General features: G+C 42.1%; 40 protein-coding genes and 1 tRNA gene (1 of these 41 only partly in view). 21 read left to right on the top strand and 20 right to left on the bottom strand.

Annotated elements, in window-relative coordinates; translation table 11 throughout:
* Positions 1–75: 75 nt before the first annotated feature.
* The 4 genes from MJ761_RS07760 to panC form a co-directional block, all read right to left on the bottom strand.
* A complete protein-coding gene (locus MJ761_RS07760) occupies positions 76–387 on the bottom strand; it encodes a hypothetical protein (protein WP_093091715.1) in 312 nt (103 codons plus the stop codon).
* Positions 388–1,757: 1,370 nt separating this feature from the next.
* Entirely contained in the window at positions 1,758–2,135 is a 378-nt protein-coding gene (locus MJ761_RS07755; protein ID WP_093091713.1) for a DUF805 domain-containing protein, read from the bottom strand.
* A gap of 619 nt (positions 2,136–2,754) precedes the next feature.
* Positions 2,755–6,438, bottom strand: coding sequence for a DNA translocase FtsK (locus tag MJ761_RS07750; protein ID WP_239392892.1), 3,684 nt, complete (start codon positions 6,436–6,438; stop codon positions 2,755–2,757).
* Between the two features lie 53 nt (positions 6,439–6,491).
* Positions 6,492–7,331 (bottom strand): pantoate--beta-alanine ligase, encoded by an 840-nt coding sequence (gene panC, locus MJ761_RS07745; protein ID WP_093091711.1) that lies wholly within the window; start codon positions 7,329–7,331, stop codon positions 6,492–6,494.
* Positions 7,332–7,566: 235 nt separating this feature from the next.
* Here panC and MJ761_RS07740 point away from each other — a divergent pair, with 235 nt between their 5' ends.
* The 3 genes from MJ761_RS07740 (at position 7,567) to MJ761_RS07730 (ending at position 11,141) form a co-directional block, all read left to right on the top strand.
* Entirely contained in the window at positions 7,567–8,358 is a 792-nt protein-coding gene (locus tag MJ761_RS07740) for a basic amino acid ABC transporter substrate-binding protein (protein ID WP_093091709.1), read from the top strand.
* Between the two features lie 190 nt (positions 8,359–8,548).
* Positions 8,549–9,550: an FAD-binding oxidoreductase gene (locus MJ761_RS07735; protein WP_176715059.1), complete on the top strand. Its 1,002-nt coding sequence runs from the start codon at positions 8,549–8,551 to the stop codon at positions 9,548–9,550.
* Positions 9,551–9,557: 7 nt separating this feature from the next.
* Entirely contained in the window at positions 9,558–11,141 is a 1,584-nt protein-coding gene (locus MJ761_RS07730; RefSeq protein WP_176715058.1) for a phosphoethanolamine transferase, read from the top strand.
* A 246-nt stretch (positions 11,142–11,387) separates the two neighbouring features.
* Here MJ761_RS07730 and clpA read toward each other — a convergent pair whose 3' ends face one another.
* Positions 11,388–13,682, bottom strand: a complete 2,295-nt coding sequence (gene clpA, locus MJ761_RS07725; protein WP_093091703.1) for an ATP-dependent Clp protease ATP-binding subunit ClpA — start codon at positions 13,680–13,682, stop codon at positions 11,388–11,390.
* Positions 13,683–13,832: 150 nt separating this feature from the next.
* On the bottom strand, positions 13,833–14,138 hold the full coding sequence (gene clpS / locus MJ761_RS07720; RefSeq protein WP_093091701.1) for an ATP-dependent Clp protease adapter ClpS: 306 nt from the start codon (positions 14,136–14,138) through the stop codon (positions 13,833–13,835).
* 226 nt (positions 14,139–14,364) lie between these two features.
* Between clpS and MJ761_RS07715 the strand changes: the two genes are divergently transcribed.
* Positions 14,365–14,568 carry a cold-shock protein gene (locus MJ761_RS07715; RefSeq protein WP_025330479.1) on the top strand — a complete coding sequence of 68 codons (204 nt, stop codon included), beginning with the start codon at positions 14,365–14,367 and terminating at the stop codon, positions 14,566–14,568.
* A 1,311-nt stretch (positions 14,569–15,879) separates the two neighbouring features.
* Here MJ761_RS07715 and MJ761_RS07710 read toward each other — a convergent pair.
* Positions 15,880–15,955 (bottom strand) — tRNA-Thr (locus MJ761_RS07710).
* Positions 15,956–16,156: 201 nt separating this feature from the next.
* On the opposite strand from MJ761_RS07710, the gene MJ761_RS07705 reads away from it, so the two are divergent.
* The 6 genes from MJ761_RS07705 (at position 16,157) to MJ761_RS07680 (ending at position 23,619) form a co-directional block, all read left to right on the top strand.
* Positions 16,157–17,377 carry a uracil-xanthine permease family protein gene (locus tag MJ761_RS07705; protein WP_369796838.1) on the top strand — a complete coding sequence of 407 codons (1,221 nt, stop codon included), beginning with the start codon at positions 16,157–16,159 and terminating at the stop codon, positions 17,375–17,377.
* Between the two features lie 392 nt (positions 17,378–17,769).
* On the top strand, positions 17,770–19,449 hold the full coding sequence (locus MJ761_RS07700; RefSeq protein ID WP_093091697.1) for an MFS transporter: 1,680 nt from the start codon (positions 17,770–17,772) through the stop codon (positions 19,447–19,449).
* A 14-nt stretch (positions 19,450–19,463) separates the two neighbouring features.
* Positions 19,464–20,699 (top strand): HlyD family secretion protein, encoded by a 1,236-nt coding sequence (locus MJ761_RS07695; protein ID WP_093091695.1) that lies wholly within the window; start codon positions 19,464–19,466, stop codon positions 20,697–20,699.
* On the top strand, positions 20,696–22,105 hold the full coding sequence (locus MJ761_RS07690; RefSeq protein WP_093091693.1) for an efflux transporter outer membrane subunit: 1,410 nt from the start codon (positions 20,696–20,698) through the stop codon (positions 22,103–22,105). The genes MJ761_RS07695 and MJ761_RS07690 overlap by 4 nt, the downstream gene beginning before the upstream one ends.
* A 138-nt stretch (positions 22,106–22,243) precedes the next feature.
* Entirely contained in the window at positions 22,244–23,086 is an 843-nt protein-coding gene (locus MJ761_RS07685; protein ID WP_093091691.1) for an RnfABCDGE type electron transport complex subunit B, read from the top strand.
* Between the two features lie 89 nt (positions 23,087–23,175).
* Positions 23,176–23,619 (top strand): META domain-containing protein, encoded by a 444-nt coding sequence (locus MJ761_RS07680; protein ID WP_093091689.1) that lies wholly within the window; start codon positions 23,176–23,178, stop codon positions 23,617–23,619.
* 122 nt (positions 23,620–23,741) lie between these two features.
* On the opposite strand, the gene fumC is transcribed toward MJ761_RS07680, so the two are convergent.
* Positions 23,742–25,130: a class II fumarate hydratase gene (fumC, locus tag MJ761_RS07675; protein WP_093091687.1), complete on the bottom strand. Its 1,389-nt coding sequence runs from the start codon at positions 25,128–25,130 to the stop codon at positions 23,742–23,744.
* A gap of 385 nt (positions 25,131–25,515) precedes the next feature.
* Here fumC and MJ761_RS07670 point away from each other — a divergent pair, with 385 nt between their 5' ends.
* On the top strand, positions 25,516–27,282 hold the full coding sequence (locus MJ761_RS07670; RefSeq protein WP_093091685.1) for a cation:proton antiporter: 1,767 nt from the start codon (positions 25,516–25,518) through the stop codon (positions 27,280–27,282).
* Positions 27,283–27,448: 166 nt separating this feature from the next.
* On the opposite strand, the gene sbmA is transcribed toward MJ761_RS07670, so the two are convergent.
* The 6 genes from sbmA to MJ761_RS07640 form a co-directional block, all read right to left on the bottom strand.
* A complete protein-coding gene (sbmA, locus tag MJ761_RS07665) occupies positions 27,449–28,651 on the bottom strand; it encodes a peptide antibiotic transporter SbmA (protein WP_093091683.1) in 1,203 nt (400 codons plus the stop codon).
* Between the two features lie 160 nt (positions 28,652–28,811).
* Positions 28,812–29,045 (bottom strand): hypothetical protein, encoded by a 234-nt coding sequence (locus MJ761_RS07660; protein WP_141683409.1) that lies wholly within the window; start codon positions 29,043–29,045, stop codon positions 28,812–28,814.
* A gap of 51 nt (positions 29,046–29,096) precedes the next feature.
* The gene (locus MJ761_RS07655) at positions 29,097–29,804 is read right to left on the bottom strand and encodes a 5'-methylthioadenosine/adenosylhomocysteine nucleosidase (RefSeq protein ID WP_093091681.1); all 708 of its coding nucleotides are present in this window, start codon (positions 29,802–29,804) and stop codon (positions 29,097–29,099) included.
* Positions 29,805–29,946: 142 nt separating this feature from the next.
* Complete coding sequence (recD, locus tag MJ761_RS07650; RefSeq protein WP_093091679.1) at positions 29,947–31,731, bottom strand: exodeoxyribonuclease V subunit alpha; 1,785 nt, start codon at positions 31,729–31,731, stop codon at positions 29,947–29,949.
* A gap of 24 nt (positions 31,732–31,755) precedes the next feature.
* Positions 31,756–32,451, bottom strand: coding sequence for a lipoprotein-releasing ABC transporter ATP-binding protein LolD (lolD, locus tag MJ761_RS07645; protein ID WP_093091677.1), 696 nt, complete (start codon positions 32,449–32,451; stop codon positions 31,756–31,758).
* A complete protein-coding gene (locus tag MJ761_RS07640; protein WP_093091675.1) occupies positions 32,444–33,694 on the bottom strand; it encodes a lipoprotein-releasing ABC transporter permease subunit in 1,251 nt (416 codons plus the stop codon). The genes lolD and MJ761_RS07640 overlap by 8 nt, the downstream gene beginning before the upstream one ends.
* Positions 33,695–34,300: 606 nt before the next feature.
* Between MJ761_RS07640 and MJ761_RS07635 the strand changes: the two genes are divergently transcribed.
* Positions 34,301–37,078: a flavocytochrome c gene (locus MJ761_RS07635; protein WP_093091673.1), complete on the top strand. Its 2,778-nt coding sequence runs from the start codon at positions 34,301–34,303 to the stop codon at positions 37,076–37,078.
* A gap of 23 nt (positions 37,079–37,101) precedes the next feature.
* On the top strand, positions 37,102–38,079 hold the full coding sequence (locus MJ761_RS07630) for an FAD:protein FMN transferase (RefSeq protein ID WP_093091671.1): 978 nt from the start codon (positions 37,102–37,104) through the stop codon (positions 38,077–38,079).
* A 75-nt stretch (positions 38,080–38,154) separates the two neighbouring features.
* On the opposite strand, the gene hisC is transcribed toward MJ761_RS07630, so the two are convergent.
* The 5 genes from hisC to MJ761_RS07605 all read right to left on the bottom strand — a co-directional run bounded on the left by hisC (position 38,155) and on the right by MJ761_RS07605 (position 44,128).
* Positions 38,155–39,213 (bottom strand): histidinol-phosphate transaminase, encoded by a 1,059-nt coding sequence (gene hisC, locus MJ761_RS07625; protein ID WP_093091669.1) that lies wholly within the window; start codon positions 39,211–39,213, stop codon positions 38,155–38,157.
* Positions 39,214–39,299: 86 nt separating this feature from the next.
* Positions 39,300–40,766: a SulP family inorganic anion transporter gene (locus tag MJ761_RS07620; protein WP_176715056.1), complete on the bottom strand. Its 1,467-nt coding sequence runs from the start codon at positions 40,764–40,766 to the stop codon at positions 39,300–39,302.
* 99 nt (positions 40,767–40,865) lie between these two features.
* Positions 40,866–42,053: a 5-(carboxyamino)imidazole ribonucleotide synthase gene (locus tag MJ761_RS07615; RefSeq protein WP_093091665.1), complete on the bottom strand. Its 1,188-nt coding sequence runs from the start codon at positions 42,051–42,053 to the stop codon at positions 40,866–40,868.
* 479 nt (positions 42,054–42,532) lie between these two features.
* Positions 42,533–43,150, bottom strand: coding sequence for a ricin-type beta-trefoil lectin domain protein (locus MJ761_RS07610; protein ID WP_093091663.1), 618 nt, complete (start codon positions 43,148–43,150; stop codon positions 42,533–42,535).
* A 30-nt stretch (positions 43,151–43,180) separates the two neighbouring features.
* Complete coding sequence (locus MJ761_RS07605) at positions 43,181–44,128, bottom strand: class I SAM-dependent methyltransferase (protein WP_093091661.1); 948 nt, start codon at positions 44,126–44,128, stop codon at positions 43,181–43,183.
* Between the two features lie 424 nt (positions 44,129–44,552).
* Between MJ761_RS07605 and MJ761_RS07600 the strand changes: the two genes are divergently transcribed.
* The 8 genes from MJ761_RS07600 (at position 44,553) to MJ761_RS07565 (ending at position 53,907) form a co-directional block, all read left to right on the top strand.
* Positions 44,553–45,866 carry a DEAD/DEAH box helicase gene (locus tag MJ761_RS07600; RefSeq protein WP_093091659.1) on the top strand — a complete coding sequence of 438 codons (1,314 nt, stop codon included), beginning with the start codon at positions 44,553–44,555 and terminating at the stop codon, positions 45,864–45,866.
* Positions 45,867–46,159: 293 nt separating this feature from the next.
* Positions 46,160–46,300 carry a hypothetical protein gene (locus MJ761_RS07595; protein WP_176715055.1) on the top strand — a complete coding sequence of 47 codons (141 nt, stop codon included), beginning with the start codon at positions 46,160–46,162 and terminating at the stop codon, positions 46,298–46,300.
* Between the two features lie 309 nt (positions 46,301–46,609).
* Positions 46,610–47,149 carry an RNA pyrophosphohydrolase gene (locus MJ761_RS07590; RefSeq protein WP_037407743.1) on the top strand — a complete coding sequence of 180 codons (540 nt, stop codon included), beginning with the start codon at positions 46,610–46,612 and terminating at the stop codon, positions 47,147–47,149.
* A gap of 128 nt (positions 47,150–47,277) precedes the next feature.
* A complete protein-coding gene (locus MJ761_RS07585; RefSeq protein WP_093091747.1) occupies positions 47,278–49,263 on the top strand; it encodes a DNA topoisomerase IV subunit B in 1,986 nt (661 codons plus the stop codon).
* A gap of 681 nt (positions 49,264–49,944) precedes the next feature.
* Positions 49,945–50,307, top strand: a complete 363-nt coding sequence (locus MJ761_RS07580; protein ID WP_093091657.1) for a roadblock/LC7 domain-containing protein — start codon at positions 49,945–49,947, stop codon at positions 50,305–50,307.
* Between the two features lie 455 nt (positions 50,308–50,762).
* The gene (locus tag MJ761_RS07575; RefSeq protein WP_239365172.1) at positions 50,763–51,266 is read left to right on the top strand and encodes a PAS domain-containing protein; all 504 of its coding nucleotides are present in this window, start codon (positions 50,763–50,765) and stop codon (positions 51,264–51,266) included.
* 1 nt (position 51,267) lies between these two features.
* Positions 51,268–52,014: a PhnD/SsuA/transferrin family substrate-binding protein gene (locus MJ761_RS07570; protein WP_037407753.1), complete on the top strand. Its 747-nt coding sequence runs from the start codon at positions 51,268–51,270 to the stop codon at positions 52,012–52,014.
* Positions 52,015–52,506: 492 nt separating this feature from the next.
* A complete protein-coding gene (locus MJ761_RS07565; RefSeq protein WP_093091655.1) occupies positions 52,507–53,907 on the top strand; it encodes a DHA2 family efflux MFS transporter permease subunit in 1,401 nt (466 codons plus the stop codon).
* Positions 53,908–54,163: 256 nt separating this feature from the next.
* Here the strand turns inward: MJ761_RS07565 and MJ761_RS07560 are convergent, their stop codons facing one another.
* A protein-coding gene (locus MJ761_RS07560; RefSeq protein WP_093091653.1) for a nucleobase:cation symporter-2 family protein crosses the window boundary here: on the bottom strand, positions 54,164–55,133 show its 3' portion. The gene runs 425 nt beyond the window's last position; 970 of the gene's 1,395 nt are visible here — the last part of the coding sequence; its start codon lies beyond the right edge, outside the window; its stop codon occupies positions 54,164–54,166.

Here is a 55,133-nt window from a genome sequence, read left to right as displayed (position 1 = left end):
ATTGGTACAATCATAAACGGTTACATTCGTCGTTGGGCTATTTGCCTCCGGTAGAATTTAACAAACGGCTACCCCTTAATTTTGTTGTTTGAATAGGTGTTGCCATTCCACATCTTCAAGATAACTTTTATAAGAACGCTTCAGATAATCGTGTACAACCTGCACAGCTTCTTCATAGGCTTCAGCGGGATAGCGACCACGTTCAACATAAGCTCCTACAGCAGCTTTAGCTTCCCGCTGTAGAATTTCACCAAAATCATTTTGTGCCAGACAATAACTAAGAGTGAAATTTTCAAGATTATTTTTCAGCAGCGGACGATCCTGAGCAGATGCCACAGAAATACTGAACATCAGTAAGCTATTTAATGCTATTAGCTTAAAATCCAAAATTAAACCTCCTTTGCTACTTCAGCATAACATTTATCGAAATAACCCGAATCATCCCATAATGTGTCGTGACTTATCGCACCGTCCCAAGAAATACTGAAAATAAACAATCCATTTTCTCTTTATAACACACTCATATCAGCTTTTGATTTGTTGTGATTTTTAGGTGTTTACATCAAAAAATTCGACTCAACCTACAATAAACTCTGTCATAAAAATTTTGCTAAATCCCCTCCAATAATATAACATAAATTAGCCATTAAAAGCAAAATGACTGGTTTGATTGGCAATTAATAGTTAATAAATTGAATAAGCTTTATAGAATGTAGTGATAAAAAAATATATGGATATTTAATCTCATCCCATATTTTTTGTATTTGCTCGTTAAAAGTGACTGTTAATTCTATCACCCACTTCTATAATCCACTCATTGCACTCTTCCCATCCTGAATGGGCACCGTCCATTTTTTAGCAGCTTGCTCTATCTCAATTTTTAATTGAACCACCAATTGGTAATACCTTACGTTTCTTAAGTGTATAGCGTATCACACTTTTTAATAACTCTACTGCATTGGTTGTATAAATAGCTTTGCAAATATCCTATGGATAAAAAAACAATATGCTCAGATTGTCCCAATTGATGCGCCAGAATTGGCTAATATGACGTACTTTCAATCCAGACACGGTTCAAAGTGAGTTAAGGCCAATAAGGCTTTTCCTTATAACGCTGCTAGATTAATTGCCTGCAAATCAAAGTTTTGCTTTGTAATTTTTCCAACTAATATATATATATATATCTTAAATTGTTGCATACTATATGGATTATACAAAGTTGAATTTTGGTTTCTGGATAAACGGCAGTATTTTGGTATAACCCTACCCACAATTATTCTGTAATAGAAAATTCCGATCGTAAGTCTATCTATCAGCAATGATTAGCGAATAAATATATCTCAAATAGAAACACCATAATCAAGAATAATTTATTTTAAATTTGGCATGATTTTATGGCAATTCTTACCCCCTCTCCTTACACATTTAACCCGTTAGCGTGAATACTTTAATATATTTAAACCTTTATATTCACACAACGTAATTCGTAGATAAAATAAATATCATTAAGAAAAGATACATAAGCGAATCTCATCCATTCATGGCAAGCTATTTTACCAGTCAATTATTTGAGCTAGCTCGATATTGCAATTATGGTAATGTACCAATGTCGAGGCTATAAACAACGTTTTTACACTTTTCTGCTCATCAGTACGTTTCCACTAAGCAAAATATGGCCGCAGAAGCAGACTGGTTATAAACAGAAAATACAACACAGCAATTAGAAGTTTAACTACTCATTGCCGTGTGCAAACCAGTTAAAAAAATCCCTGATGAAAACGATTCGGTTTACTCGGTAGTAGCGTCAGGATAACAAGCCATATTTGTCCGATTAATGGTATTAAAGAAATCAGAATCCACCATGCCGAGCGATTCGTATCATGCAGGCGTCTGAACAGTAATGACAAGCTAGCAATCCAAACCACAAAACCAATTGCCAGTACAGCAAAATTAACTGTCCCGTCACCCCATGTATAGATCTCATTAATCGGATGTCCCAGCATTTTTTGAACGGCATATGTCAGAACAATACCAAGAACATAATTTATTATCATAGGCCACCAGTAATCAGCTCGATTTGACGTGCCAGAAAAATTTAGAATGTTATGCCAGAATCGTCTGTAAGATTCAATCATAAACTCATCTCCTGATAATTAACATATTTATATTTACAGATTGAAAGATTCAAATTTATATTTCAGATATAGCCAATCAATCTTAAAGCCTCTTATGATCAGACACAAACGATTTAATTTTTAAAACAATTGCTTACAAATTTTATTTTTCTTATAAAACCTAAGAATAAATTTTGATTTTTTTATCCTTAATTTTAAAACAAACACATGTATTAATAGATTATCCGCAATACTTTGCATATATTATTTTGTATATTTTAAAAGAGTAATAAAAAAAATGATATATACAAATAAACGGCAATTATTTATCTAAGACAATCTGTCTGAATGTAGCTAATTTTCAAAAAAACCGATTATTAAAACAACACAATCACGACAAATTTATTTTATTCATACAAATAAAAACAATTTGCTAACCATAACCATCACATTAATATCAATAGAGACTATATATTGTTATTAGTGATAATTACGATAATAACTATCCTTTAAAGTCATTACTTCACAACAAAGCATTGTAATAAAAATAAAAACGCATACAGAAGAGTATGCGTTGTGTAAAGTGCGAATTTATATCCTATTCAAATATATGGATACTGATTGCGTCGGGTAGGTACAGCTAATCATCCAAATGGTTAGTCTTGGGTGCGAGCACAGTGCGATTACCATTACCCTCAGCAGCAGAAACAATGCCTTCCACTTCCATCTGTTCAACCAATCTTGCAGCCCGGTTATAACCAATGCGTAACTGACGCTGTACTGAAGAAATACTTGCTTTACGGGTCTTTACCACCAGTGCCACCGCCTCATCGTATAAAGGATCCACTTCATCTTCAGTGCTGCGTGTAGAAGCATTACCTGCCAAATCATCGTCACTGACACCAGCTGTTAAAATATCATCTATGTACTTTGGTTCACCAAACTGTTTCAGATAATGCACCACACGATGCACCTCTTCATCGGCCACAAATGCACCATGTACACGCTCAGGATAGGCGGTACCTGGCGGTAAAAACAGCATATCGCCTTGCCCAAGCAGATTTTCTGCACCCATCTGGTCAAGAATAGTACGGCTGTCAATTTTGCTGGATACCTGAAAAGCAATGCGTGTCGGAATATTAGCTTTAATCAAACCCGTTATAACATCTACACTGGGTCGCTGAGTCGCAAGTATCAGATGAATACCGGCAGCGCGAGCTTTCTGTGCCAACCGTGCAATTAACTCTTCAATCTTTTTTCCGGCCGTCATCATCAGATCAGCAAACTCATCCACCACCACTACGATATAGGGCAATTTTTCCAAAGGCTCCGGATCACTTGGATTTAGTGAGAACGGATTAAACAGCTTTTTATTTTGTACAGCTAATTCTTCAATCTTCTGATTGAAACCAGCCAGATTACGCACACCAGCATGGCTCATCAATCTATAGCGTTTCTCCATTTCATTTACACACCAAGTTAGCGCATTGGCAGCCAGCTTCATATCAGTGACCACTGGAGCAAGTAAATGTGGGATGCCCTCATAAATGCTTAGCTCAAGCATTTTCGGGTCAATCATAATCAGACGTACCTCATCAGGCCTTGCTTTAAACAGCATCGACAGTATCATGGCATTGACGCCTACTGATTTACCTGAACCAGTTGTACCTGCAACCAGTAAATGCGGGGCTTTGGCCAGATCTGTTACAACTGGCTGTCCAGTAATTCCCTGTCCCAGTGCCAATGTTAATTTGGAGCGAGACTGCTGAAATACCGGTGCTGAGAAAATTTCACTCAAACGGATAATCTGCCGTTTGGGGTTAGGCAGTTCCAATCCCATACAGGTTTTGCCCGGAATGGTTTCTACAACCCGAATAGATGCAAAGCCCAGACTGCGCGCCAGATCCTTTTCGAGATTAACAACCTGATTACCACGCACCCCTTGTGCCGGTTCAATTTCATAACGGGTGATTACTGGCCCGGCAAAGGCATCGATTACACGTACTTTAACCTTAAATTCTGCCAGTTTTTCTTCAATAGTGATGCCATTTTCGAGTAAGGCTTCTTCACTTTGTTGTGCCGCGGGGTCGTAATGAGGCGGCAATAATAAGTCCATGCTGGGTAACTGGGGTTTTATCTGCGGTCTGGGCACAGATTTCGCTCCCTCAGTCTTATGCAGTGCTTTTTGTAATGCCATACCTATTGCTGTTTGCTGTACCTGTACACTGGAATTTTTTTTCTGCTCAGCAGGTGGCTGTGGTGGGTTTAAATGAATAACTTCACTCACGCTTTTAACCGACGGTACAGATTCAGTTTGGGTAGCGGAAAATTCTTTAGTCACCAATTCATCAGCTTCAGGTAACGTATCAGAATGGTTAGCTGATTGTATTTCTCCTTGTGGCCAATATTTGGATACGTCAATATCTGTTTCTTTTTCCTCAGACTTGTCCGTTTCTGGAAAATAAGCGGATAAGTTTGCCTCTTCATCAGTATCTGCAAAATAAGGATCTTCAGTAGCCAATACTGGCGCTGTCGCTATAGCAACATCGCCAGCGTTTCCGTCCTGTATAGTTGAAACTGCTCCACCATTACCAAGCATGGAATGAGCTGTATCATCATAATATGAATTTGTTGTACTAGAATTTACTGATACCGTCTGCGCCACTGGCTGTATCTCTGGCGTGTAAGGAATCTGGCTTCTCTCAGAACGCATAGTTTCAGTAATGGAACCATCCATTGGTACTGCATCGAACCCGATAGGATCATCATAAGCCGCATCTGCATTGCTAAAATCATCTGCTGGCGGGACAGTCACAAATGGGGTGGCCGTAATCGCTGCCGGCATCGGCTGAAATGGCGTAAAACGCGTTGACAGTGGTGCGCGTTCTCTACCAGCAACACCTGCGTAACCTGTCTCAACTGACATATCTGCCACTGGTGCCATCATTTTGACAGCATGACGTTTACTGATGCGCGCTGCCGCCGGAATAACACTTTCACGCACTACTGGGCGCTGGAATCTCTGTTTATTAACAGGAGAATCGGTTTTAGCCAGATTGGCATAGATTTCATCCTCTGCTATTACCGGTACACTGTAGCCTGAATTAATGTGAGCTGGAGCGTCCTGATGACGTTGGCGAGCCAGTCGTTGGCGCAGCAGATTTAAACGGATATCTTCTTCGTCAATAATTTGCACACTATCATGTTGATGTCTGTGGCTATGCTGCTCATGGTAATCACTATTTGATAAGGGAGAAGCCGGATAAGCCAGATGCGACGGAGCGCCTACCGAATTACCTAGCTTACGTTGCGTAGCCTGCTGCAAATCATTCAGATCAAAGTTTTTCAATGCCCGAGCTCTGAGTAAAGCAGCCTGTTCGGCTTTAGTGCGTGAACGAACCTTATTTATTATCGGGTCATCAGCTGTTATCTCTTTTGCGTAACGATGGCTTTGCTGATTCTGACGACTCACTGGTTTGTGCTGCCAGTTAACTTGTATTACCTCAAGTACAGGAGCAGATTCAGCTACTGCATCAGCCAGAGGGTGTGTGGCCACTTTGCGGGTAGCTTCGGCCAGCGTAATGACTTCCAGATCCTTATTCGGAGTAAGCGCTACTTCCTGATTAACCGTTTCTTCACTGGTAATCAGTATGTTTTCCTCTGGTAAAGCTTCGTCGTCAGCATCAACTGAGCCATCTAGACTTGAATAGTGTTCTGTTTTTTGCTCAGTCTCCAGCTGAGTATCATTACTGTCTACAGCCTGTATTGGCATCACTGTTAATGAATTTTCCGCAAGCCGCTGTCTGCTTTCCAATACCTGCAATTGATAACTGGTGCTTGCGTTGTTTGCAAAAGCTTCGGTTAGTTCACTTGCTGCTTTATTTTTGGCTGGTTTAGGACTGGCTTCGGTTACAGTAATCTGCTTCGGAACTGGCTGTTGTGGTGGTGACTGTGGCTGGTTGATTTCTGCTGGCTGCGATTTGTGCTGTGGCTGCTCATTAGCATACGTGAATACAGGTACAGGAGGAGGTTCTGATATAGGCTCAGTCTGTACTGGTTCTGTAGCTGGTGATTGCTGTTTCTGTAGTGATGCTGGTGCTGACTGATGATACAACTGCCCACGCCGTGACATCAGATTGGACACAATGCGCTTTACCAGTGATACTTTCTTCGCCTGCGGTGCAGTGATCTGACCAGGCTGAAGCCGATTTTCATATCGGGACAGATAAGTTATTTCCAGCTGCCACTTACGTTCCTGAATGTTACGCCACCAAAATAATGCGCCTATAGCAATAATTAACAGTATTAGTACAATCCACCACATACGTATTCAATCTCCCTTTTGGTAAATATCTGATTAACAGACAATTTTTATTATCAATGGGACAAACACACTTCAATATTATCAATTAAACGAGTGCTACCCAGTACAGCGGCTGCAACAATCACCAGATGATTATCAGAAATCTGTGCTTTTGTCAGCGTCTGTGCTTGCCGGGCTTCAATATAATCTACTTGCCAGCCATGCTGCTGCAAATACGTAACTGCATCGTTTTCCAGAGCGGCAAAATCTCTATTTCCTTCTTCAATTGCTTTTGCCATATTTCGCAAACAGGCAGATAACTGTGCCGCCTGTGCGCGCTCATCTTCTGTAAGATAACTATTACGGCTAGACAATGCCAAGCCGGTTTCAGCTCGCTCAATTTCTACCGGAATAATTTCTATATTCATGTTCAAATCCTGTACCATGCCTTTGATTACGGCAAGCTGCTGGTAGTCTTTTTTACCGAAGCAAGCCACATCAGGCTGAACAATATTGAACAATTTGGTTACCACTGTAGCCACACCACGAAAATGGCCGGGACGACTGCGACCACACAATTCATTCTGGATTGCTGGTGGTTCTACAAAATAACACTGCATTCCATTTGGATATAATTCACTCTCAGCTGGCGCAAATACCACATCGACACCCTCGGCTGTCAGCTTTTTCACATCCTGCTCCAGTGTACGTGGGTACTGGTCAAAATCTTCACCAGCACCAAATTGTATCCGATTTACAAATATACTTACCACTACTGCATCGGCATGAGCTTTGGCCGTACGCACCAGTGATAAATGGCCTTCATGCAAGTTACCCATTGTAGGCACTAAAGCCACACGTTTAACTTGCTGTCGCCACGAACGTAGTTCTGTAATGGTATGTATTAAATGCATTATCTATCCTGTAAGACTGGCTGATACATGACTTGCTTACTGTCCATGTATTCGCAAAAGCAGGATTATAGCACTGCAAACCAGCCTTACAGTGCAATGTATAAAGCTTGTTTCATCAGCTAAATATGTTACTATCAAATCGAACATGGCAGTAAAAATGCATATTGTACGGTACAAACTGTTGTATGGTTAGTAACTTTCAGCTTATAAATCAAGTGGAATTTAAGGACTCATCATGAAAATCAAACACTGGCTGGCCGCTGCGGCTATTGGTTCGACGTTGTTTTTAACCGCCTGTGGTGGCAATGATAACAATTCAACTTCAACACCAGCACAATCCGGTGCCGACAAAATTTATATTGTCGGCACAAATGCCGAATTTGCACCTTTTGAATCACGTACGGCGAATGGTGCATTAACAGGTTTTGATGTTGACCTGATAAATGCAATGGCTAAAGCCGGAAATTTTAAGGTACAGTTTAAAGACCAACCCTGGGATGGCCTGTTCGCCAGTCTGAATAATGGCGATTTGGATATTGTGGCCTCCGGTGTGACCATTACTGATGAACGCAAACAAAGTATGACTTTCAGCGATCCATATTTTGATATTTCTATGATGGTACTGACACCGAAAGCCAAAACATTCCATTCGCTGACTGAATTAAACAGTATGCATCGTGTGGCAGTGGCAACAGGCCAGACTGGTGATCTGGCAGTTCAGAAAGTACTCGGTGCCCAAAGTACCAAAATTGCCCGTTTTGACAGCGTACCTTTAGCCATTAAAGAACTGGAAAATGGTGGAGTTGAAGCAATGGTATCTGATGGCGCGGTAATCAGTAATTATGTTAAAGCAAATGGTGCGGATAAATTTACCATCAATAAAGTGCCTGAATTTGGGATAGACCATTATGGCTTTGTTGTACGCAAAGGTGATACAGCCACGGTGGAAAAACTGAATGAAGCCCTTAAACAAATTCGCGCCAGTGGCGAATACGATAAAATCTACGCCAAATATTTCTCGAATTAAAACTTATCTGTATATTTAGCTAGCATCAATTTAAGCCCGTTATCGAATGTAACGGGCTTTTATGCTGCCCTACCTAGTGAATATCGTTTTTCAATTCGCACGCAGACCTGTAGGGCGGTTGGCATTTGATTTGGCTTTTATATTACTGCACTCTAAAATAGCGACTTTGTTAAAATACTCTAAAAAGATTATGAGTTATCAGATCACTGTTTTACCAGCTGGTGAAACCTATTGTGCAGAAAAGGGGCAGTCGCTGCTTAATGCAGCGATTGATCACGGCATGATGCTTCCACATGCCTGTAAAAGCGGCTGCTGCGGAGCCTGCAAGGCTCGGCTAATCAATGGCCTGACCAGCGAGATTAATAATCAGGCAGCTTTAAATAGTAAATACAACCATCAGCAAGATATTTTACTCTGCTGCCAGAGTGCAGAAAGTGACATCACCCTTTATCTGTCCGATTATCATGGTAGTAATAACCTGCCGGCGCAAACGCTGACTGTACGGATAGATGATATTCGTTATTGCGCCAATGTTGCTATTGTCACCCTGAAACTGCCACCAAATAAGCATTTCAATTTTACTGCCGGACAATATATTGATATTGTTCTGCCTGATAATCTTCGCCGCAGCTATTCCATTGCCCGTTTTAACGATGATACTCGGCAATTGATTATTCATGTCCGCCGTCGTGCTGCTGGTGTCTTTTCTGAACAGTTGTTTGACGGCCGGCTTAAGCCCAAAGACATCATCCGTATCCATGGTCCATTAGGCTGCTTCCACTTACAAGAACAGCATAAACCGCTGATTATGCTCGCCTCTGGTACCGGCATAGCGCCAATTGAAGCAATGCTAGTCGCACTGGCGCAACAACAATATCAGCAACCGGTGTTTGTTTACTGGGGTGTGGCTGCTGAAGAAAATTTATATGATAGCGCTTTACTAAACGAACTCTGTGCCGGCTTGGCACAGGCACAATGGACAGCGGTATTATCGCGAGCATCTGATACATGGCAGGGTGCTCAGGGATATGTACAGGATATCGCATTAGTCAGGCATCCTGACATGAGCCACTATACAGTCTATGCATGCGGGCATCCGCAAATGATTGTTCAGTCCAAAAATTTATTTACCAGCCATGCCTGTCTGGCAGAAGAAGCTTTTTTTGCCGATAAATTCACTCCCGCACCCTGAGTCATCTATGAAAATGACATTACGGAAACATTATCTGCTGCTTGTAGTGCTCTTGCTCATTTACAGCATCGTATTGATTTATGCACTGGCCTATCCGCCCAATCCAAACCGGATTATTGAAACCTGGCTGCTTACTCTGCTGTTACAGCGTTTCTACCCACGCCTGTGGCGTGGCCTGATGTGGTTCAGTGCCATCACTATTTTGCTGTATCATCCCACTGCTGCCCTGTATGGACGGCCAAGTTTTGGTATTGTTGCCTCACTATTAAGTACTACCGCCAGTGAAGCCAGTGAATATATCGGTGCTATTTCATGGCGTACCTATATCGCTACCTTGGTACTGGCATCCGTACCGCTGCTTATTGTACGCTTAAGCCGTAATATAGCTGCACCATGCTGGGGTAGATACTGGGGTCTTTTAATAGTTCTTATTCTTGTGGTCATGACAGCACAGACTGCACGCAAGGGCTATACTACCGGCGGTTTTCCCTTGCGCGTACAGCCAATAGAATTTCTGGCCGATGCTTATCTGCAACCACAAGCTTACTTCGCCGAACTAGCCAAAATAAAAGCAGATCTGGCTAAACCGGATAACTGGCATATCAGCAGTAGCCATCAGAATTACCGTAACTATGTATTGATTATTGGCGAAAGTGTACGCGCAGACTACATGCACTTGTACGGATTTAAATATGCAAATACACCATTTCTGGACAAACATGCCAATATTATTATGGACAAAATGTTGTCTGCGGGTCCGAATACCCCTATTTCGCTATTACATGGTCTGACATTAAGCCACGGCAAACCATTCAGTATTCAAAACAATGTCATTACGCTGGCCAAAAAAGCCGGCATGGATACCGCATGGCTGTCAAATCAGGGGGCACTGGGGCAATACGATACCTCAATTTCCACCATAGCATATCAAGCAAATCATGTTACTTTTCTAAAAACAACTGGTTACGATTTTGGCGAGCGCAGCTTCGATTATCAGCTTATAGCGCCCTTACAAAAAGTCCTTGCTCAGCCGCTGGACAGCTCAAAATCGCGTCTTATTGTGCTGCATATTATGGGTTCACATCCCAATCCTTGTGACCGCCTGCCACAACCACCACATCCTTACGTGGAAAATAATAATAGTAACTGTTATATCGATAGTATCCGACAGACAGATAGCTTGTTACACCAGATATACACAGCATTAAAATCCAGCGACCAGTCGTTTAGCATGATGTATTTTAGCGACCATGGCTTGAGCCATGATAAAAACAGTTATGAAAAAAACAGTATTGTGCGTTCTACCAGCATTTTGCGTCACAATGACCATTATTATCAAAACTATCATGTGCCTTTAGTGGTTATAAACAGCGACCAGACTGGACAATCACGCAATACAGCACAACGCAGTGGACTGGAACTTTTGGATGGAATAGCAAAATGGTTGGGTATCCAGACACCTCAACTACCTTACGGAGAACAGTTTTTCAGCCCTACTCCCAGCCAAGATGCTCAAATTCTGGATTTCAATCAACATCTACAACCAGCAAACCAGCTCCAGAGCGATCCTTTACCTGCTAACTTACGTTAAATTAATTTATTATCCAGCCTGATTTCATTAATAAAGTACATGTTTCTGACTTATAAATAAAACAGAAATATGTACTTTATACTGGATTTTATCTGCTTAAACCTTTTCATTTGACTTGCATCAAAACACTTAAAAGCAAAGAGATTATAATGAATTCACTTTGATTGGTTTCCTCTTGATGTGTGTGTTTAAGTGTGGTGTTCAGCCACACTTTTTTTTATTTTTAATTTGTATTTTTTAACATAATTATTCAATAGCTAATGATTCAAGATTTTTGCAGTCGGACAATTGTGAAGCTGAAAAATTCAATACCACTTTGTCTGATTGTGGCTGATAATCAATAACCACACTACCGCCTTCGCTTAAACGCCCGAACAGTAGCTCATCTGCCAGTAACTTACGAATCCGCTCCTGAATCAAACGATGCATCGGTCGAGCACCCAATGCTACATCGAAACCATGTTTGGCCAGATAAATACGTAAGGCCGGCGTAAACTCGGCCACAACCTGTTTAGCCAGTAGCTGATGCTCCAGCGCCAGCAAAAATTTATCCACCACTTTAGCAATTATTTCTTCATTTAGTGCTTTAAACGGCACAATGGCATCAAGGCGATTACGAAATTCGGGAGTAAAGGTTTTTTCAATCATAGCCAAACTATCTGATTGCTCACGCACGCCGGTAAAACCCAGATTGTGTTTAGCCAGTTCAGCAGCTCCTGCATTGGTAGTCATGATCACAATTACATTGCGAAAATCTGCACTCCGACCATTATTATCAGTAAGTCTGGCATAATCCATCACCTGCAATAGCACATTGAACACATCTGGGTGTGCTTTTTCAATTTCATCCAGCAGCAACACACAATATGGCTGTTTATTGACCGCGTCTGTCAAAAGACCGCCCTGTTCATAACCAACATAGCCCGGTGGCGAACCAATCAGGCGTGAAACGGCATGTCGCTCCATATATTCCGACATATCAAAACGCAGTAGTGGCAAATCCAGCAACTGTGCCAACTGCCTAGCCACTTCAGTTTTACCGACACCCGTAGGGCCTGCAAACAAAAAACTGCCAATTGGTTTATCTGCCTGTTTCAGGCCGGAACGCGCCATTTTTATCGAAGCAGCCAACACCTCAATAGCCTGATCTTGTCCGAACACTTTGGCTTTCAGATTATCTGCCAGAAAACGCAGCACTTGCTTATCGTCATGCGACACCGTTTTTTCCGGTATACGTGCCACTTTAGCAATTATCGCCTCAATTTCTGCCCGTCCGATAACTTTACGCTGTTTGGATTTAGGCTGTATTTTCTGTGCCGCAGCAGCTTCATCGATAATATCAATAGCCTTGTCAGGTAAGAATCGCTCATTGATATAACGTGCAGACAATTCAGCAGCAGCCTGCAATGCCGCACGGGTATATCGCACCTGATGGAATTGCTCAAATGCCGGACGTAATCCCTGCAATATTTGTACAGTTTCCGGCACAGATGGCTCTACCACATCTATCTTCTGAAAGCGCCGGCTCAAGGCATGGTCTTTATCAAAAATAGTACGATACTCGTGATAGGTCGTTGCACCTATGCAGCGCATGCTACCCTTAGCCAGAGCGGGTTTAAGCAGATTTGAGGCATCCATCGTACCGCCAGACACACTGCCAGCGCCAATAATGGTATGAATTTCATCAACAAACAATACAGCTTTGTCCAGTTCACTTAATTCCTTGATAACGGCTTTCAGCCGTGCCTCAAAATCTCCCCGATATTTGGTACCGGCCAGCAAAGCGCCCATATCCAGCGAAAAAACCACGGAACCTTTAATCGATTCAGGCACTTTATCATGTACCAGCAAATATGCCAGCCCTTCTGCCAGAGCGGTTTTACCAACCCCTGCCTCACCAACAAGCAAAGGATTATTCTTGCGTCGCCGGCACAAAGTTTGAATCAGGCGTTGCATTTCCTCACTTCGGCCAATCAATGGATCAATCCGACCAGCCAGTGCTTCCAGATTCAGATTTACCGTATAGAGATCTAAAGCTTTTACTTCTGGCTTGGTTGCATCATTATCATTACTCGGTTCAGTATCTTTATCATGAGTAAGATTAGGATTGCCCAGAGTTAGGTAGCGCAATATATCCAAACGATTTACCGACTGTGATTCCAGAAAATACACCGCAAAACTATCTTTTTCCGACATAATAGCCACAAGTACATCTACTGGCGTTACCTCACCTTTTGCCTGTGCTGCCCGTACATGTACAATAGCTTGTTGCAAAACGCGCTGAAAACCAAGTGTTGGCTGCAATTCTGATTTTTCCCGCTCACTTTCCGACAACACTGGAGTATTTTCGCGAATATTTTGCTGTAATTGTTTGATCAATAAGCTATTATCTACACCTACAGCCTGCAACACTTCACTTACATCGTTACTTTGCTGCAACAGGCCGAGCAGTAAATGTTCGATACCAATAAATTCAAAAGCCTGACTACGCGCCTCGGCATAAACATACTGCAAAATTTTTTCAAGCTGTGCCGAAATCATATTCGACCTCCTAGCAAAGTATCGTCATCAATTATGACTATAACAAAATTCAGTCATTTGCATAAACATGAAGCATAGATGATAAAGTTCAAGTTGCATCTGACCCATATGGCATTTCAATTTCAGAACACTGTACTTAAATCAGCAATTTCAGGCCTCTTCAACTAGGCATTGCAGTGGAAAGCCGGCCGCCTCTGCTCGCAACATTACCTGATTGCATTTGGTCTCGGCGATATCCTTCTGAAACACACCGCACACCCCGCGGCCAGACTCATGCACCATCAGCATAATGGCAATGGCTTGCGTGTGTGGTAAATGGAATACATCTGTCAACACCTCCACCACAAATTCCATTGGCGTATAATCATCATTTAACAATACCACTTTATAGCGTTTTGGCGGCTTTAACATGGTTTTCTGGTTCTGGCTAACAGTTTGTGTATTCGTATTTGACATTGTGCACAAATCTACATTTATCTGTGGGTTTTTAGTAACGGTTGTAATAATTTTATCATTTTTCAGTAAGCTTGCTTGACGTTAGTTCTTAACCTATGTAAAAAGACTACTTAACAAGTCAGACACAGGCTGCCAGACAAACTGTCGTACAGTCGTTCACTATTTTTTTGGTCCTGCTGTGTCGCAAACTTGTTCTTTATTTTGTTTTTTATGTATAGGAAGTTTCATGGCAACTGGTATTGTTAAATGGTTTAACGACGCTAAAGGTTTTGGTTTTATCACTCCAGATGAAGGTGGCGAAGATTTGTTTGCTCACTTCTCTGCAATTAACATGAATGGTTTCAAAACCTTGAAAGAAGGTCAACGTGTATCTTTTGACGTGACCACAGGTCCAAAAGGTAAACAAGCGGCTAACATTCAGGCAGCTTAATCTTAGCCGGTTGTCCGGTTAGTATCAGAATAGCGGCAGATGCCGCTATTTTCTGTTTGGTACAGGAAATACATTCACACCATTACCTGCAACTTGCTACTCAGCCAAACCATATGCATCAAATAGAAATATTTAGCCAGTCGTATGAATTTTCGGGTAGTGCAGTTCAATCATGCTTAAAAAGACTATCTGATTGCATCAGATGCATTTAGCTGGCTTTTGCCAACATTCTTTGTTTACACAGTTCGAATTTATAGCTTTTTTTGTTTTAGCCATCAGATAAGTGCCGGCCTGTTTTTCAGGTTATCAATAATTGAGTTAAAAAGATTTGGATAACCTGATATAGATTACTATAAGTTAGCTGATTTATTCACGTGCAACCAAGAGCATATGTTAATCCGCTTACTTATACCAAAGGAATCAATAATTTACTATATCTGTGCAGTATAGAAAATTGGACAAAGAGTATAGCTCCGAGAAGAGTTTTTAAAAACTTAATTTTTTTCTTCATCTCTGGCTATGGATGCGTCAAATTCTTTTTTTCCTTTTTGATTCTCTCAACAATGGCATTGTAATCAGTCCCTTCCAAATATGTCGGTGCCAGCTGAGGATTCATTGAGTAAATTAACATAGGAATGTCTGATATATATCCTAATGCGCAAGCACATGCATATACAGTTAGATCTGGATAAAAGTTGTATTTTCGCTAAAGATCTTGAGCGAATTGATCAATATTAGCAAATAGTTGATTTGCTCGCATACTGATTTCAGTTAACTATTCCAGCTGAATTTCTGTTTTATCCGTGTTGTTTACCAATGATGATTAATTACACCGCCAAGTAAGTCAACAATACTTTATCCTCGGCAATGATTATATGTAGCCCAATATTGATGATATGTTATATCAGGCATTATACCTGTGATATACAATACATATTAAGATATACATCGTCAAAGTAGGAGCCTGATATTAAGGGTATTCAGCATTGAAAAACCTTAAATAATTAGCGCAATTAAGCTTTTAACATGATAATTTATAAAATAATAATATTTTCTAATACAAATTGTGTGTGGTAATAAAGTAAGCTAAGTTCCAAGGTTTTTGCCCGTTTTTTATTTATTATTAATAAGGTAAAACAGTTTGGGTATTTTTAAGATAAGTTGTGAATTAAATTTTTGTACTTATCTAGTTCAGCCAGCAAACGAAACAACTAAATCTACTACACCATAGTAAAAAAGATATATTTTAATTGAGCACAGCTCATTAGCCAAAAAATATAGCGCAACCACTGGTTACGCTATATTTAGAATTGGTGCCGGCACCAAGAGTCGAACTCGGGACCTTCTGATTACAAGTCAGCTGCTCTACCAACTGAGCTATGCCGGCTAAGGAGATGCGCATTATGCGCAATTAAATTCGATTGCGCAAGCTTTTTTTTTATTTTTTTTTGGATTGAGCAATAACCTGCTGTTTCATTGGTTAATTAAATTATTCAAGCTTTGGCTTACGAGTGACAAACTATAACTATTTTTTATACCGCCATATACTATAATGCAGAGTTTTGTTTATTTAATGGGGAGTATCGGATTGGGACACCAATTTAAACTTGCGCTTGCTGGCGCACAAATCCTGTTTGTTGCATTTGGTGCCATGGTTCTGGTACCGCTGCTAACGGGGCTGAATCCTGCACTGGCATTGATGGGTGCTGGTATTGGTACTTTATTATTTCAAATCTGTACTAAACGCAAGGTACCGATTTATCTGGGTTCTTCGTTTGCATTTATTGCCCCGATTATTTATGCCATGCAGGAATGGGGACTGGCTTCTACCATGTTTGGTCTGTTTGCTGCCGGCTTTATGTATTTTGTGTTTGCTGCATTGATTAAATGGCGCGGGCTGGCTTCGGTACACCGTTTGCTGCCACCAGTGGTTATTGGGCCGGTAATTATGGTGATTGGACTATCAGTAGCAGTGGTGGCCAGTAATATGGCCATGGGCAGATCAGGTGATATACAGGTGGTGGATTACACTCATTCGCTGTTTTTGTCCGGTTTTACATTTGCTGTAACAGTGATTGTAACGGTATTTGGCAGCAAAATGATGCGTTTGATTCCCATTCTGATTGGTGTGGCCGCAGGTTATATCATGGCTTTGTTAACTGGAATGGTGGATACCAGTGCGATGGCGGCAGCGCCATGGTTTGCCCTACCTCATTTTGCGACACCACAAGTTAACTGGCAGGCTGCGCTATTTATGCTGCCGGTAGCCATTGCTCCGACTATTGAGCATATCGGCGGGATTATGGCCATTGGCAAGGTAACTGGGCATGATTATGTAAAAGATCCCGGTTTGCATCGCACCTTGGCCGGTGATGGTTTGGGCGTGTGTATTGCCGGTTTGATTGGTGGCCCTCCAGTGACAACCTATGGCGAAGTAACTGGTGCTGTAATGATTACTAAAAACAGTAATCCAGTAATCATGACATGGGCAGCTGTATTTGCGATTTTTATGGCTTTCTTTGGTAAGTTTAATGCATTTCTTAGTTCCATCCCGCTGCCAGTGATGGGTGGCATTATGTTGCTTCTGTTTGGTACGATTGCTTCGTTAGGTTTGAAAACACTGATTGATGCCAGAGTGGACTTGATGGAACCGCGTAATCTGGTTATTGTAAGTTCCGTATTGGTTGTGGGTGTTGGCGGCATGGTAGTCAAAATTGGTACTATGGCTTTTGCTGGTGTGGGCTTATGTGCCTTACTGGCGATAGTACTGAATTTATTGTTGCCATCCAAATCGTCTTCTCAGACTTGAATAGTCTCCTTTTAGAATTTATTACAAAATCGCAGTTGCTTAGGCACTGCGATTTTTTTCGGTATACTGTGATTAAAGAATATATTATGATTTTTTGAATGAGTAAATAATTGGCTTATTCTGATATTTCAAAGTACCAATATGAGTAAGTTTATTGCCCTCAATGGGTTGAGACCAATTATTCAATTATAAAACAATAATCTAATCCAAACATTGCTACTATCAGATTAATATTACATTGATTAAATCATTATTCGCAGAAACCAACAATTTGTTTTAAAATAGCTTCATGCTGAGCTTTTGTTACCCATCCACCTGAATTACTCAGGAATATTGGATGGCATTTTTAATTATAGCTGCTTGAGCAAATTATATATGGCAGCAAGAATTCCATGTCACATACCACCTATCAGTTAAAACCGCATGAACGCCCCATGATGGCAGGTTCGCCCTCGTTCCCAGACCATCCGTGGCAACGGCGTGTCTGCTATGGCATCATCGGTGTACTTGTGGGTTTAACTGCCGGATTTACCAATGGCATGATGCTGGCCAATATTCCGCAGATGCAAGGTTATCTGGGGCTAACACCCGAACAGGGTGGCTGGATACAAGTATCCTATTACATGTTCAGTGCCATCATCAGCGTATTATTATTCAAAATCCGCCAGAATTTCGGCCTACCGCGGTATGTCAGTTACATTATTCTGGGGCTGATACTGACCAATAGCCTACAGTTTTTTTTCCATAGCTACCATATGGAATTAATCGCCCGGGGCATGAGCGGACTGGTAGGTGGCAGCTTAAACAGCATGGCCATGTATTACATGATGCAGGCCATGCCAACCATTCATCGCGGTAAAGGCATGATACTCGGACTGGGGCTAACTCAGCTTAGTCAGCCGCTAGCAAGATTCATCTCTCCCCTATTGTTACAATACGAACAATTTCAGCTTATATTCAGTTTTCAGTTAGGAATGGCTCTTCTGGTATGCGCAGCAGTATGGCTATTACCTATTCCTTCCGGCTATCTAGAAAAATCATTTGAAAAAATTGACCTCATCAGCTTTCCCTTATTGGCTGCCGGCATTGCATTTATTTCTGCCGGTGCGGTACAGGGAAGAATTGTCTGGTGGGACAAAGACTGGATTGGCTGGCTTTTTGTAGCTGGCGTTGTGTGCTGTATGCTCGCTGTTATCATCGAATACAATCGCAAACGGCCAATGCTTGATATCAAATGGATGATGCACACCAACGGAATGCTTCAAATCCTGATTTTCGGTTCCCTGATTCGAGTAGCCCTATCCGAGCAAAATATGGGTGCAGCCGGTTTAATGACTGTATTAGGTCTGAGTAACGACCAAATGATGCATTTTTATGCAGTCACTTCCTGTGGTGCAGCGCTAGGTCTGATTACCAGCGTACTCACATTCAAACCTACCGATATTAAATTACCTCTGGTCATTTCGTTTGCCATCATTGCCGTGGCCAGTTTTATGGAAGTAGGACAAAACCAGTGGTCAAGGCCGATTAATTTCTACATTCCAGAATTTATGATTGCTTTCGCCTCTTTGTTTTTCTTCGGGCCTGTAATGATGGAGGGACTGATTAGAGCTATCTCAAAAGACTCAGTATACATCATGAGTTTTTCCGCAGTATTCGGTTTTTCTCAGACTGTTGGCGGACTGATTGGTTCAGCCCTGCTTAATGCATTTATCACTATTCGGACACGCGTACATTTAATCAATAGTGCCGATGGCTCCTATCTTACAGACCCGCAGATTAACCATTTAATTCAGCAAAATGCGCTAGCTAGCGAGCGTTTCAGCTTCGACAGCACATGGAATCACGCCTATGGTGTCAGCAAACTGATTCAGCAGGATACCATGCTGGCACAAATAGCTGCCTACAATGACTTATTTGTCGCAGTTGGTATGGGTTCATTAATCTGTTTTCTCGTTGTCGGCGCACATCGCTGGTGGCATCAGATACATGGCACCAACCCCATCGGGCACGAACTGAGAAACTATGCAGCAGCCCGCCAACGTGCGATGCAGCAAGAACCAAAACAATAACATAGAGGATAATAATGACTAACATAGAGCAAAAAAGCGTTGAACAACCTTCAGAAACAGACCAGAAGCAGACTGAAAAACCACAATCATCAGCATCCATACAGCCAGTCGATAATCAGGCTGATTCAAATCAGCCCGCAGATAATGCTGCACCGGCAGAAAAAGAAAATCCATCGCCAGCCCAGACAGTAGCCAGCCAATGGCAACCTCCGAAACGCAAATGGTTTGTTACTGCCATACTGGTACTGATATTAATGCTCGGTATTCTGATGATTTTACGCGCCTGGAAATTACCACCATTTCGCAGTGCTATAGTCTCTACCGATAATGCCTACATACGCGGTCAAACCACAATCATCAGCCCGCAGGTCACTGGATACGTGACTAAAGTATATGTGCAGGATTTTGACGACGTTAAAGCCGGCCAGCCATTAATTCAGATTGATGACCGCATCTATAAACAAAAAGTTGCTGCGGCTGAAGCCGGAATTGGCCTGCAAGACAGCAGTCTGGCCAATTATGAGCAAAACCGCCGCAGTAAAGAAGCTACACTAGCAGCACGGGCAGCGGATATTGCCAACGCCCAAGCTCAACTGGAAAAAGCACAGGCAGACATGGCGCGTGTCAACATACTGGTAGCCGATGGCTCGTTGTCTTTACGTGAGCGTGACCAGACTCGTGCTGCATTGAAACAGGCTCAGACCGGCGTAACACAGGCCAAAGCACAATATCGGATTGCTCAGGAAGAACTGAAAAGTACTCAAGTCAACAAAAGCGGTCTGAAAGCGAACGTGGATAATGCACATGCGCAACTGGAGCTGGCGCAGATTGATCTATCCAATACAGTTGTGCGAGCACCAGAGAATGGCCGCTTAAGTGAAATCACGGTTAAAAACGGCCAGCTTGTTAACGCGGGCACACAATTAATGTTTCTGGTACCGCCACGCAAATGGGTTGTAGCCAATTTCAAGGAAGCACAAACAGCCAATATTCGCGTTGGCCAGCCAGCTTGGTTTACTGTAGATGCACTTAATGGCGCTAAAATCAGCGGTACAGTGGAAAAAATCTCTCCAGCAGCCGGTAGTGAATTTTCTGCTATCAAGCCGGATACCACCACAGGTAACTTCGTTAAAGTACCACAGCGTATTGCCGTACGTATCCGCATTGATAACCATAATGAACTTTTTGAGCGTTTGCGCCCGGGCATGTCTGTGGTAGTGAATATTGACACCACCAGAGTAAGAACATGAAAACACCCTTAGTCAAACTATTGGCACTGACAGCACTATCCATCAGCGTAAATGGCTGTATTCCACGCATTCCCGCTATCCCGGCAACAGCACGAGTAGAGACACCTGCACAATGGCACGAACACTATCCTCAAACAATACAAAATATAGATGCACAATGGTGGACACAGCTGAATGATCCGGTTTTAAATCAGCTTATCAACGAAGCCCTTATCAATAACGTCGATATTGCTCTGGCACAAGCGCGGATCCAAGAGGCTCTGGCTCTGGAACATGCCTCGCGTGCCTCATTGTTACCCAGTATCAATGCCAGTGGTGGTACCACCCGGCAAAAAAGCCTGAATGCTTTTGGCGTAGCGAACATTACCAGAGTTGAACAGCCTACTTTTCAGGCTGCCTATGAACTGGATATATTTGGTAAAAATCGTAATACATTTCAAGCCAGCCGCCTGAGCCGGCAGGCAACCGAAATGGCAGCAGCAGCTACCCGCATCAGCGTCATTACCACCACAGTCAAATCTTATATTACCCTGCGTGCACTGGATGAAAAACTGAATCTGCTGCAAAAAACACTGAATGCACGGCAGCGTGAACTCAGAATTGCCGAGTCTAAGGCCAACGTCGGTTATACCTCACAACTTGAACTTAATCAGGCACAGGCTGAATATGCGGCTACGCTGCAACAGATTCCAGTGATTCAATCCAGTATCAGTCAGCAGGAACACGCACTCAGTATGTTGATAGGCAGTAATAGCCGTATTATCGAACGAGGCTTATCTTTGTCGCAACTGCATGCACCGGCCACTCCCGCCATGCTGCCCTCCGATCTGATGAAAAACCGCCCCGATATCGTGCAGTCATCATTGTTACTGGCCGCCAGTGACGCCAATCTGGCCTCAGCACAGGCAGAGTTTTTTCCATCAGTCAAAATCAGTGCCACATTTGGCCGCGTGTTTTCTACAGCTCCCATTAAAGAACCAGTTAATATATGGAGTATAGGCGGCAGTATACTGGCACCTATCTTCGAAGGCGGAAAAATACACGCCAATTTTGACCTGAATGTCGCTAAACGGAACGAAGCAGCTTGGAATTATCGTAAAACCGTGTTGACTGCGTTGAAAGAAGTCGAAGACCAACTTTCCAGCAGCTACCACTTGCAGCAACAGGAACAGGCTCTGGAAATGGAACGTGCAGCGCTAGCCAATGCCCTGCACCACGCAACCAATCGCTACCGTAGCGGCTATTCTCCCTATCTGGATGTTTTAGACAGCCAGCGTAATCTGCTTAGTGTAGAAAGCCAGCTTATTCAAAGCAAAGCCGATTATCTAAACTCACAAGTTTCCCTCTATCAGGCTCTAGGTGGCGGCTGGACAATAGTAAAAAATCTCAATATCAATAAGCCCTGATTAATATATCAATACAGACTTAACAGGAGGCTGCACACCAACATCTTCAAAAAATAGCTTGGCAGTACCTGCTGATTCGTTACCTGATCAGTATGTTAAAATAGCTTTGTTTCCCGTATCCAGTTTTGCAGTTTTATTATGTCTATTGATTCAGAACACATTGACCGGCTCTTACCTCAGACACAGTGCAGGCAATGTGGTTATCAGGGATGTTTGCCGTATGCACAGGCGTTAAGCCGAGGGGAAGCTGCGATTAATCTGTGCACCCCGGGTGGCACCACCGTCATCATGGATCTGGCAAAATTACTGAACAAGTCTGTTCTGCCTCCTGCTGATCCGTTCAAAGCGCAGCAACCCAAAGCAATAGCATTGATTGATGAAGCAGAATGTATCGGCTGCACTGCCTGCATCAAAGCCTGTCCGGTTGATGCTATTCTGGGCGCGACTAAGCAAATGCACACCGTAATCAGCAATGAATGCAGCGGATGTGAATTATGCATTGAGCCCTGTCCGGTAGACTGTATCACTATGCAGCCGGTACAAGAACACTGGCTGCCACGTGCCCGGCAATTGGCCAACAAACAGCAGGACGAACGTTTTGCCGCTGCCACACAGGCTAAGGTACGTTTTCAACATCGCACAGCCCGTCTGCAACGCCTACAGCACCAGAAAGAACAGCAATTGCATACACACCGCCTGCAAAAAACAGCAATAACAGCTACATCTTCAACCAAGTCAGCCAGTAGCATCAATTCGGCTGCACTGATTGCCAAAGCTATGGCCAAAGCTCAAACCCAGCAGTTACAACGACGTGTTCCTGACAATCAAGAATCATTCCAGCAACAACAAATTGCCAAAGCTCAGGAACAGGCCGGCTATCGCCGTGCCATGCGTGATTTACAATATGGTAATGAGCAACAGAAAGCCGATGCACTCACTTGGTTACGTTTATATAAACAACAGCATGAACCCCAGCAATAATATGTTTAGCCTGATAAAATTAAAAAAATAATAAACTTACAAGTTATAATCAAAATTAATTAACAACCCAAACTAATGAAATTCAAAAAATGAAAAAGCTAAAATTGATTCTGACTTGCGTAACCACCCTGCTGGTGCTTAATGCCTGTACTTTTGCACACAAGCCCAATACCAGATATTTATCCGGCAACTGGCAAATTCGTACCCTGAACGGCGAACCCACGCCTGATGCGTCTGCGCGCATTCGTTTTGATCCTAAAACCCACCAATACTTTGCTTACTTTGGCTGCAACCAAATAAGTGGTACTTATCACGATTCTAATCATACTTTGCGCTTAAGCCGGCCTGCTGGTATCAACAAATTGTGTGCCAATATCGAAGATGAACGTACCGGTACTGGCACACTTGGTTTTGTTGACTCATGGCGCATAGTTAATGACAATATTGGTATGCGTCTGCAATTACTGGATAAAAATAATTATGTTCGAGTTGAAGCACGTTTAGTACAAGAAACTGAAAACAAAAATAAATAAATCTCTTCAACACCAGTAACCCATTACAGACAGTCAAAGCCGCTGATTTCATCGTATTGAAAAGGTTATCCCAACAAAAAAGCCACATTATTACCATGTGGCTTTTTCTCTAGCTTATAACATTAATGCGGAGCAATCATATCTTCTGGAATGACCCATTTATCAAATTCTTCTGCCGTCAGAAATCCAAGCTCAATTGCTGCCTGTTTCAGACTGGTGTTTTGTGCATATGCGGTTTTAGCAATCTTAGCTGCTTTTTCATAGCCAATATGACGATTAAGTGCAGTAACCAGCATCAGAGAATGATGCAAATTGGCATCAATTTTTTCCCGTACTGGCTCAATGCCTACTGCACAGCGCAAATTAAAACTGTTGCATGCATCTGCCAGCAAACGCACTGATTGCAGAACATTAAACACCAGCACCGGCATAAACACATTCAGTTCAAAATTACCAGAAGCACCTGCGACAGTAATCGTTGTATCATTACCCATTACTTGAGCAGCTACCATCGTCATCGCCTCACACTGGGTTGGATTTACTTTACCCGGCATAATACTTGAACCGGGTTCATTGGCCGGAATAGTAATTTCACCTATACCGCAGCGTGGACCACTGGCCAGCCAACGAATGTCATTCGCAATCTTGTTCAGACTTACGGCCAGCGTTTTCAGGCTGCCTGAAGCAAATACCACCGCATCACGCCCGCCGAGGGCTTCAAATTTGTTAGGTGCAGTAACAAACGGCAAACCAGTCAGTTCTGCCAGTTTTGCCGCAGCTTTTTCTGCATATAGAGGATGACTGTTCAGCCCCGTACCCACGGCAGTGCCACCTAGTGGCAACTCATACAGCCAGTGCAATGCCTGCTGCAAGCGTGCCAGCCCATGATCTAGCTGGCTAACATAACCGCTAAATTCCTGTCCCAGTGTTAATGGTGTTGCATCCTGTAAATGAGTGCGACCAATCTTAACAATATCTTTAAAAGCCTCAGCTTTTGCAGCCAGCGTATCCCGTAAAGCCTGCACAGTAGGAATCAGATGCTGGTTAATCTGAATGGCCGTAGCCACATGAATGGCTGCCGGAAATGAATCATTGGTAGACTGTGCATGATTAACATGATCATTCGGATGCACCGGCTGATAACTGCCACGTGGCTGGCCAGCGATTTCATTAGCGACATTGGCCAGAACTTCATTCATATTCATATTGCTCTGAGTGCCAGAACCAGTTTGCCATACTACTAATGGAAACTGATCAGCAAGCTCGCCAGCCAGAACACGTTCAGCTGCCTGCACAATCAGACTGGCACATTCATCACTGATGCGTCCAAGCTGCTGATTGGTTAATGCTGCTGCTTTTTTAACCAAAGCCATTGCCTGAATCATGGCAGGAGGCAAAGTTTCCCCACCAATGTCAAAATTTTGCAGGCTACGCTGAGTTTGCGCACCCCAATAAACATTTTCAGATACAGCGATTTCACCCATGCTGTCATGTTCAATACGTGTATTCATACCGTCTCCATAATAGCGCGCACATTAATATTCAAATTCAAAACAATAATGTACACACCAGTCAGACATTAATTACATTCCCAAAATCTCTGGAAAATACTTCATCCACATTACCATTAAAAACAGACTGAATTGTGCAGTGACTCAATCAACCTCACCGCCAATTTATTGCATTTATAAACATATATTAAAATAAGAACAATATTTTGCCATCAAATTTATTATAATTTACCGACATATACCAATACAGATATATATTGTACAACCTAAACACACAATCAGCATCCAGATATCCCGCTCTCTCATATAGATCTGAACGAAAATAACAATATTCAAACCAGTTTGTGGCAAAATATAAAACTGGTAAACAACACAAGCATAAACAATGGATATAGCCTTTCAGTTTTCAGCATTACTGGCATTAGGCATGGGTGCACAATGGCTGGCTTGGTATCTGAAACAACCGTCCGTACTGTTTTTGCTGTTTACCGGCATCATAATTGGTCCTGTACTGGGCTGGTTTCAACCGGATGCAGTAATGGGAAACATGCTTTTTCCCTGCATCTCACTGGGTGTAGCAATTATTCTGTTTGAAGGTGCCCTTACCCTGCAATTTCATGAAATCAACCAGCATGGCCGTGTCGTGCAAAATCTGGTCACATTAGGCGCACTAATAACCATCATCGTATTATCACTGGCTGCATACTGGCTGTTTAAACTGGATTTACGCGTGGCTTTACTGTTTGGTGCTCTTGTTTGCGTTACCGGCCCGACAGTGATTGCACCGATGCTGCGCAGCGTGCGTCCGCGCACTCAAATTGCCAACATCTTACGCTGGGAAGGGATTATTATCGATCCGATTGGCGCCATAGCTGTAGTGCTGGTATACGAATATATCGTTTCCAATGGCCACGAAAACTCACTGCTCCTTTTCAGTAAAATTGTACTTGTGGCCATTATCTGTGGGGGGGTGGGCGCAGTATTTCTGGCCAATGCCATCAAGCGCTACTGGTTGCCTGAATACATGCGTAATGTAGTAACCTTTGCATTTGTCCTTACTTTGTTTTCCCTATCCAATTATCTGGAAAGTCAGTCAGGTTTATTAACCGTGACAATTCTGGGGCTGGCTCTTGCTAACTGGCCACAATTTCCCCGACAAAGCATTCTGGCTTTTAATGAATCTCTCACCCTGTTATTTATTCCCACCCTGTTTATTATTCTGGCTGCGCGCATGGATGTGGCTGCTTTACTGGGTCTGGGTTGGCGTGGATTGGCCTTATTATGCATCGCCATGTTTGTTGCCCGCCCTCTGGCCGTATGGTTTTCATCCATTAATTCCGGTTTAAACGTACAGGAAAAGTTGATGATAAGCTGGATTGGACCACGTGGTATTGTTGCCGCATCCATTGCCTCATTGTTTGCACTGCGCCTGCAAAACCAGCATTTAGCCGGCACTGAGCTATTAGCACCCATGGTTTTTCTGATTATTATTGGTACAGTGCTGATTCAAGGCTTGGGTGCAAAAACCGTAGCCAGCTTACTCAAAGTGCGTGAACCAGGCAATAATGGCGTACTAATAGTAGGCAGCAATGAAGTTGCCCTTATGCTGGCCAATACCCTCAAACAACTGAATATTGATGTGCTAGTAGCCGATTATCACTATGTCCAGATTGCTCGCGCACGCATGCAAGGGCTACGAACCTATTTTGGCAATCCCGTTTCAGAAAACGCGCAAACTCAGCTAGACCTGATGGGCATTGGCCATCTGTTTGCCGTGAGCCGTGATAAAGAACTGAATACCTTATGTGAGCTACAGTTTCGGCATGAATTTGGTGAACAGAATATTTACCGCATCCGTTTTGCCGAAGAGCAGGATTTAACTTCCCGCGCACAAAAACAGCATCAGTACGTATTCCGCCAACTGTTTGAAAAGGATGTTACTTTCAGCAGACTGGAAAACATGCTCAACAAACAGGCAAGGATTAAAATTACCAATATTACTGCTGCCTATGATTATCAACAGTACTGCCACGATCATCCGCAGGCAATACCCCTGTTTCTTCAGGATAAAAACAATACTCTATCTATCATCAGTACTGAATTTCAGCCTGCTATGGCGATTGGCAAAAGACTGATTGCGCTGGATTATTAGCAGAGAACAACAGCAGCCTATGTTTTGAAAATACAGCTGTAACTCACAATCAGCAAATACAAATTCAGAAAATAATAGTAAGTATACAAATATTTAAATTAAATTTAATAACCATATTTACACGAAAATCATTTTCACCATACCAATATGAGCATGATAGATACTATTAATTCTGCTCATGCAATATCGATTCAAAAGCTTTCAGACGTTTATGAATGGATAAAAGCTCAATAATGGTTTTCCAAGAATTAATCAGATACTGAAAAGATTCACGCACATTATTAAACACATTAATAATCTGATTAATCAACCCCAGAGTCATCGTGCCAGCTGCAATAGAAGGTGTTAATACAAACAGCCCAAACAGCCCGTCTAATTGTAGATACCAAGTACTCACCATATTGAAATAGGCATAGTGGAAATACAAGCGATAATAATTCACCCGCACCCGCTCAAAAAGCTGTTGCAAGGTAGCAGGCTGGGCGCGCTCACCATAATCTTCCCCATAGACCAGTTCCTTACGGTAGGCGGCTTCCACTTTCTGATTATTGTATTGAAGACCAGGCAGCTTAATACCCACAGCCATCAGCAATACCGTACCAAACAATGACCAACCCAATGCCGCCCATACCAGCGAATATTTAACTTCACCAATCAGTGGTAATACTGGTACATGGCTGGATAGCTGAAACAGAATCGGTAAGAACGCAATCAACACCATAACGGCTCGTACCAAACTCACACTCAACTCTTCCACAATCGTGGCAAAGCGCATGGTATCTTCCTGAACACGCTGGGAAGCACCCTCAACCGTACGTAATTTTGGCCAGTGGTCGATATAATACTGATTCATGGCTGTACGCCAGCGAAATACATAATGGCTGACAAAAAAAGCATTCAGCATAATCACAGTCACCGCCACCATCGCAATCAATAAAAATGTGAGCATATTCTGATAAATATGATTGATTGACCCGCCACCACTACCGAGCATCTTCTGAATCATATCCCAGAACGGACCATACCAAGCATTGATGGTTACATTTACCTGCACATTAAACCAGATATTGAACAAAATTAAGGCCGAACCCCATATCGACCACCGTTGCCACGGATGCCGTGCTATTACTGACCAAAAAACCGCAAAAATGGTTGTCGCCAGTACAAACCAGATATAAAACCATAAAAATGCAGGTGACCAGAAACGTGACAGACCAACAGCCAAAGGCTTGTCTGCATAGCCAGGTGACCAGCCAAACCATTCACCTGCTGCTTTACCGCCCGCATACCAGAGAAAAATATTCAGACCAATCCACAATATGGCGGACAGGAAAAACCAACGTGGCTTTGGGAAAAATGACTGAAACACAATACCATCCTGATAAAATGACTGCCGGTTGAAAGACAAAATATTTATGGTTTCAAACTATGTCAGCTATTGTTGTCTTCTGTCACAATGCTTACACAACCAGACTAATTGTAAAGCAGCTATTAAATAGTTACTTTTATACAAAGTCAATTAATATAATCTAATTCTGGTAAGGTCTGATTTCGTCAAGCGGCAAATCCTGATAATCAAAAATATTCAAATCTGTATCAATCACCTGAATTTTTTTACGCGGGATAAAATCTGTTGATAAAACAGAATGTGTATTTAACTCATTGACTTTCTCAATACCCATCCAATCGTGAATTAAATAATAATTATCCTCAGTAGGATAGACTTCCTTGTATTCACCTGTCTTTTTACTGTTGTCGGGCACTACATTTCATAAACCGAATAGTAGTTACATTTGATAAGTAAGCGAAAACTTCTATGATTTATATACAGATATCAGATTAATTACCATCTTTGCTGAGTGAATAGCAGCCTGTTGCAAAAACTGATCAAAACTGATTGAAGCATCAGCATCACCATTATCTGAAATAGCACGGATAATCACAAACGGGACATTGAGCTGATGGCAGGTTTGTGCAATTGCGGCTGCTTCCATTTCCACGGCTACCACATCTGCAAACTTTTCTTTAATAAAATGATTTTGTTCAGCAGTACCGATAAACTGATCGCCACTGACAATTAAACCAGTATAGATTTCGGCACCAGAAAAAACTTGTGCAGCCTGTCTGGCTGCATCAATAAGATACTGGTTTGCAAAAAATCTTGGCGGCAATTGTGGTACCTGACCATGCTCATAACCAAAAACAGTCACATCAACATCATGATGAGCTACCTCATTGCCAACCACTACATCGCCAATCTGCATACCCGTTTTCAAACCGCCGGCACTGCCCGTATTTATGACATAATCAGGAGCAAACCTTTCAATGAGAATAGAAGTCGTGAGCGCAGCATTAACCTTACCTATACCACTGAGGGCAAGTATCACCTTTACCCCGTTAATTTCACCCTGATGAAAATGTACAGCACCAGCCACACTATCCTGCCGCTTATCCAGCTGTTCAAGTAAATAGTCCAGTTCCGGCTGCATTGCAGCAATAATTGCCATTAAAGGTTTATGCATAATCCAGTCTTTATGATATTTGCTCACAAAGTAGAATAGCATAAATTAATTACACAAACCACAATATTACAAATACATATTTTTATACATAAGATGACGTAAAGAAATGACAGACAATATTATGGTTACTAAACAGACAGAATTAAAATAAAGATAGCTGTGACTGTTTTTTAGCTAACTGAACCAAAGCAGTGCCTAATCCACTGCGCCGCTGCTGGTTATTTTTTATGCCTTGTGCCAGTTGTTTGGCTGTCCCACAAAAAGTGAACTGCTGTCTGGCACGGGTCAGAGCCGTATACAAAAGGGAGCGATTAAACAGAGAATCTTCCGCCGCTGCCTGCGCCTGAGGAGCCAGTAACCAGATACAATCGTATTCAGAACCTTGACTTTTGTGCACTGTAATCGCAAATGCAGCTTCATGCTGAGGTAAACGACTAAGAGAAATAGCACGATAGCTTGCACCATCAGCAAAATAGGCAAGTAGATGGCCTGAATTATCCTGATCTGGCAGAACGACACCAATATCACCATTAAACAAACCAACACCATAATCATTCTGGGTAATCAGAATTGGCAGACCCGCAAACCAGCTATCTGTATTCAGATGCAGCTGCATGCGTAAATAACGCCGGTACTGCTGATTAAATGCCTCTGCATCTGCACGCCACGCTGTCAATACCATGATATCGGTCAGATGGCTGAAAACCGCTGTCATATCATTTTCAGCCACTGCCTGCCACCACACTTGCTGCTGTGAATATAGATCGCGGCTCAATCGCTGCAAATCAGCCTGTCGCAGCTGCAACTGTTTCGGAAAACTGGTTATAGCATTTAGTGCCGCACCATCATCACCATTGATACATGCCGTTGCCAGCGCACCAATACCCTGTGTAGCGTCAAAGCGATAACTGTGACTCAAAGTAGCAACGTGTGCAGCCATATTGGCATCGTCACGGGAAGGTGGTAAAGACTGATCTGGCAATAGTGCAGTAAGTTGCCGTTTCAGCACGGGCGACAATACCGTTGGTTGAGATAATTCAGCTAGCACATTGCCGGCACCAACTGCTGGCAACTGATTGGCATCTCCGAGCAAGATCAGACGCACATCAGCTTTTAACGCACGTAACAATGCCCGAAACAGCGATAAATCCAGCATAGAAGATTCATCAACCACCAGAATATCAACTGGCAATGGATGTTCAGCATCATATGGACCCGTTAACAACGGAGGTTGTAACTGTAGTAACCGGTGCACCGTCTGACCTGTTAAACATCCCAGTAATTGCATACCGCTGTCTGGCAGTGGCAATTTATTCAGCGCACGCTGTAAAGCAGTAGCCATATGAGCTGCCGCCTTGCCGGTAGGTGCCACCAGCGCAATCTTCGGCGGACGCGATAGTGGCCAAGCATGCTTGAGTAATAAGCTCAGAATCTTAGCAACCGTGGTTGTTTTCCCCGTACCCGGCCCGCCATTAATCACCACAAAATGCTGGATTAAAGCCAGTGCAGCGGCAAAGCGCTGCTGAGCACTATCTGCCTCAGGAAACCATTCAGCCAGATCGGCGGCCACAGCAGCTTCATTTACGCTTGCAGGCGCGATATTGGCCAGTTGCCACAAACGCTCAGCAATATCCAGCTCTAGCTGCCACATTCGTCCGAAAAATAAATGATTTTTCTGCAAAATAAACGGCGTGTAGGCTCCAGCGGCACCAACCAAAATACCACAGCTGCGGATTGCGGCCAGATATTCACGAGGTACAGTAATATAACTGTCTCCCCGATTAAAAGCCCATAACAATGCATCAGCCCATGGCTGCATAACAGTCCACTCAGCGTGTGCTGCCGCGCCAAGCACTCGAGTCATTGCCTGTAGTGCCGGATGAGTGGCCGGTACAGAAGCCTCTACCTGATCGACATCATCAACCATGATTACAAATACAATTTCTCTGATTCAATCAGCAGAGAATGATAATAATCTGCCGTCTTTTACCGTTAAAACATCATCAAAGCGGCTGGCCAGCTCTTCATCATGTGTCACCACAACCAGACTGGTATCAAGTTCACGCTGTAAATCCAGCATTATATCCAGTACATTACCAGCATTTTTCCGATCCAAATTACCAGTTGGTTCATCGGCCAGTATACAGGCGGGATGAGTAACCATAGCCCGAGCAATCGCAGCCCGTTGCCGTTCTCCGCCAGACAGCTCACTCGGCCGGTGAGCCATACGCTGGTTTAATCCCACTTTATCCAGCATTGCTTTCGCCTGCTCTTCAGCCTGAGCTTTGGACATGCGCCCTATCAGTAGAGGCATCATCACGTTTTCCAGTGCCGAAAACTCCGGTAATAAATGGTGAAATTGATAAACAAAGCCTAAATATTGATTACGCAACTGACCTACGGCTTTCTGACTTAGCTGAGTTATATCCTGCCCCATCAGATGAATTGTGCCACCACTAGGCGTATCCAGCCCCCCAAGCAGATGCAGCAAAGTTGATTTTCCGCTACCTGAAGCACCCACAATACTGATACTTTGGCCACGCCTAACATTAAAATGCAAATCCTCCAGCACCGATACCTGTAAATGCCCATCATCATAGGTTTTACTGACATGTTCGCATTCAATAACGTATTCAGAATTATTCATAGCGCAAAGCCTCTGCCGGTTGCATTTTAGCTGCACGCCAGCTTGGATACAGAGTGGCTACAAAAGCCAGCAACAAAGAAATCACAGCAATCATACAAACGTCAGAAAATTTGACATCTGTAGGCAGATAACTCACAAAATAAATCTGTGACGGAACCAGATGTTTACCGGTCAGATGCTCAAAAAAAGCAACGATTCGACCAACACTTAATCCGAGTGATACTCCGAAAAGCACCCCGAAAAAAGTACCGAGAAATCCTGCTATTGCCCCCTGTATCATAAAAATGCGCATTACGCCTGCAGGAGAGAGTCCGAGTGTGCGCAATATAGCAATATCAGCCTGTTTCTCAGTCACAGCCATCACTAAAGAAGACACCAGATTAAAAGCGGCTACAGCGATAATCAGCAACAGAATAATGAACATTATACGTTTTTCCATCTGCACCGCATCAAAATAGCTGCGATTTTGAAAAGTCCAGTCGCGAATCCAGATCTCATTCTGTAAATTTGCAGGTACAAATTTCTGAATTATAAAAGGTGCGTTCTGCGGATCAGCCAGCTTCAGGCGTAAACCGCTCACATTATTACCTAAACGGTACAATTTTTGTGCATCAGTAATATGAGTTAAGGCAAGGGTATTATCCACCTCATAAATCTTGGTTTTAATCACCCCTACCAAAGTAAACTGTTTTAAACGCGGCACCATACCGGCGGGTGTCACATTACCATCGGGCGTGATGACTGTAATTTTGTCGCCAATATTGGCACCAAGCCCATTAGCGAGGTCTTTACCCAAAAGAATACCAAACTCCCCCGGTTTAAGAGCAGCAAAACCATTTTTAGGCATTCCCTCCCCATAATCGGCAACATTGCCTTCCTGTGCCGGATCAATCCCGCGAATTTGCACGCCACGCACTTCACCGGCATTGGCCAATAATGCCTGATCGGCGACATACGGCGCTGACCCCAGCACTTGAGGATTACCTTTTACCAGCTTCTGTAAATCCTGCCAGTGCTTATCGAGACTGTTTTCATAAAATCCCATTTCAGCATGAGGAGCCACACTGAGTAACTGATTACGGATTTCTTTTTGAAAACCATTCATCACCGACAATACAACGATTAATGTTGCCACCCCAAGTGCGATCCCAACGATAGAAACCACAGTGATGAATGACATAAACCCGTTGCGTTTCTTGGCACGTAAATAGCGTAAGCCAATCCAAGTTTCCAGAGATGCCATGAGTACAATATTTCAATAGAAAAAACAGATTGTACCCGAGCGTGACAAACAACGTCATGCTTATGACTCATTATGTTATTGTTAATTTTTGCAAACAAGATAAGCACAAACTTGCAGCCGACAATAAAAAATAATTCAACGCAGCACCTAAAACCATTTAACCATTTGAAATTAATATTTTTTAACATCTAGATCAATACTTGGAAATTTTAAAACAGGTGCTGATATCCTTAAATGTAGCAACAATATTTCTGATTATTTAATTTTGCCAAACACCTCAAAGCTGGACGTGATAGCAGGCAAAGCCTATTACAGGTGCAATACTCGTCAGGATTCGTTGGCTGTTGCGCGCCAGAATTCAATACCAGCGAAGATTTTGTCAGGAAGCACTCACAAAAAATCACATATATATTTGATCTACAAACAATTAAAAGCATTTAATTTACCATATTTAATCAATCATATTTGATGCGTATCAATACAATAAATTAAATTCAGACTGAAGTAATATTTATACCTTTTGTCCAATAGATAACCCCTCATATTTTGCGCTACCATGCGCACATTCCTTATTTTTCACTTACTTTTGATTAACTGGCTTTGAATATGACTAATCCATCTTCTCCCCTGTTTAATCCAATAACCCTACCCAATGGTGTTGTATTAAAAAATCGTTTGGTGATGGCACCAATGACTACCTGCTGTGGTTTTTATGATGGCAGCGTTACTGATAACCTGATTAATTATTATCGGGAACGCTCTGGCAGCATTGGCACGGTCATTGTTGAATGTGGCTATGTAGATGCACTGGGTCCTGCTTTTCCCGGCGCAATAGGTATTCACAACGATGACTGCATTGAAGGTTTAAGTCTTCTGGCCGCAGCTATAAAAGAACGTGGATCCAAAGCAGTTATACAAATCTATCATGGTGGACGCATGGTTGAGCCCCAACTAATCGGCGGTCAGACACCTATAGGCCCTAGCGCCATCGCTATTCCAAGGCCGAATGCAACCGTACCGGTAGCCATGACAGCTGGCGAAGTTGAAGACATGATTGGCAAGTTTGGCGAAGCAACACGGCGCGCAATTGCCGCAGGTTTTGATGGCATTGAAATTCACGGTGCCAACACTTATCTGATTCAGCAATTTTTCTCTCCCCATGCCAATCAGCGTCAGGATAAATGGGGCGGTAGTCGCGAAAATCGTACCCGCTTCCCGCTAGCAGTGCTGGAAATCAGCCGGCAGATGGCACAGAAACATGCTACTAACGAATTTATTATTGGTTACCGGTTCTCACCAGAAGAACTCGAAGTACCGGGCATTACCTTTGAAGACTCTTTATTCCTGCTGGATAAACTGGCTCAAGTCGGTCTTGACTATGTCCATTTCTCCATGGCCACAACATTACGCTCTTCCATTATTGACACTAGTAGCAAAACCCCATTAATTGACAAATACATGCAGCTACGCTCTACAACGCTGGCTAAAATTCCGGTTATTGGCGTAGGTAATGTCGTAAACAGGGCTGATGCAGAAACCGCAATGGCACATGGCTATGATCTGGTCGCTGCCGGACGAGCTTGCGTCGCTTATCCAGACTGGGCTGAACGTATTCAGAATCAGAATGATTTACAGCTATCTATAAACAGCGACCAACGTGCAAAGCTATCCATACCAGAACCCCTATGGCGCTTTCCTCTTATTTACAGTATGGTACGTGAAATCAATACGAAAAAATTCCATGCCGGTAGTTATCAGCAAACTGTCAATGATGATTTTGACAATACATTCGTTATAAATGTTGAACTGGGACAGGATTTTATTAAAGATCTGTCACTGGTAAATGCCGAACAACTGGATCACGTATCTGTACGTAATTTTAATGAAATCAAAGAACGCATTCTGGCAGCCAACAGCCCTTATGTGGATGCAATCAGTGGTGCCACTTCTCAATGTGATGCATTTAAAAAAGCAGTTACCAAAGCCATATCTACCTCCTATAAAGTAGCCACTATCGTCGAAGGCGGTGATGCTGATGACAAATCCTGTGATGTCGTTGTAGTGGGAAGTGGTGGTGCCGGCTTGGCAGCAGCAATAGAAGCTCATGATAAAGGTGCCTCAGTTATTATAGTTGAAAAAATGCCGATTACCGGCGGCAATACCAACAAAGCCTCAGCAGGCATGAATGCAGCAGAAACCCGTTTTCAGCAACAGATCGGAATTATTGACCATAAAGAATGGTTCTATAATGAAACCCTTAAAGGCGGTAAAAACAAAAATAATCCGCAATTACTACATTACTTTGTCGAACATGCTCCGGCTGCAATAGACTGGTTGGATGAAAAAGGAATTCAGTTAAATAATTTAACCACTACCGGTGGCATGAGTGTGGATCGTACCCATCGCCCCAGCAGTGGTGCAGCCGTTGGTGGTTTTTTGATTAGTGGATTGCTTAAAAACATCAATGATCGCGGCATTGAAGTTATGCTTGATACCTCTGTTACCGATATTGAAATGAAAGATGGACGCGTCAATGCAGTCATGGTGTGCGATGAAGAAGGCACAGAACAACGCATCAGCACCAAAGCAGTAATTGTTGCTACTGGTGGCTTTGGTGCCAATGCTCAGATGGTTACGCATTACCGGCCTGACTTGGCTGATTTTGTCACTACCAATCATAAAGGTGCAACTGGTTCAGGTATTGCTTTATTACAAAAAATCGGTGCCGGCACTGTCGATATGAATGAAATACAGATTCACCCTACGGTAGAACAAAACACAGCCTATCTGATCTCAGAATCTATTCGCGGCGGTGGCGCCATTCTAATATCGCAGCAAGGTAAACGCTTTGTCAATGAACTGGATACACGCGACAAAGTTTCCAATAGCATTATTGCCCTGCCCGAGCATTATGCCTACATATTGTTTGATGAACAAATTTGTACCCAAAACAAAGCAGCAGAAACCTATATCGGCAAAGGGCTTGCTGTAGAAGCAGCTACACTAGCAGAACTAGCAGATAAACTAGCCATTGATCCCGAAAGTCTTATCAACACAGTAGAACGCTATAACCAATATGTAAAACAGCAACACGATGAAGATTTTGGACGTACTACCGGCATGCGTCACCCACTAAATCAGCCATCTTTTTACGCCATCCAAATTGCGCCAGGTATTCACCACACCATGGGAGGTATTACCATTAACACCAATACAGAAGTGCTGGATACCAATGCGCAGATTATTAAAGGTGCCTATGCTGCAGGTGAAGTGGCCGGAGGCATACACGGTGGCAACCGTATTGGTGGCAATGCCATTGCTGATATCATCATTTTTGGTATTCAGGCTGGTGATCAAGCTGCCGCTTATGCTAAAAAGCATTAATTATTAATAAATAGCTCATCACCATGACTGGTTCATATTATACCTATAGCCAAAAGCTCATGGGTACGACTGTTTCACTTCAACTGTATGTCGAAAACCCGGCAGCAGTAAGCGCTGTTTTCAATACCATTGAGGCACTGGAAACACGACTAACGGTGAACCGGAAACATTCAGAGGTGATGAGCATTAATCATGCTGCCGGCAAGCACCCGGTAACAGTAAGTAAACTGGTATTTGACTTAATTCAACAGGCTAAAGCAGCCAGTCTGCTGCCATACAGCCGCTTTAACCTTGCTATCGGCCCGATAGTCAAACTGTGGAAAATCGGCTTCAATGGACATAGCATTCCTCCCGCTGATGAAATAACACACCGATTAAGCTTGACTAGTCCGCATCTGATTGAGCTGGATCAGACAAACCATTCAGTATATCTGGCCAAAGCCGGTATGGAAATAGATTTGGGCGCCATTGCCAAAGGCTATATTGCCGATATTACCAAACTAGTATTAGCCCAATATAACATTCATCAGGCCATCATCAATTGTGGCGGCAATGTATTAACTATTGGCAGCTCACCACTGACCTCAAGCCAAGAATGGCATATCGGTTTGAAACGTCCTTTTGCCGCAGCAAACAGCTTACTGGGCATATTGCATGTTCAAAACAAATCAGTGGTCACTTCTGGCATTTATGAGCGTTATTTTATTTTCAATGAACAGCTTTATCACCATATTATCGACCCATTTACCGGCTATCCACTAGATAACGAACTGCAAAGTGTCACCATCATTTCAGACAATTCATTAACAGGAGATATTTATTCCACCATACTGTTTGGTTTTGGTGTCAGACATGGATTGAATGAATTGGAAAAACATAAAAATATGGGGGCAATATTCGTAACAAAAGATCAGAAAATTTTTATCAAATCCAATCAGCATTTCCAGTTTGAATTACTGGCAGATGATTATGAACTTTGCCAATCACTCATATCAGCATAGATATCATAAACTATTTTTAGTTTCCCGAATTGGCCACCATTATCAGTATAGTCATAACAGCAGATAACCTGCTTATTACAACAACATTTTTTCCAGCACCATAACTAACCGTTGCTGTTGCTCCTGCGTTCCTACACTGATCCGGAGAAAATTACTGATTCGTTCTTGCTGAAAATGGCGCACAACCACACCATGTTGCCGTAGAAAACCAGCAATCTGGATTGCTTCTTTACGACTATGGCGTGCAAATACAAAATTTGCCTCAGAAGACAAAACTTCAAACTCAAGCCGCTGCAATTGCGCCACTAGCCAGATGCGGTTTTCAATCACTTTGGCACAGGTAATGCGGAAATAATCATCATCGGTAAATGCAGCAATAGCCGCAGCCTGAGCTACTCGATCAAGCGGATAGGAATTAAAACTATTTTTAACCCGTTCCAAGCCTTCAATCAAATCAGTATGCCCCATTGCTAGACCAATTCTCATCCCAGCCAGCGAACGCGATTTAGACAACGTCTGTACCACCAACAAATTAGGGTAATCATCAATCAGCCTAATTGCAGACTCACCACCGAAATCAATATAAGCCTCATCCACCAGCACCACACAATCAGGATTTGCCCGCAATATCTGCTCAACCTGAGTCAGTGGCAAAATACAGCCAGTCGGCGCATTCGGATTTGGAAAAATCACCCCTGCCCGGGCTCCACAATAATCGGCGGGATTAATAGCAAAATGCACATTCAGCGGCACATAACAGGCTTCAACACCATATAACTGGCAATACACCGGGTAAAAACTATAGCTGATATCTGGCAACAACAATTGCTGTTTACCTTGAAAAAAAGCAGCAAACGCATGTGCCAGCACTTCATCTGAACCATTTCCCACAAAAACCTGCTGTTTGTGCAAACCATAATAGTCAGCGATCGTCTGCTTTAACTTTTCCGCATTCGGATCCGGATATAAACGTAAATCATCATTAATTGCTTCCTGCATTGCGGCCAAAACCTTCGGCGATGGCGGAAATGGGTTTTCATTAGTATTGAGCTTAACCAGATTGGTTAGTTTAGGCTGTTCCCCTGGTACATAAGGCTGCAAGCATTTAGTTTTCTCACTCCAAAACTTACTCATTTCTCCCTCCTAAATGAATAAAATAAATATTCAGTATAAAGTATTCATATCTGACTACCTGTTCCTGTAACAATGAACACAATAGCTTATACCATCACAGATTCATTCAGATATTTATGCTCTATCAATAAAGACTCAGCATCACTAGTACTAAACTGCTCAGGCAACAAATATTCCAGTTTTTTGGCCATCAGCGTCAAACATGCCTGTTCACTTAAACCACAGACAAACAACATCTTACCCTGTTGATGCAATTCGCGCGCCAAAGCTTGTAAGTGAATAAATACAGTAACATCCACATGACAACCAGCGCTCACATCCAGATACACATTTTGAACATCCAATGTACTAACCAAATCATGACAGTGCCGTAACTGTGTACTAACATTAGCAAATAGCAAAACTTGAGGCAAAATGACAAAAGCATCACGGGTAAAAATCTGAACGTCAGGCACTAATATTGGACAAGCATGCAAACGGAACGAATGCCAGCACGTCACTATTAACCCCAATGAAATAACTAACCATAAACCAGCATATATACCAAACAGAATAATCAGAAAAGCAGAGCCACACAACCACAGCAAATCACACCACTGCCGATAATATAAACGCAATTCACGCCAGTTAATTTGTACACAGATTATATATAGTGCAATAACCGCAAGCACAGGTAAAGGCACATAAGTCCACCATGACCAGCAATAAATCAAGGCCAACAACCACAGCGTTGCTAGCAAAGTATTCAAGTTGATTTTCACTGCCTGATCAGCCTCGAACCCCAGACTGACTACCATACCGCCAGTCACCGCAGCCAATATATTGGCAAAGCTTACTAAGCCAGTACCACGCTGGTATCGATTGGGTAGATACTGGCAAATCTCCATATAAATTAACAATGCTATTGTGGCACTTAAAAAAGCCAGCAATGGCCAGTCAGCCTGTATCGGATGCAGCACAGACCCTAACTGCCAGCTTTGCTGAACAGGTGAGGCAATCCCGATAAGTGAAAACGGCCATATATAACTGAGAATCCACACCAGCAGCAGCACCCACAAAGCCTTGGGTTGAGATTTACTTCTCCAAAGTATCAGTAAGGCAAAAGATATTCCTGCCAGAACCACACTTGGCCAGTTCCAGTTGTGCCACTTAACCAGAACTATCCAAAGTTCCAACCATGAACTATTATTGGCAGGTACACCAAGAATAACCGGCGCCAGCATAACTATTAAAGTCAAAACAATACCAGCACTGATACCATGCCACACCGGACGGGCAATCCAGCTCAAACAATGTCGAGGTAACAATACAGCCAGTAATAATAGCCAGATACCCGTAAACAAAGTCAGCATACTGGCCACAGCAACCCGTTCAGATACCGCTCCGGCATAATAAGCCAGCGATGCCATAAGCATTAATGCCGAAAATGGCGACGGTGTTAGTAAAATCTTCTCACGACCACAGAAAAGCATACTGCACAGCAACGCACACACAACACTGGCAAGAGCCATTGATGTGGGTAGCCCAGCAATACCGGCACACGCCAGAGCCATTGGTAATATATACCCAAGCGATATCCAGCTATTTGAAAATCTTATTAACCGAGACAATTTTGTGCCCATCAATTTCAAAGAATTATCTTTTTGCTCATATCAACAGAGCTCATTTAATACAGTTGAGTACAAATTTTGAGTATCATTTTGCAGACGAAGATGAAGAGATTGCGCTGTTTGCCATGCCTGTTCAGAATCTTCAGCCAAAACCGTAAAATGTCCCATCTTACGTCCTGGGCGAACCAGCTTTTTGCCGTACAAATGCAAAGAGGCAGTACTGTGATTAAGCACAGTACACCAGTCTGGTTCGCTGTCAGCCGGCCATATATCCCCCAGAATATTAGCCATACAGCAAGGCTGTAATAAATCAGTAGCAGCCGGAGGCAAACCACACATCAGCCTTACCTGCTGCTGAAACTGGTCAGAACTACAGGCATCTAAAGTATAATGGCCAGAATTATGTGGCCGGGGTGCAACTTCATTGACGATTAACTGCATTTCACTGCCTACAACAAACATCTCTACTGCCAAAACCCCTTTATAATTCATAGTATGAGCCAATTTTAAAGCCATGTATTCAGCCTGCTGCAATACAGACTGTGGCAACCTGGCCGGTACCAGAGAGTAAGCCAGAATACCATTTTCATGTTGATTTTCTGCCGGCGGAAAACATGCAACTTGCTGCTCGTTCAGACGCGCAACAACAACAGATATTTCAGCGCGCAAATCTACCTTTTTTTCCAGTACACAACGCACATTCTGCAATTGCATAAAAGCCGCACGTAACTCGCCAATAGAGCCTACTGCTATCTGCCCTTTACCATCATAGCCCAAAGTAGCTGTCTTCAAGATACCGGGCAATAACACTTCCAGATGGTTATCAATATCAGAATCGTTGCAGATAATCGCAAACGGTACCGTAGCCAACCCAGCTCTAGTAATCCACTCTTTCTCTTCTTGCCTATCCTGTGCAATAGCCACACAATCGCCAGACGGTGAAACCTGTGTAAATTTTGCCAACCAGCGCATTGAATCAGCACTTACATTTTCAAATTCAGTTGTCACGGCCGCACATTTGGTCATATTCTGCAAAGCAGCAGCATCATCAAATGCTGCACATATATGTACATCTGCGTACTGTGCTGCCGGAGCATTCATATCAGGATCCAACACCATTACCTGATACCCCATTGTTTTAGCTGCAACAGTAAACATCGCACCCAGTTGTCCACCACCCAGAATTCCAAGCATTGCCGGAGGCAGAATACAGGAAGAAGAAAAAGACATAGTGGTATACAGTTACCTTACCTAAAATTATAAACAGTATTAGCTTAAATCATGTTCCTGCTGATATCTTTATCAAAGTTAAATTAAACATCAAACAACATATCAACATTTTCCCTGACAAATCAGGCTAATAACAAGCACTACTCTCATTGAATCAAAACCTACCAAACTGCGAGTAAGTCTGATCAAAGCTCTTTCATTTAGTTAAAACCAAACTCGTTTAGCATGAGTTATTTCAACTATCTGCTTTATAAAACATACCTATAACAAATTCGTATAAATTCAGAAAATTCATTACAAGCACCATATTAACATAAATAAATATATTATTACAAAATTTGCCCATCAATTTCAAATTCGACTTTATCTGAAATATTTTTAAATATTTCCATAAATATATTATTATCAAAATTAAGAGCAAGTATATAAAATATAACTATATAGCTTATAAATAAGATTCATCAAACCCCGTAAACGACTTAATGAAATTGCTGACTGGCCACATCCCGACAAGGTTGTAACAGCAAACGCCTTTGCCCACCATCCACACATAAATCACTGTTGCGGTCACGTAACTGCCGGCCAGTCAACAGCCAGTTATTTTCTCCATTTGGTGCACAGGAAACCGTTCCCACTGCATTATTTCTTACTGCCAGACAGCGACCGTTCAGCCATACCTGCCCCTGATGGAAATACATAGCTTCACTGATTTCACCATCAGAACAAGAATCAAGCACAACAGGCTGCCAAGCAGAATAAGCACCAGCAGGACGTAAACAGACACGTTCGACAGGACGTAAACTAATACTAGAAGGACTAGGACGAACCGGCGGATATGGTAAAACAGTCGGATAATGCGGATAAGGTGATACTGCCGGATAAACCGGCGTATCCGTATAAATCACCGTTGCCCCTGCCGGTGCATCAATATGCACAGTTTTATTAATTGTAGTAGTTGATGATATCGGTAAATCAACGATAATATCGCGCTCGCCATGCCCTGAGTGATAAATTACTGCTGCATCGGCAACAGGCGCAAGTAAGAACAACATATCCAATACAATCACAGCAAGCCTTATTAGTGCCTGTCCAACCATCATCATCTCCTAATAAATAAACTTACCAAATTAACATTTCCGGATCTCCCAGCATTGGTGAATACGGGCATTACGAAAATCTTCCGGTAGCGTTTTTCTGGAAATATTTCTTATCTCATAACGCTGTTCTAAAGCAGAATTCAGCCTAAAACTACGCAAATTATTCGAAAAAAACAAAACTCCCTGTGATGCTAACAAACTCATAGCACCATCTATTAACTTTTCATGATCGCGTTGAATATCGAGAATATCCAGCATTTTCTTGCTATTAGAAAAACTAGGCGGATCCAACATAATCAAATCAAACTGCTTTCTTTGCTCAGCAGCCAATTGTAAATATTGAAACACATCAGCTCGCACAATCTGATGTGCATGCATATCCAGCTTATTCAATTCAAAATTACGCCGAGCCCATTGCAGATAGGTATTTGACAAATCAACCGTTTCACTAGATAAAGCACCACCAGTAGCAGCATAAACCGAAAAACTGCCTGTATACGCAAAAAGATTCAGAAAACGTTTACCAGCAGCCATAGAACCAATCTTTTGGCGCGTATGACGGTGATCAAGAAACAAACCCGTGTCCAGATATTTATCCAGATTCACCCAAAAAGCTCGTCCATACTCATAAATTACAAAATCCGTACCATCAGCACCAGTTTTTTCATACTGCTCTTTACCTTTCTGGCGCTGTCGCCTTTTCAAATGAATATGTTCTCTGGGCAAACCTGTTACAAATACCACTGCATCTATAACCTCCGTCAGCCAGTCTTCATATTCCGATTGACGCATTAACCAACCAGTATCGTACTCCTGCAAATGAACATGGTCTGCATAAATATCTATAGCAAAAGGATATTGCGGCATATCACGGTCATACATACGCCATGCTTCCAAGCCTTGACGCTGTGCCCATTTGCGTAAATGTTTAATATTCTTGCCAAGACGGTTGACAAAAGCACCAATATCATCACTCATAAATAAAACTTTACATATCTGACATAATCACCATAACAGCCACATTGTAACGGAAAAAAACATTTAATACCCCTTACACCACAGAGCATTTTTTACAGCCACCCAAGTATCAGCTTGCTTAAAAAATTAAGATATTTTATAATCACTCACATAATTTGAAGCCATCGTTGCAACCTGATTAAACACGGCGTGCTCAATTTTATTTTATTATGTAACGCCGTATACCAACATCCGCAGCAATGCGTCCGTTGCTTGGTTGTCGCCGATGTATAACATACCCAAACACACACACGCTTACGACAACCAATTGCTAACTTTAATTATTTTCCTATTTGGTCTAAGCTAGCAACAATTCCCTGTAATCTAATTTCTTTTACAAACTAGATTATCACGTTTGGTTGATCGTTTTAACCAAAGGAAAATCATGACATTGTCTTTTTCAGATTTACATCTAGACAAACAACTTACAACCGCACTGACTGCCGCCGGTTATGAAACACCTACTCCGGTACAACTGGAATCAATCCCCGCCGTTCTTGACAATCAGGATCTCATGGTCTCTGCCCAGACTGGTTCCGGCAAGACCGCTGCCTTTTTATTACCTACTCTACAAAAACTGCTCAAACGTAGTGAGAAGACAGGTAAAGGCCCTCGAGCATTGGTATTAACACCTACGCGCGAACTGGCACAGCAGGTAGAAAAAAATGCCCAGATTTATGGCAAAAACATGCCATGGCTCCGCACAGTAACACTAGTTGGCGGTACTGCTTTCGGCCAGCAAATCCGTGCACTATCCCGCCCTATTGACCTGATTGTCGCAACACCGGGACGACTGATGGATCACATGCGTCAAGGGCGAATTGACTTCAGTCGTTTAGAAGTACTAATTCTTGATGAAGCAGACCGCATGTTGGATATGGGCTTCATTGAGGATATTGAAACCATTGTTGCCGCCACCCCTAGTGAACGCCAGACCCTGCTGTTCTCAGCTACGTGGGATGGCATGGTTGGCAAACTGGCACAGAAACTAACTCATCAGCCACAGAAAATTGATATAGCCCGCGAAGAGAAACAGGGCAAAATTGATGAACAACTGCTTTATTGTGATGATCTGCGCCATAAAAACAGACTACTTGATCATATTTTACGCGACACCAGCATTGATCAGGCTGTTATCTTTACTGCCACCAAAGCCATGTCTGAACAACTAGCTGATGAACTATACGAAAAAGGTTTTTCAGCCAACTGCCTGCATGGTGACATGCCTCAGGGTTGGCGTAACCGTACCCTGATGGATTTACGTAAAGGTCGAATTAAAATTCTGGTGGCAACTGATGTCGCTGCTCGAGGCATTGATGTACCTTCCATTACCCACGTTATAAACTATGATCTGCCCAAACAAGCAGAAGACTATGTACACCGCATCGGCCGTACCGGACGCGCAGGGCGTACTGGTCTGGCTATCACCTTTGCCGAAGTAAATGAGTACATCAAAGTCCATAAGATAGAGCGATACCTAAATCGTAAATTACCAGAACATACCATTCCTAACATGGAACCCACCCGCAAACGTTCAGGTAAAATAGCGAATAGAGGTCGCCGTTCTTCTGGCAGCGCCAGCAAAAATGGCAACTGGGGCGCAAACCGGCGCAAAAATGGCGAACAGCAGCCAAACCGCAGTCGTCAGCGCAGCAGTCAGCAAAACAGGCGTACTAACAACAGTCAACCTAAGTCTTAATTCTAATCAACGTCATTATATCAGGCAGCTACTGCTGCCTGAAATTCCCTCAAATCCGCCATTTTCCGGCCATCAATTATATTTAATTCTTAAAGGCAGCCTCAGATTACTGCCTTGCCAAAGTCTGCTATATCTTATATATTGTTAGTGAACAAACAAATAATTATGTTAAAAAACAATAATTGTACCCATAACTGGATCGGTATTATTGATCATTCAGCATAGGCTGTACATACAAGTTATAAATGACAATAGTCGGTGCGCAACACCGACAAGCGAGAAAGGACCTAATTATGCAACACCGTCGTAGACTACAGATTTTTCAGGCAGCCAAACGTGCTGCTTTCTATCAGCATGCTCAACCCGAAAATGGTAAAGAGCAAATGCCTGAAAATGAGAAAACTATTCACACTTTAGAACCTATTCATTCGTAAATCCGAATAGATTAAACAAAATTAAGCCATATCTGAATAGATATGGCTTAATTGCTAAATAAACCCTGTCTAACACTCAATTTAGGAATTAAAAGAGTTAAACATCTCAACCATACTCAAAACACCAAATCAAATTAAACATCAACGGGCACATTAGCACCCATCTTTTTAATTTTAATAAACAAAACTATAAGTAATTTATAACCACAAAAAAGATAACTTAGCTGACGCAGCACACCTGATTTAATCCTTACTGGTCTCATACCCCGATTTGTGCGAAAATCCAATTTATTTATTGGGCGAACTACCATGTTAGACAGAGAAGGTTATCGCCCCAATGTCGGGATAATCATTACCAACGACCGAAACGAGGTTTTTTGGGGCAAGCGGGTACACGAACACTCCTGGCAGTTTCCGCAGGGGGGCATTAAGCCAGGCGAGAGCCCGGAGGCAGCCATGTATCGCGAATTGATGGAAGAAGTGGGTCTGTTGCCACATCATGTCAAGATAATTGGGCGCACACGTGACTGGCTGCGTTATGATGTCCCTACGCATTGGATTAAGCGCGAATGGCGGGGTTCCTATAAAGGACAGAAACAGATATGGTATCTGCTACGCCTAACAGGACGAGAAACTGATGTGCATCTGCGCGCCACTCATCATCCCGAATTTGATGCTTGGCGCTGGCACCAGTACTGGGCACCAGTAGACGAAGTGATTGAATTCAAACGCAGCGTCTATCTGAACGCACTGCACGAACTATCGCGCTTTTTGCATGAACTGCCAAGCTGGACTGATTTTGTTCAAGCCCGCCAGAATCATGATGATAAATATTTACTGACTGAGTAAGCATTAGTTATCAACTCTGTACAGTAGTTCCTTTCCAGAGTATAAAACAGATACAAATTACCGAAAAAATAACCTTTTTACGGTAATTTGTTTTATATTGTCTTTGATGTATGTCTAAAAATAAAACTATGAGCAAATCCATAACTTATGATGAATCCAGCGTTACTGTTCTCAAAGGTCTAGCACCAGTCAAAGAACGCCCAGGGATGTACACCAGAACGGACAGTCCTACCCATATTATTCAGGAAGTTATTGATAATGCTGCTGATGAAGCACTGGGCGGCTATGCACAGAATATTGATGTCACCTTAAATCAGGATGGTTCTGTTACCATCAGAGACAACGGCCGTGGCATTCCTACGGGACTACACCCAACCGAACATGTCCCCGTCGTTGAATTAGTATTCACCCAACTTCATGCCGGTGGCAAATTTAACAAAAAAAGCGGTGATGGTGCCTATGCCTTTTCAGGTGGTCTGCATGGTGTCGGGGTTTCCGTAACCAATGCACTGTCTTCACGTCTGGAAGTTACCGTTAAAAGAACCGGAAAAATTTATCATATCGTTTTTGCAGATGGCGACGTTATCCAACCACTATCAGTAATTGGCAAATGTGCCAGCAAAGACAGTGGCACAGAAGTTCGTGTCTGGCCAAATGGAAAGTACTTTGATAACCCGCATTGCAATCTGGCCGAACTTGAACGCTCGTTACGTGCTAAAGCTGTTTTATTGCCAGGAGTCAATGTTACCATCACCCGTTATCTCAACAATAGTGATGAAGCACAAACCCAAAACTGGCATTACCCAAATGGGCTGAAAAGCTATTTACTGGATTTATTGGGTGATACCTCAACCGTAACCCCGATTTTTGCTAGCGAAAACTATCTAAATACTAATCATGAAACCGAATTCAATCCGGGCGAAGGTGCTGGCTATGCACTAACTTGGGTAGAAGAAGGTCACGCGCCAAGTGAAAGTTATGTAAACCTGATTCCCACCGCAAACGGTGGTACTCACGAAAAAGGACTAAAACAGGCTGTTTACCACGCTGTAACCAATTTTATTAGCCACCACAATCTGCTTCCGCGTGGCGTAAAATTACAGCCGGACGATGTTTTTTCGCGAGTAGCCTTTGTTCTTTCAGCCCGACTACTGGATCCGCAGTTTCAAGGACAGACAAAAGACGAACTGACCAGCCGCGATGCCAAAAAACTGGTTGATACCATTTGTAGTGATCCATTAGAGTTATGGTTAAACCAAAATATCGATACCGGTAAAAAAATTGCTGAACTAGCCATTCATCAGGCTCAGGCACGTATGCGTTCAGCCAAAAAAATAGAAAAGAAAAAAGGTTCAGGCGTAGCAGTTTTACCGGGCAAACTCACCGATTGCGAAAGTGAAGATATTCGCGAAAACGAACTTTTTCTGGTCGAGGGCGATTCTGCCGGTGGCTCAGCCAAACTAGCACGTGATAAAAATACGCAGGCCATCCTCCCCTTACGCGGTAAAGTCTTAAACAGCTTCGAAGTCCATCGTGATCAATTATTTAGCAATGCTGAAATTCACGATATTTCAGTAGCTATTGGCGTTGATCCACATGGAAAAAATGACACTCCTGATTTATCCGGTCTTCGTTACGGCAAGATTGCAATATTATCTGATGCAGATGTAGATGGCGCCCATATACAGGTACTGTTACTTACTCTTTTCTACACTCATTTCCCAAAACTGATTGAGGCCGGTCACATCTATGTCGCTCAGCCACCCTTATTTCGCGTAGATATTAATGCTCAAGGAAAAACCAAACCCGCACGAAAAATCTATGCTCAGGATCAGGCAGAGCTTGATAGCATTCTAAAACGACTACAACTGGAAAAAATAAAAGAAAGTGCATACACTATCAGCCGGTTCAAAGGTCTAGGTGAAATGAATCCAGATCAGCTTAAAGATACCACCATGAATCCGGATACCCGCTGTCTGCTACAAGTCCACATTCCGGATCAGGACAACAACGATACCCAGAATATATTCATCAAACTAATGGGTAAAGGAGAAGCAGCCTCACGACGCGTCTGGATGGAGGCTGAAGGTGATAAAGTAGAAGCAGATATTTGATCCAAATACCAATCACATAAATGCTCCATTAATACCCTAAAATCCGCTTTAGGTACTGTATTAGCCTACAAGACAATTGTTTATTCACTACAGGTTGTTATCTAATTAACAACCTGTCTTAATTATCTGGTTTCAACTCCATTTTCTTTAGCCTTAACCCTCTTTGAGCAGATAAAAATATTTCCTTTTACTCACAATTTTCTGGATCACCAAATCAACTATCAGCCCAATTCACCAAAGTGCGCCCAGATACAAATTAATGTTGCCTCGAATTTATACGTTATTGTAAATTAATAATCGTCAAAACTTCCGAATACAAAATTTTGATTCAATCAACCTTACAAATACCAACCCGGATTTTAAACCTCAATCCAGACAGTTAGTTATCTTCAGATTAGACACATAATTTGATTAATATCAAAATTTCACTGATAGTGTAACTATATTCGTCATAATAGGTTTTTCAAAATGTTATAATGTAATTTTATGCATAAAATTTGCATGACAACTCTAAAGATGGCACCCAAACGTAACAGAAATAAGTCAATAAAAATAAGATATTGTAAATAATATAAAAATTTTTAATAAAGATAATTAATAAAATTTAATAACATTTTTTGCAAAAAAACTTACCAATCTCTATAATTGTTACGGTTACAGTCAATTTTTAGAGGAATTTTCATGAAATATGATTTTATCGAAAGCGTGTTGAAAAATCTGAACAGCACTCCTGACATTACTTCTTCAGCTGTTATTTCAACAGATGGTTTGCCAATTGCTTCTGCATTACAAAGCGGTATGGATGAAGACCGTATTGGTGCAATGGCTGCTGCATTACTGTCTTTGGGTAACCGTTCTGCAAAAGAAGTCCTGAAAGGTACTCTGGATAACACCATCATTCATACCGACAAAGGATATATGTTATTGTTTCAAGCATCTGAAGCCATCTTATTAACCATTACCACTACTCATGAAGCCAAATTAGGTTTGATTCTGTTTGAAGCCAAACGAGCCTTGAAAGAGCTGGCCGACCACTTTGAGTAATAATCAGTTTACTTGATCGGAAATGTGCTATACCATTTAAACCTCCGATCATGAAAATTTGTAATTACTTGTTTTATTGACATTTTTACAAATAGTGCACAATATTGAATAGATCTAATCAGAATATCCAGTATTGCCGCTAATCCAGATTCCTTCTAAAAATCTGGCTGGATCTATGTCAGACTAGCTTGAAACAAACAAAAATTGACCTAATTGCATGAAAGGGCGTTTAAATGTTTATACAAGTTAGTAAGTTAAAACATCGCGCTGCTATATAGTGGATAATTATTGCTTTATCCCAATTATGTGCACATTCAGAATGTTTGTAGTACCAATTAATATATAAGACCAAGAATAAGTTAGACTGCCGTACTTTTACAATAACACTCTGAAATATATCTCGTTAAATACACTCATCCTTTATGAGATTAAACCGAAATTGAAGGACAAATAATATGGATATGAGTCGTTGGATTCAGCCAAAACCAGAGAGCGAATTTTCTGAGCATAAAGTTAAACATTATCAACAGGATGGGGAATCAACCGTATACGTCACCAATCAGGAATTTCCTTATCCGGATGGTGCTCTGATTGTATCCCGTACAGATCTTGATGGTATTATCACTCATGCAAATGATGTGTTTGTTGATATCAGCGGTTGGACCCGCGATGAAATCATTGGTGCACCACATTGCCTGTTACGTCATCCCGAAATGCCTAAAGCGCCTTTTGCCGACATGTGGGCTACTTTACAAAGGGGCGAACGCTGGTATGGTTATGTGAAGAATCTGCGTAAAGACGGCGGTCACTATTGGGTATATGCTACTGTAATTCCCAATTTACGTCAAGGAAAAGTAATTGGCTACAGTTCAATCCGCCGCAAACCAAGCCGTGAACGGATTAACGAAATGTCTGCCTTGTATGCAGAAATGTTGAAAAATGAACAGGAAGGAAAATAATATGCTGAGTTTAATGGTTGTACCCGATTATTTACCTGATCAGTTCAGCACTTGGTATTTGCTCAACAACTACCTGCAAAAGCAAAGTGACCAGAATATTTCCTTGCTTATGCCTCCTTCATTCGATGAAGTAACCGCGCTGCAAGAAAAAGAAAAAGTATCTATGCTTTTCGTTAACCCCTTTTCAGCCGGTAATTACGTTCGCGAACAGGGATATTTACCACTGGTAAAACCAAAAAATAAATCAGATGAGATCGTTATTGTTACGGCTGCTGATTCTGATATCAATGCCATTGAAGATTTGAATGGCAATGTGGAATTAGCACTTTCACACAATGAAGATGCAAATTTTATCGGTTTACGCCTGTTAGAACCAGCCAATCTGAGTGATGATGAAATGGTTATCAAGCGCAAAGATAACTTTCTCATGGTAGCTTCTAGCGTAATACGCCATCAGGCTCAGGTTGGGATAGTTCAGGCGGATGTATATGATAGCTTCAACTCAGTTACTAAAAATCAGTTGAAAGTTTTACTGAAAAGCCGGATTAACGAAGTATCCCATGTCATGTTATATCATCCGGATGCAGCTGCACAGGCTGAGCCACTGAGAGAAATACTGTGTAAAATGGCAGATAATCCTGATGGGGCTGGTATTGTAAAAGCTTTAAACCTTCCAGAAGGCTTTGCTGAATTGTCAGTAGAAGATATGGAATTTATGATTGACGTTGTAGATACAATGCGAATGTAATTTCCCTAGCCCATATCAACCCGTGTTATCCCAATTAAAGATAACACGGGTTGTTTTATCTGTTCACCAGATAAAACAAGTCAAAAGATTTTTATTCGCTGCAGAACAGCAGAATTAAAGATATGGCTTCAATAAATCTATAAAATCTGGCCATGTAGTGAAATATTATATATTTCATTTTGATATTGATATTTTTCAATTGATTTTATGCATGAGATAAAGCTATTTTATTTGAAACAAAAAACTCTTTATAAATTTAAACAGTTAGAGTAAAAACATTAACCATCTCTCAACATAGATAAAGTGCTTAACTTCTAAAATTTGATTTCTTAAAAAAAGCGCATTTAACCACCATTAAAAATCAGTTATATTTATTATTGCTGACTTATAAATTATACATACACTTGTCACGACTTACGTATTTCTGTTAACAGATCAAAGCACTACATCATTCTGCTATAATGAAAAAACCACCATCAATAAATAGCAATTATGGCTACCGCTCATAACAATAAACCATCACGCTTTCTGCCCATATTATTGGCAATAGCCATCTTTATGCAGCAACTGGATGCAACAATTCTGAATACAGCCCTGCCCTCAATGGCCGCTGATTTAGGACAATCACCATTGAACATGCAATCGGCTATTATTGCGTATGCACTCACATTAGCCATCATGATGCCTTTATCTGGTTTTCTATCCGACAAATTAGGTACACGTAAACTTTTTATGGGCTCTATGATTATATTTATTATTGGATCTGTCTTGTGTGCAGCCAGTAATAATCTAACTCTCTTAGTACTGGCCAGAATTATTCAGGGATTGGGTGGAGCCATGCTGACACCGGTAGCCCGTTTAACCATGATGCAGGCTTACGAGCGCTCCAAACTGATAACAGTTATGAATTATGCCATTATGCCCGCCCTTATTGGACCGGTACTCGGGCCGATTATTGGCGGTTATCTTGTCGAATACACTAGTTGGCACTGGATTTTTCTGCTAAACGTACCCATAGGGCTGCTTGGATTGCTGGCTACTTGGTACATCATGCCCGATTTTAATCATTCGTCCAACAATTATTTTGATGGATTAGGTTTCTTTCTGTTTTCAGCCTCTGCTTTTTGCATGACTCTGACCTTTGAAACTATGTCACATGCAAATAATGTACTTTTTGGTTGCATGATGGCTATTGCAGGTATCGGCGCACTAATCGCCTATGTAGCACACGCGCGCCAGAATAATCGTGCACTATATCCCCCTCATTTAATTCTGGTACGTACCTTTCGTCTGGGGCTGGCTGGTAACTTAGTTAGCCGTCTGGGAATGAGTGCTTTACCACTATTATTACCGTTATTATTTCAGGTTGCCTTTAACTATGATGCAGTCAACTCAGGCTGGCTATTGATGCCACTGGCTCTTGCTGCAATATTTGCCAAACCATTTTTGAAGCCATTAATGAATCACTTCGGCTATCGCAATATACTGGCCTGGAACACTCGTATTATTGGCATATTGATGATGTCACTGGCGCTTATCAGCGCCAATACGCCACAATGGCTGATTCTATTGCATTTGTGCATTCTTGGTGCATGTAACTCATTACAATTTACCGGTATGAATACCATTACACTGGCTGATTTACGTCCCAATCAAGTTAGCAGTGGTACCAGTCTGATGGCAGTTAACCAGCAGCTAGCACTGAGCTTTGGCATTGCTATTGGAGCATTACTGTTACAAAGTTTCAGTCATTCCAACTTTATCAATCACAATATCACCTCAGCCTTTCGCATCACCTTTATTATTCTAGGCATATTTACCATGCTTTCAAGCTGGATATTTGCACGTTTACACGCGATGGATGGTGAAAATCTGCTCACAAGGAAAAAATAAATACTATTATATAAATTTTTTATTATTCAATAATTAACAACAGATACGCAGTTTTACCCAGCTATTCTAGAAAACAAGACAGAATTATTCATATCTAGTTTTACTAAAATACAGTCTCAAGCAAATTAATGAGATCCCTTGCAAACATAAAAATAGTCCTGTGCTTAATTTTATAATCAATTGATTACGAAATTAAGCACAGGACTAATGTATATGACTGTCAAAAAATTTAGACAGCCTTTTTAGCACATATCAATTAATGCGGAATATCATCGCTTAAATATACCGCAGGTTCGCTTTTATCGTGTGGTAACAACAGATTCAAAATAATTGCCACAATTCCGCCCATACAGATCGGATTCTGAAACAGAATGGGCAGCTGAGCAAAAACTTCCGGTTCAAATGCTACTCCTAATCCAAGACCCAGTGATGTAGCACAGATAACTGCTTCACGGCGACGAATCCCGGCAGTGATAATAATCCGTATCCCGGCAGTCACAATCAGACCAAACATAACTACCATCGCGCCGCCGAGAACCGGACTGGGAATCGTGGCGAAAACGGCACCTACCCAGGGAAATAATCCGAGTATAACCAGAATTACTGCAATATATTTGCCAACATGTCGTGAAGCAACACCAGTCATCTGAATCACACCATTATTCTGAGCAAATGTAGTTAATGGCAAAGAACCCAGAGCAGTAGCAATCACTGAAACCAGACCATCAGCCATTACCCCACCACGCAGACGACTTGTGTACGATGGTCCGTCTACCGGCTGATTGGAAATCATGGCTGTAGCAGTTAAATCTCCAACTGCCTCAAATACACTTAATAAATAAATTGTACTGGCTACCATGAATGCATGCCAGTCAAAAGCAAAACCATACTTAAATGGGATCGGAATGGTAATCAGAGGCAAGTCATGCAGATTGGAAAAATCAACAATTCCCATAAATATGGCAATTACATAACCGGATATCAACCCCACTGCAATACCAGCCATACGCCACCATGCATTCTTGAAGCAATTAAATAGCAGTACAGTGAATAGCACAAATGTAGACAGTGCCAGATTCGACCATGACCCGAAAGTATGATTAGCCTTGGCTGAAAGACCACCGCCAAAATCGGTAATGCCAACATGAATCAGGCTCAGACCTATCATCAGAACCACCACTCCGCTTACTGTCGGCGTAATGATTTTTTTCAGAAAAGGCAATAAC

The organism is Snodgrassella communis, from assembly GCF_914768045.1.
GTDB classification, from domain to species: Bacteria; Pseudomonadota; Gammaproteobacteria; order Burkholderiales; family Neisseriaceae; genus Snodgrassella; species Snodgrassella communis.
This window is presented reverse-complemented; position numbering and strand designations above follow the sequence as displayed.

Excerpts from the sequence above, each read along its gene's own strand:
- MJ761_RS07755 (WP_093091713.1), bottom strand. The coding sequence starts at position 2,135 with ATGATTGAATCTTACAGACGATTCTGGCATAACATTCTAAATTTTTCT.
- MJ761_RS07750 (WP_239392892.1), bottom strand. The coding sequence starts at position 6,438 with ATGTGGTGGATTGTACTAATACTGTTAATTATTGCTATAGGCGCATTA.
- panC (WP_093091711.1), bottom strand. The coding sequence starts at position 7,331 with ATGCATTTAATACATACCATTACAGAACTACGTTCGTGGCGACAGCAA.
- MJ761_RS07740 (WP_093091709.1), top strand. The coding sequence starts at position 7,567 with ATGAAAATCAAACACTGGCTGGCCGCTGCGGCTATTGGTTCGACGTTG.
- MJ761_RS07735 (WP_176715059.1), top strand. The coding sequence starts at position 8,549 with ATGAGTTATCAGATCACTGTTTTACCAGCTGGTGAAACCTATTGTGCA.
- MJ761_RS07730 (WP_176715058.1), top strand. The coding sequence starts at position 9,558 with ATGAAAATGACATTACGGAAACATTATCTGCTGCTTGTAGTGCTCTTG.
- clpA (WP_093091703.1), bottom strand. The coding sequence starts at position 13,682 with ATGATTTCGGCACAGCTTGAAAAAATTTTGCAGTATGTTTATGCCGAG.
- clpS (WP_093091701.1), bottom strand. The coding sequence starts at position 14,138 with ATGTCAAATACGAATACACAAACTGTTAGCCAGAACCAGAAAACCATG.
- MJ761_RS07715 (WP_025330479.1), top strand. The coding sequence starts at position 14,365 with ATGGCAACTGGTATTGTTAAATGGTTTAACGACGCTAAAGGTTTTGGT.
- MJ761_RS07700 (WP_093091697.1), top strand. The coding sequence starts at position 17,770 with ATGTCACATACCACCTATCAGTTAAAACCGCATGAACGCCCCATGATG.
- MJ761_RS07695 (WP_093091695.1), top strand. The coding sequence starts at position 19,464 with ATGACTAACATAGAGCAAAAAAGCGTTGAACAACCTTCAGAAACAGAC.
- MJ761_RS07690 (WP_093091693.1), top strand. The coding sequence starts at position 20,696 with ATGAAAACACCCTTAGTCAAACTATTGGCACTGACAGCACTATCCATC.
- MJ761_RS07685 (WP_093091691.1), top strand. The coding sequence starts at position 22,244 with ATGTCTATTGATTCAGAACACATTGACCGGCTCTTACCTCAGACACAG.
- MJ761_RS07680 (WP_093091689.1), top strand. The coding sequence starts at position 23,176 with ATGAAAAAGCTAAAATTGATTCTGACTTGCGTAACCACCCTGCTGGTG.
- fumC (WP_093091687.1), bottom strand. The coding sequence starts at position 25,130 with ATGAATACACGTATTGAACATGACAGCATGGGTGAAATCGCTGTATCT.
- MJ761_RS07670 (WP_093091685.1), top strand. The coding sequence starts at position 25,516 with ATGGATATAGCCTTTCAGTTTTCAGCATTACTGGCATTAGGCATGGGT.
- MJ761_RS07655 (WP_093091681.1), bottom strand. The coding sequence starts at position 29,804 with ATGCATAAACCTTTAATGGCAATTATTGCTGCAATGCAGCCGGAACTG.
- recD (WP_093091679.1), bottom strand. The coding sequence starts at position 31,731 with ATGGTTGATGATGTCGATCAGGTAGAGGCTTCTGTACCGGCCACTCAT.
- lolD (WP_093091677.1), bottom strand. The coding sequence starts at position 32,451 with ATGAATAATTCTGAATACGTTATTGAATGCGAACATGTCAGTAAAACC.
- MJ761_RS07640 (WP_093091675.1), bottom strand. The coding sequence starts at position 33,694 with ATGGCATCTCTGGAAACTTGGATTGGCTTACGCTATTTACGTGCCAAG.
- MJ761_RS07635 (WP_093091673.1), top strand. The coding sequence starts at position 34,301 with ATGACTAATCCATCTTCTCCCCTGTTTAATCCAATAACCCTACCCAAT.
- MJ761_RS07630 (WP_093091671.1), top strand. The coding sequence starts at position 37,102 with ATGACTGGTTCATATTATACCTATAGCCAAAAGCTCATGGGTACGACT.
- hisC (WP_093091669.1), bottom strand. The coding sequence starts at position 39,213 with ATGAGTAAGTTTTGGAGTGAGAAAACTAAATGCTTGCAGCCTTATGTA.
- MJ761_RS07620 (WP_176715056.1), bottom strand. The coding sequence starts at position 40,766 with ATGGCTCTGGCGTGTGCCGGTATTGCTGGGCTACCCACATCAATGGCT.
- MJ761_RS07615 (WP_093091665.1), bottom strand. The coding sequence starts at position 42,053 with ATGTCTTTTTCTTCTTCCTGTATTCTGCCTCCGGCAATGCTTGGAATT.
- MJ761_RS07610 (WP_093091663.1), bottom strand. The coding sequence starts at position 43,150 with ATGGTTGGACAGGCACTAATAAGGCTTGCTGTGATTGTATTGGATATG.
- MJ761_RS07605 (WP_093091661.1), bottom strand. The coding sequence starts at position 44,128 with ATGAGTGATGATATTGGTGCTTTTGTCAACCGTCTTGGCAAGAATATT.
- MJ761_RS07600 (WP_093091659.1), top strand. The coding sequence starts at position 44,553 with ATGACATTGTCTTTTTCAGATTTACATCTAGACAAACAACTTACAACC.
- MJ761_RS07595 (WP_176715055.1), top strand. The coding sequence starts at position 46,160 with ATGCAACACCGTCGTAGACTACAGATTTTTCAGGCAGCCAAACGTGCT.
- MJ761_RS07590 (WP_037407743.1), top strand. The coding sequence starts at position 46,610 with ATGTTAGACAGAGAAGGTTATCGCCCCAATGTCGGGATAATCATTACC.
- MJ761_RS07585 (WP_093091747.1), top strand. The coding sequence starts at position 47,278 with ATGAGCAAATCCATAACTTATGATGAATCCAGCGTTACTGTTCTCAAA.
- MJ761_RS07580 (WP_093091657.1), top strand. The coding sequence starts at position 49,945 with ATGAAATATGATTTTATCGAAAGCGTGTTGAAAAATCTGAACAGCACT.
- MJ761_RS07575 (WP_239365172.1), top strand. The coding sequence starts at position 50,763 with ATGGATATGAGTCGTTGGATTCAGCCAAAACCAGAGAGCGAATTTTCT.
- MJ761_RS07570 (WP_037407753.1), top strand. The coding sequence starts at position 51,268 with ATGCTGAGTTTAATGGTTGTACCCGATTATTTACCTGATCAGTTCAGC.
- MJ761_RS07565 (WP_093091655.1), top strand. The coding sequence starts at position 52,507 with ATGGCTACCGCTCATAACAATAAACCATCACGCTTTCTGCCCATATTA.